We start from the raw sequence: 56871 nt of genomic DNA, 5'->3' as shown, positions 1-56871 counted from the left end.
GGCAAGAGCACCATCGCGCGGGTGCTGGGCGAGCTGCTGTCCCGCCGACCGGCGGCCCCGAGTACGGGCAGCGTCACGACCGACGGTTTTCTCTATCCGAACCGGATCCTGGAGAGGCGCGGACTCCTGGATCGCAAGGGTTTTCCGGAGTCGTACGACCAGGAGGCGATGCTGCGGTTCCTCGCGGCGGCGAGGGCGGGCCGGCAGGTGCGAGTCCCGGTGTACTCGCATGAGCACTACGACGTGGTGCCGGGCCGGTCGGTGACGGTGGGTCGGGAGGACATCCTGATCGTCGAAGGTCTCAACGTCCTGCAGTCATGTCGCCGCCCGGACGGCCGTGGCCCGGCCGTGGACCTCACCGACCTTTTCGACCTCACCCTGTATGTGGACGCCGAGCTCGACGATCTGCGCCGATGGTATGTGGCTCGCCTGCGGACACTCCTGCGGACGGCACGCGGGAATCCTCCCGCGCATCTTCGTCGGTACGCCTGCCTTTCCGCGGCCGAGATCGCCGAGGAGGCGACGAGGCGCTATCGGGAGATCAACGAGGTCAACCTGGTCGAGAACATCCAGCCCACCCGGGAGCGGGCCGACGTCATCGTGCGAAAGGGTTCCGATCACGCGGTGCGGGAGGTACTCGTACGCGGGAGCGGGGACGCCACGACCAGCGCGGCGGCCAGCGCGCTGCCCGCGATCACGACGATGATCAGAGACAGGCCCCGGTGCCAGGGCAGGGCCGCGCCGGCCGCCCCGACGAAGGCCCAGCCCAGCGCGAACATCAGCCCGCTGGCGCCCAGCAGCGTGGAGCGGGGCACCTTCTCCCGGCGAGGCATGGCCACGAACTGCACGACGACCGCCACGACGATGTTGGGCGTGAAGGCGAACGACAGCCCGCCCGCACCGATCGCGCCGGTCACCTCGAGGTAGCCGGGGCTATGCCCGATCTGGTCTGCCCGGCGAGATGACCAGAAGAACCAGCATCGTGAGCAGCAGGCTCAGCAGCCCGCGAGGACCAGCACCGCCGGAACGATCATTCGCTGGGATAACCGGTCGACCGCAATTTCCCACAGCAGCCCGCCGCCCATTGCGGTGACCGCCTGCACGGCGAGGGTCGCCGCGGCCCCGACGGGACGGTGCTGGCTACCAGCAGTCACGGCACCGTACAGCCGTGGAATACAAGCGCCCGCGGGCAGACCGCTCGGCCCTATGCTACCGTCACCGGCGGTTTTACAGTTCGGTTCAGTCTAGACGGAAAGCTGCTGGCTTCCGGTGCCGACGATGATACTGTGCAGGTATGGGATGTCGCGGACCACGCTGAGGCAAGTCCGCCACTGGTAGCCACCTTCGCCGGTACCACCGTTCCTACCTCAGGCCATCACTTGGACAGCTTTCCGAAATTCGGTCCGGGTGGAAATCTGCTGGTTGCCGACAGGTCTATTAATAGAATACGGGTATTGGATACCGCTTCACGCGGCCGGGTTGCCCGACCCCTCGCCACTCTTGCGGGCCACACCAATAACATCACCAGTATGGATTTCAGCCTGGCTGAGAACCTGTTGGCCACCAGTAGCGCGGACCGTCTGGTGAAAAATGCTTGTGCCAAGCCGACCAACCGGCTGAGCGAGGCGGAATGGAAAGCCGTGGTGGCCGAAGTCGACTACCAGCCGCCCTGCTCCCGATGATCAAAGAATGAACACCGGCAAGTGCCAAACCCCGGGGATCGCTGGTGGAGCAGACAGACCTCTCGGCGCGTGCTCGGGTCGGGGAGGGGACGGCCGGTTCGCTGGGAATGCTGTCACGAAGTGCACGGCGTGTGGCGGCGGTGGGCGGGTGAAGAAGTGAGCGAGGACGTCGGTGCGGAGAGGGTCGTTCCGATGATCTCTGTTACTGCCTGCCGGAAGTGCGGCCGCGCCCGCGGCGCGGCGCTCGCTGGTGTCCGGGGTGTCCGGGCGTCGTCCAAGGACGGTTCCGGACGCTACCCTCACGGCCTGGTGGATCGGACGGTCTGGGCGCCAGGCGAAGGGCCCGGTTCCGAGCCACCCGAGGATCCCACGACCCCTGAGCGCCGCCGGGGCCCGGTCTGAACTCCCTGCCTCCACCGCACTCCCTGCCTCCACCGCACTCCCTGCCTCCACCGCACTCCCTGCCTCCACCGCTTCCCGGCACCCCGCAGGAGCGGCGGCGCGGCGCGCTCTGACGGGGTCACGGCACCCGGAGCGAGCACGGTAGTGCGTGAAATCCCAGGTCAGGGCGCATGCTGCCGACCGGGCCGCAGTCCGTGTGCACGCGACCGAAACGGCGGCCCGGGGCGGAGCCGCGTGGGACCCTTTCCGCATCGGGAGCCCGGCTCCTCGGAAGGCCGAACCCATGACTGCTTGTGGGCGATTTGACCGCTAAGGTGAGGTACACGGAGGGTCTGACGAGCGTCAGACGGGGAGAGGGCGGTCGCGGTGGCTACGGCTGAGGACGAGGTGTCGAGCGCGTCACGGAGTGTTCCCGCGGCACAGAGATTCATCTCGGCCGATCTGAAGATGGACATCCCGCATTCGGCGCGGGTCTATGACTACTTCCTCGGCGGGAAGGACAACTTTCCGGCCGACCGGGCCGCCGCCGAGCAGATCATCAGTGTCTTCCCGGACGTCCAGAACACCACCCAGCAGAACCGGGCGTTCATGCTGAGGGCGACCCGCTACCTGGCCCGCGAGGCTGGCGTTCGGCAGTTCCTCGACATCGGGACCGGCATTCCCACCAGCCCGAACCTGCACGAGGTCGCCCAGGAGCTCGCGCCGGACTCCCGGGTGGTCTACGTCGACAACGACCCGATCGTGCTCGTGCATGCCCGGGCGCTGCTGACAAGCAGCCCGGAAGGCCATACCGCGTACGTGGACGCCGACTTCCACGACCCCGCGCGCATCCTGGCCTCCGCCGAGGTACGTGACACCTTCGACCTGGACCAGCCGGTTGTCCTGTCCTTGATCGGAATGCTCCACTTCATTCCGGACGAGGTTGATCCGTACGGCCTGGTCCGTACGCTAACGGATGCCCTGCCGTCGGGTAGCTTCCTGTCGCTCACGCACGGCACCGCGGACTTCGCCCCGGCGGAGGCGGAATCGGCGGCGGAGATCTACCGGCAGCAGGGCATTCCGACGCGCCTGCGGTCCCGCGACGAGGTGCTCCGTTTCTTCGAAGGCTTCGACTTCGTCGACCCCGGTCTGCTCAACGTCCTGCGCTGGCGGCCCGACGGCACGACGGACGGACTGTCCGACGCCCAGGTCGGCACCTACGGCGGAGTCGCCCGCAAGCCGTAGCCGGGCCCGCGAAGCCCGTTTTTACCCCCGGTCTAAAAATTCGGGGGCGACGGCGTGCTTGTCACGGCCGGCTCAGGCGGTGGCGGTCCCCGCCGCCACCGCCGGCTCGCCGGCCCGCCCCACCGGCGCGGGGAGCAGGGGACGCAGCGCCACGACCAGCAGTGCCAGCATCATCATGAGCAGGGTTCGCAGACGGCGGTCCCGCAGGACGGCGCCGTAGCCGGCCTGCACGGCGAGGGTCGCCCGGGCACCCAGGTGTCCGGATGCCGGGCCTCGGTGAGGTAAATCCACAAGAATGGCAGCACCAGGCCGCCGCCCAGAGCGCTCACGGCATTGGTGGCCAGCAAGCACCTTCGCCGCATAGGGCAACTCACGCAGCCGTCTGATCGTCGTCATTCAGGACCTTCCACTATGACCTTCCACCTGCTCGTGGTGATGGCTCGGCGAGCCGGCCCGGCGGCCACGGACACGGCATCCTCTGGAGGGGGTCCGATGCCGGGCGACATTCCGCCGCCCTTTCGCGGAGTGGTAGCTGGATGTCCAGTGACTGGGAGAATTCTCGGCCAGGATCGGACGGTTCTCCTGCCGGTGCCTTCGATCCACCAGACACTGGCATGAAGCTCTCGACCTGGTCGAATGATCTTCGGTGGTCGATTCCGGCTGGCACCCGTCAGCGACTGTCCGAGTAATCCTCCGTACCCGAGGTACGTGGACACCGCTCCAATCCGAGGCCCCGATAGTGTCGGTGCGTATCGGGCGGCTGGCTACGAGGGCGGGGGCGGGTACGTGTCGGACGGTCCGCGGTTGCGTCGTCGGTTCACGTGGGACGAGGTGGAGCCGGGGCTTCTGCGTGAGATGCTGGGTGCCGTCTACACCGACAGCGGTCGGTCGGAGGACGCCGAGAGGCTCGCACGGCTGGGCGGCGCGGAGCTGTCGGACTGGGCGCAGCGCGTTCTGGGGCCCCGGCTGAACCCTCGGCACCTGCAGGTGAACGCGCTCGTGGACGTCTTGCGCGACCGCTGGCTGCTGCACGCCGATCCCGCGGTCGTCCGGAACATGGCCGAGATGGTTCAGCTTTCGTTGTCCGGCGAGGCCCGGACCGCGCGCCTGGACTCGACCGCGGAACGGATCGCGTTTCTGCGCCGGCGGAACCGGACGAACGGCTTGCGGGCGAGCCTTCGGGCCGGGTTTCTCGAGGATCACCGCAGGGCCATGCCGGTGCGCGGCGAGGAGACGCCCGCGGGCGAGCGAGACGGTTCGTCCTGGCTGCTCGTAGGCGAAGGTCGGGACGATCCTCGCACGCCGTTTCCGTTCCAGCGGTCGGCGTGGCGGAAGCTGGACGAACTGGCCCGCGGCGTCGATGGCACCGCCCGCTCGGGCCTGCTTGTCCTGCCGACGGGCGCTGGCAAGACCTACACGGCGGTTCGCTGGCTGCTCGACAGGATGTACGCCGAGCGCCAGCTGAGGGTTCTCTGGATCGCTGACCAGCAGGAGCTTGTGGAGCAAGCGGCGCGGACCATGGTGGAGCTTGCCCGCGGCATGCCGGTGTCCTTCGAGCGGGTGCTGCGCCGCATTCACAACAATGCGAGCCCACCGACGAGTCTCGCCGACCCCGATCTTGATGTTGCCGTTGTCACCCGAGCGAGCCTGGCCGGCGGCCGTGCCAAGGATGCCGCCCGCAAGCGGCTCGCGCGCTTCCTGGAGCGGCCGTGTGTCGTCGTCGTGGACGAGGCGCATCATGCGGTTGCCCCGACGTATGCCGAGCTGCTCGACTTCGTCACGGCGGTGGCGGATCCGGTGCTCGTCGGACTGACCGCCACCCCGTGGCCGTCGGGAGCCGGTGCGGCGAAGCGGCTGCGCGACCGCTTCCCGGTACGGGTCGTCGACCTCGCGGCGCGGGATCTCATGGGCTCAGGCGTGCTGGCGCGGCCGGTCTTTCACACCGTCGACACCGGCGAACGACCGGAACTCACCGACGACGAACGGCGCCTTCTCGGGGATCGTGACCTGCCGCCGGCGGTGCTGCGCCGGCTCGACCAGGAGCACCGCAACCGCCTCGTCGTCGACACCTGGTTGGCGCGGCGGGAGCAGTGGGGCAAGACCTTGGTGTTCGCGGTCGACATCGAACACGCCGAACGTCTCGGTGCGCTGTTCTCGAGCCGTGGCGCCCAGGTTCAGGTGGTGCACAGCCGTTCGATGCTCGCCCGCGAGGTCATCCTGGAGTGGTTCCGCAAGGAGAAAGGGAGCTGTGTGCTGGTCAGCGTCGGCATGCTGACCGAGGGGGTGGACCTGCCCGACGCGCGCACCGCCCTCCTCTCGCGCCCGACCCGTAGCCGGGTGTTGATGCACCAGATGGTCGGCCGGGTCCTGCGCGGCACCGAGAGCGGAGGCGACGATCTCGCGCACGTCGTGGACCTCCGGGACCGCTGGGATGACGGCATCGACGTACTCGCGCCGCTGGAGATCCCGATCTCGGAGGCGCCGGCGGGCGGCATGGAGGGGACCGGATATCGCCTGCCGCGGGTACCCGACGAGGTGACCGGGCAGCCGATACCCCAGGACGTTCTGTACCGGGTGCTTCGTTCCTACGCGGAACGGATCGGGAACCACACCGGCCTGGTCCCGATGACCAGCACCGTGCTGGTCGGCTACTACGAGCTCGGCGAGGTCAACGTCCCCGTCTGCGAACATACCCGCGAACGGTTCACCGATCTGATCGACATCTACCTGAACGGTACGAAGCCAGATTCGCGGTCGCCCGTCGACCTGTTCGACGACCTGCCGGTGCCCCGGCCGGTCCGTGCCGATGTACGTGCCGTCGTGGACTACGTCAAGACCTATGAGGCAGCCCCGCCCTTCGTCGACAGACGCGCCGTGTTCAGTGTCCGGACGGTGGCCGAGGCGCTGCTCGATCTGCCCGCAATGACGGTCAGGCAGCGGCAGGCGTGGTTGCGGAACCGATATGAGAATGGTTTGGCGAGCATAGCCGTCCCGAGTTTCCAGTCCTTCTGTGAGGCCGTCGAGCAGGAGGCGTTTTCCCTTTCGGAGCGTGCTGGTCGCGACTTCAACCCGGAACATGTCGCGCCATCCTCATCTCATTCTCGTGGCGGGCGGGTGCCGCTGGTGCGGCTCGATGACCGCGATCTCCCCACCCTGCTCCGCGGGGTCGTCACCACGGGCCAGAGTCTGTTGGCCGAGGAAGGTGAACTGGTCGAGCTCCTGAGGTTCGTACCGCCGGTGGAATGGACCCGAAAGCCCATCCGACACGCATGGGCATACTGGAGTCCTCGCATCGGCGGCCGGTTCAGAGGCACACCCGTCATCCGCGTGAACCGGCTGCTCTGCGTACCTCCCGAGCAGGTGCCGGACGCCGTGTTGGAGTTCCTGCTCTGGCACGAACTGCTCCACCACCTCCTGCCCGGCCAGGGTCACAATGGCGAGTTCCGCAGGCTGGAAGCGCTCTGGCCGGACTCCGATCTGCACGACCACGCCCTCGGCTCGCTTCTCGAACGCTTCAGGACCCACGACTGACCGCCGCGCAACGATCCGGCCACCGTCCTTCGCGGGTGCTTACTGAGGCTTGCTCCGGCCTGTCGGAGCTGCCCGGCATGATGTGGGTCATGACGGGAAGCTCCTGGGACGAGCATGGTGACCTCGCGATCGGTCCTCGCGGGACCATGGCCACGCGGCAGGGGCACCATCAGCCCGGGCCCGAGGAGACCGCGGCCGACCTCGCCGCGGCGGCCAGGGCTCTCCTCACCGCTTCGACGTCCGGGGCCGGGCCGGCGGCGACGCCGGTGACGATGTCGGCGCAGCGTGCCGCGGCGCGGCGCGCGCAGTTCCGGTCCCGGGCGAAGCTGCTAGCCGAAACCGCCAACCTGCCCACCGAGCCGTACACGTGTCCGGGTTTCCCCCTGTCATCGGCGCTGGTGTTCTTCGCTGATGCCACGACACTGGCTGTCCTCGTCGGAGGTGGCGAGGACGCCGCCACGGTGGACTCCGCGCTCGCCTACGGCATCGCTCACACGCCAGGCCGTGAGCTTGCCGTGGTGCTGCCCGCCGGCGCCGAAGCGGCCACTGCCTGCCGCATCGCCTACCTCGACCAACCCGTCACCGTCTGGACGCACGACGGCGCCACCGTGTCGCGGGTCCCCTCGGCCGACCGATCCGATGTTCTCACCCAGCTACGAGAGACCGCGCTGCGCGGGGGAAAACACGACCTCGGTGCCCGTGGCGCGTGGGTCGGGGATCTAATGTCCTGGGCCGACCAACATCCCGGCCTCGTCCCGGCGCATCGAGGCAGCTACCGTGCCTGGCACTGCGCCGGCCGCCAACTCCTCAGCATCAGGCGGTCCCGATCCGGCGTCGACCTCGTGGCCGGCGTCAACCGCACGAAGCCGAGACCCGAGGACACCCCCCCGCTCACCGTGTCCCTGAACGGCCCGTTGGACCGAGCCGCCGCGGCCCGGATCCGGGCGCTGGTCGAGACGGGTATCGCCGACCGGCTGGGAAACCGGGATTCCGGCCATGCCGAACATCGTCTCCAGGCATCCCTGTCCAACCACTGGGACACGATCGGTCGGGGGGCAGCCCGTCGGCTGGAACGGGAGATGCCGGCGCGCCGCCCCGGCGGACGAACCGGATACATCGACTTCGTCACCGTCGATGAGACGGACCGCCTGCACGTGATCGAGACCAAGATCGGCGACGACGAGTTCCTGGTCCTGCAGGGACTCGACTACTGGCTCTGGGCAACAGCGAACGCCGATCTACTCGCCGACCACTTCGGGCTGAAGACGCTGGCCGGCATCAGGATCGATCTGGTCGTCGGAGAGCCCGACGGCACCGCCCCGGACGCGACCGCCCCCGTGCTCAGCTCCTACGCCCCCGCGCAGCTCGAAGCCCTCGCCGGCGACATCCGCTGGGAGGTGCACCGCCTCGCCGGCTGGGACAGCACCGAACCGACCCTGTACTCCCTCGGCCCCGGCCGCATCCCCGGCCAGCCGCACATCCGTCGCCGCCCCGTACTCCCGGTACCAAGCCAGGGCCTTTCACGGCTCCAGGGGCTGTGAGTCAAGCGATTGGGCGGCGCAACGGGGATGCATCACGGCCGCATTTGGTAGCCGGCCGTGCGGCGAGCGGGCGCTAGCATCTCCTGACGATTCCGTCAGAAACGTCCCGGCACCGGAGGTCCATGCGATGACCGCACCGTCAGGCACCCACGAGCCCGCCCGCCGCTTCGACGGCCGCGTCGCCTTCATCACCGGCGGCGCGGCCGGCTTCGGCCTCGCGTTCGCCCGGGAGCTCGCCGAACGCGGGGCCTCGGTCGTGCTCGCCGACATCGACGCCGCGGCGGCCGAGCGTTCCGCCGCCGCCCTCGGCGAGGCCGGGCACACGGTGTTACCCGTGCGCTGCGACGTCGCCGCCGAGGACACGGTCGACGCGGCGGTGGCCCGGGCCGTCGAGCACTTCGGCGGGATCGACATTCTGATCAACAACGCGGGCCGGCACCTCACCCGGTACAACCTGCCGTTCCAGACGCTGGCCCGCGACGACGTGCGCGAGCTGTTCGACGTGAACGTCATGGGCGTCGTGAACTGCTCGCTCGCCGCCCGGCCGTCGATGGCGGCCAGGGGTGGCGGCTCTATCATCAACATCTCGTCGATGGCGTCGCACATCGGAACGTCGCCGTACGCCGTGTCGAAGCTGGCCGTCCGTGGCCTGACGGTCGCGTTCGCCACCGAGTTCGCGCCCGACAACATCCGGGTGAACGCGATCTCACCCGGGCTCATGGACACCGAGAGCGCGATGGCCGACCTGCCCGCGGAGCTCGTCCGGGACATCATCGACCAGCGCCAGCTCATCCATCGCCAGGGCCGCGTCGCCGACATCGTCGCGGCGTTGATCTACCTGTGCTCGGCCGAGGGCGGTTTCGTCACCGGCGAGACGCTCAAGGTCACCGGCGGCTTCCCGCTCTACTCCTGATTCCCGTCGCCCTACTCCTGATTCCCGCCGCAGCCCGGTCGGTTCGTGCCCCTGCTGTCTCCGTGACGTGAGGCCTGGTCGGCCTTCCCACCAGCGGGAATAGGGGCGCCAGGCGCCCAGTTCCAGCGCTGCGGCGGCGAGTGAAAAGGAGAACCGTGATGAAGGCGTGGCACTTCGTGGCGACGGGTGAGCCCCTGCGGCCGGTGGAGATTCCCGACCCCGTGGCGGGGCCCGGCCAGGTGGTCGTGGACATCCACGCGGCCGGGCTGTGCCACACGGACATCTCCTTCATCAACGGCGAGGTGCCGGGCATGCCGTCGCACGTCCCGATCGTGCTCGGCCACGAGATAGCGGGCGTGGTCGCCGAACTCGGCGCCGGCGTCACCGGCTTCGCGGTCGGCGACCGGGTCGGGATCGCCCCGGTCCTGCACGACGGACCCGGGGTGGGCCGCGACGGCGGCTACGCCGAGCGGGCGCTGGCGCAGGTCGACGAGCTCGTGCCGGTTCCCGCCGCCGTCGACTACGCGGCCGCGGCCGCGGCCACCGACGCCGGCACGACCGCCTACCACGCGGTGAGCGCGGTCGGCGAGGTCACCGCCGGCACGCGCGTCGGCGTGATCGGGCTCGGCGGGCTCGGCCAGATCGGTGCCCGGGTGGCCGTGCTGCTCGGCGGCGAGGTCCACGTCACCGACGTCCGGACCGATCTGGAGAAGACGGCGAACGAGCTGGGCGCCGCGTCGTTCACCACCGACGCGGGCCGGTTCGCCGGCCTCGGCCTCGACGTCGTGTTCGACTTCGCCGGCGTCGACACGACGCGACTCGCCCTGAGCGCGGCCCGCCCCGGCGGCCGGGTCGTGCAGGTCGGCGCGGGCCGGCCGGAGACGACCATCAGCATCGTCGACCTGGTGGTGCGCCGGCTGGAGCTGCGCGGCACCCTCGGCGCCACCAAGGAGGACCTGGTCGCGGTCTACGCCCTGCTGGCCTCGGGCGAGCTCGACCCGATCATCTCCACCATCGGCTTCGACGCCGTCCCCGACGGGCTCGAGCGCCTGCGCCGGGGCGAGGCCGAGGGGCGCACCGTGGCCGTCCGATGACAGTGCCGGCGGACGGTCGCCCGTCCGCCGGTTCCGGTCGGGGTCAGGCGGCGGACCGGTGGTGCGCCCAGGCCTGGTCGAGAGCCTGGGTGAACAGCTCGACGGGCTGCGCGCCGGAGACGCCGAAGGCGTCGTCGAGGACGAAGAACGGCACCCCGGTGATGCCGAGATCGCGGGCGGCGCGTTCGTCGGCGCGCACCGCGTCGGCGTAGTCGTCACCGGCCCATACCCGGGTGACCTCGGCGGCGTCGAGCCCGGCGGCGGTGAACACCTCGACGGCGGTCTCGGAGTCGAACACCGGCCGGCCCGCGCCGAAGTGCGCCGCGTTCAGGGCGCTGACCGCCTCGGCCTGCCGGCCGGCGTCGGTCGCCAGGTGCAGCAGCCGGTGCAGGTCGAAGGTGTTCCCGCTGCGCCGGTCCGCGGTGTACTCCAGCCCCTCTCCTCGGGCGGCGTCGGCGACGCGGTTCTCCATCGCCGTGATCTCCTCGACCGGGCGCCCGAACTTGCGGGCCAGTGCCTCGCGCAGGGGGCCGGACTCGCCGCGGGGCAGGGCCGGGTCCAGCTCGTAGGAGTGGAACACCACGCTCACCTCGTCGCGGTGCGCGAATCCGGCCAGCGCCCGCTCGAACCGCGCCTTGCCGATGTAGCACCAGGGGCAGACGACGTCACTCCAGATGTCCACGCGCATGCGTCCGACCGTCACCCTCCTCGTCACGGGCCTGTCTCGGGGCTGTCAGACCCCCGCGGCCGGCGGGCGCACCAAGCCCGGCCGGCAGCCCTGCCGTCCACCGTCGCCCGAAGTGAACAACACGTCCGACGAAGAGATTCCGTGCCGGACGTGGACGTGGGCGTGGGCGTGGGCGTGCGCGCGGGCGCCGGTGCCGGCGGTGCGCCGGCTGTACGGCTGTTCAGCTTCCTGATCGGCCGGTTGACTGTGCTGGCCGCCGCATGTGACCCTCGGCACGTCCAGTTGGACGCGCAGAGGTGAACGCGGAGGCGACGCATGGCGTTACGGGTGGTTGTCGGCTACACAGGCGGGGTCGGGAGCACGGTGGTGCGGCTCGTGCAGGGCAACCCGGCGTTCGAGCTCGTCGGGGTTCTCGTGCACAGCGAGGACAAGGATGGTAAGGACGCCGGCGACATCGTCGGGATTCCCCCCACGGGGGTCATCGCCACCCGCGACGTCGACGCGCTGATCGCGCTGAAGGCGGACGTCCTCGCGTGGCACGGCATCGACTGGCAGCCCGAACTGATCGCGAGGTTCCTGCGCGCGGGCACCAGCGTCTACTCCAGCCACGGCGGCTGGTTCCTGCCGAGTGAGCCGTCGTACGACCTGATTCAGGCCGCCGGCGAGGAGGGCGGTTCCGCCCTGATCGCCGGCGGCAACATCCCCGGCCTGATCAGCGACGTCCTGCCGCTGTTCGCCACCGGCTACAGCGCCGACGTGACGTTCGTGCGCGCCTGGCAGAAGGACCACGTCCCGAACTACCCGTCGGCCTACCAGCTCGGCGAGTTCCTCGGCTTCGGCCAGGAGATCCCCGACCACGTGGACCTCGACGGCGAGCTCTCCTTCGCGGACGCGTCCTGGCAGTGGTGCATCGGCCAGTCCGCGCAGATCGTCGCGCAGGCCCTCGGCATTCCGTATGACGGCACCAAGCTGACGAAGAAGGAGTTCGGGGCGGCGCCGGAGGACATCACGCTGCAGCCCAGCGGCCTGGTCATCCCGAAGGGACACGTCGCCGGGGCCCGATGGACGCTGACCGCCTACTCGAACGGCAAGCCGTTCTACGAACTCGTCAACGAGCAGAGCGCCGTGCTCGGCCTGGGCGACGACTGGCGCAGCGACATCAACGAGCCCAACTGGCGCGTCGTCGTCGACGGAAGCCCGTCGATCGAGCTGCAGTTCGGCCTGCCCGGCTCGCACGACGGTCCCGACCACGTCGCCGCCCTCAACGCCGCGCGCGCGGTCGCCTGCCTGCCCCGCGTCGCCGCCGCGCAGAAGACCGGCTGGGTCACGGTGCTCGATCTGCCCGCGCCGGTCGGCGTGGCGTCCGCGGCGCTGCAGGCGTGAGCGCGCAGCGGCTGTCCGGCAAGGTCGCCCTCATCACGGGCGGCACCCGAGGCATCGGCCGGGAGTTCGTCGAGCGGTTCGCCCGGGAGGGCGCGTCCGTGGTCTTCACCGGCCGATCGGTGGACGCCGGCAAGGAGATCGAACAGGAGGCGAAGGCCCGCGGGGAGAACGTCACGTTCGCGGCCGGCAGCGCGGCGTCGGAGGACGACGTCCGCGCGGCGGTCGACCTGGCGGTGTCCACCTACGGTTCGCTGACGACCGTCGTCAACAATGCGGCGGCGACGCACCTCACCGGGCCCGGAAGGCCCGACACCAAGGTCGCGGACGTCAGCACCGACGTCTTCGACGAGATCGTCCGCATCGGCCTGTACGGGACGTTCTGGGCGGCGAAGTACGCCATTCCGCACCTCATCGCGGCGGGCGGCGGCGCGATCATCAACATCTCCGCGGCCTCCAGCGTCCTGTCGATCACCGGACGCCCGAGTTACCAGGCCTCCAAGGGTGCGATCAACTCGCTCACCAGGCAGCTCGCAGTGGATTACGGCCAGTTCGGCATCCGCTCGAACGCCATCATCGTCGGCTTCACGAACACCGGCGGCGAAGAGATGACGAAGATGGTCGCGAACGAGAAGCTGATGGCGCCCGTCCGCAAGACGATCATGCTGCCCCGGCTCGGGCTTTCCAGCGACATCGCGAGCGGGGCGGTGTTCCTTGCCTCCGACGAGGGCTCGTTCATCACCGGCGTCCTGCTGCCGATCGACGGCGGACTCACCTGTCACCTGGAGATGCCCGACACGGCGAGCGCCGCCGCCCTCGGCGACTGACCTGCGCCGCCTCGCTCCCGGCCGGGGGCGGAGCGAGGCGGCGACACCGGTGGTGCCGGCCGAGCGTGCGGTGCAGCCGCGGCCGCACGCTCGTGCCGGCGGGTGGGGCGGTGGAACGGGTCAGGCGCTGCCGGTGGGAGCGAGCGCGACGACCGGGATGACCCGGGTCGTGGCCGACTGGAACTCCAGGAGGACCGGGTAGGTCTCGGCGTGGCGCGCGTAGATGGCGTCGCGCTCCGCGCCGTGAATCTCGGTGGCCGTCAGCCGAACGGTGTCGCTGCCGATCTCGGCGGTGACCTCCGGATTCGCGCGCAGGTGCCGCAGCCACCGCGGATCGGTGTCGAGGCCGTCATTGATGGCCAGCACCACGCAACGGTCCTGGTCGGGGAAGTAGCTCAGTGGCACGATGTGCGGCTTGCCGTCGGCATCGTGGCCGCTGTGCAACAGCAGCCGGGTGGGCCCCTCGAACCTGCCGGTCGGCTTGCCGCCGGTGGCCCGGTACTCGGTGATGTAGTCCTCGATGTCCTGGGCGGTGAAGGTCTTCTTGCTCATCGTTTCCGCTTTCTTTTCCCGGCTGGTACCCGAAGATCGGGTCGGTTCATCGCCCAAGCGGGCGTTTTCGCCACCCGACCGGGCATTCTGAATACGGGACGAGCCAGGTCCGACTCCGCGGGACCTTCTTCCTGCCGGCCCACGCACCATGGCCCACGCACCATGGCCCGAGGTCCGCCGCATCCGGCCGGTACCGGTGCGGGCTCCAACCATGCCGGGACCGGCGGGAGGCCGCCGCCGACGGCCCGTCGGGGGCACACGTGGCCGCCGGGGGAATGCGGCCGGGCGGCGGGGGATTGAGCTGGAGGTGAGTGTTGCTGACGACGTCCTTCCGCTGGCGGTTCTCGACTTCGTCGGGATCGAGCACGGCGAGAGTCCGAGCGCCGCGATCGCCGGTGCGGTGAGCATCGCCCAGGCCGTCGAGGCGGCCGGGTACCGGCGGTACTGGGTCTCCGAGCACCACAACATGACCAGCCTGGCGTGCAGCGCCCCGGAGCTGCTGACCGCCCACGTCGGCGCGCACACGTCGCGGATCCGGGTCGGTGCGGCCGGGATCATGCTGCCCAACCATGCGCCGTTCAAGGTCGCCGAGACGTTCCGGACGCTGCTGGCGATGTATCCCGGGCGGATCGACCTCGCGCTCGGTCGGGCGCCGGGGACCGACCCGCTGACGGCCCACGTGCTGCGCCGGGGGGTGGCCAACGACCCGAGCGCGGAGTTCCCCGGGCAGGTCGGCGAGCTGCTGGCGTTCCTCGGCGACGGCTTCCCCGGCGGTCATCCCTACGCGCAGCTCGTGGCCGCGCCGCTGGTCGAGGAGCGGCCCGAGCTGTTCGTGCTGGGCTCGAGCCCCTACGGCCCGCGGTTCGCCGCCGTCAACGGCCTGAGCGCCGTGTTCGCCCACCACATGAGCCCGGACCTCGCGGTCGAGGCGCTACGGGCCTACCGGCGTGAGTTCACTCCGCGCACCGAGGGCGCGACGCCGTACTCGGCGATGTCCGTGCTGGCCTTCGCCAGCGACGACTCCGAGGCGATCGGAGAGTTCGAGGCGGCCTGGACCCTGACGATCCAGAACATCACCCGGGGGATCCGCGAGCCGCTGCGGCCGGAGGACGTGCGTGCGTTCGCCCGGTCCCCGCAGTTCCGTGCAGCCCGCGGCGACGACGGCCGGATGGTGACCGGCGAGCCGAAGGCCGTCGCCGGGCGGCTGCTGGAGCTCAAGCAGGAAGCCCAGGTCGACGAGATCGTCATCGTCACCCCGAGCCTGGACCGCGAGCGCCGCCGGGACAGCTTCACCGCACTCGCCGACGCCTGGCGCCAGGTGGCCTGAGCCGGCGCGGACTACGGCGCGCCGGCGGGATCTGGCTCAATGGCCGCAGCCGGGGCGCCGTCGGGCCACAGCGGGCCGGTGCCGTGGAACCCACTCGGCGCGAGCCAACGGTTGCGATACGTCACTGATTGCGGGGGTTCTCGACGCGCGACCGCCCAGCGCCCGGTCGGGTAACCGAAGGAGACGCAACACGCGTTGATCCAGTTCTCCTCGAAGGGCACCCCCAGCGCGGCAAGCGTCTCCAGGCCGTGGCCGACACCGAGCATCGTGGTCAGCGACGCGCCGACGCCCTCGGCGCGAGCGGCCAGCATCGCGCTCCAGACAGCCGGAAACACCGAACCCACGGACTTGGTCGCTGGAATGAGCGCGAACAGGAACAGCGGCACCTGTTCGAAATTGTCCGCCAGCCAGTTCGCCGAGCGCACCATCCGCCTGGCGAGTACGCCCTCCTCCGAGTCGGGAGTGCTGGTGGCGATTGCCGCCGCGTCGCCGTAGTAGCCCTGCAGGCCACGCGCCACCGCGTCGCGGTAGAGAGGGCCGAGGACGGCCTTGACCTCGGGGGAATCGACGAGAATGAAGCGCCACTTCTGCAGGTTCCCGCCGTTGGGCGCCCGAACGGCGGCGTCCATGATGCGTTCCTGGACCGACAGGGGTATGGGATCGGGCTTCACTCGCCGCATTGTGCGGGTCGTGTACAGCGCTTCGCGCACATCCATGATCGTCTCCTCCGCAGGTCTGTGGACGGGCCCCGAGGCGCCGGACCTCGGTTCCGTGCCGATCGGGTGTCACGATACGGAATGATCTTCCGTTTTACAATGGCATGGTCTGTGCCGGCATGTCCTCGAGCGCGCGGTCAGTCGCCCCGGATCAACCGTGACGCTGCCGGGCCAGCTCGCCGGCCAGCTGCCAGGTGCGGTGCACGTCCTCCGCCGAGCGCAGCTCGGATCGGGTCAGCACCACATCGGTGGCACCGGCGTCGAAATAACGCTGCACACCCTCGGCCACCTCGTCCTCGTCCCCGATCAGAGCCACATCGGCCGGATGCGCCGCTCCCTCCCGGTCGAGCACGGCCCGGTAGGAGGGGACGTTGCCGAACAGCGCCAGCGTCTGCCGGGCGGCCTCCCGGGCCGCGGCCGGATGCGCGGTGACGACGGTCGGCACCTCGGCCACAATCCGCGGTTGCGGCCGGCCGGCGGAACGGGCAGCCTCCCTGATCGTGGGCACCAGATAGTTCGCCAACGTCTTGGGACCGGCGAACAGGGGGACGGTGCCGTCAGCCAGCTCCCCGGCGACCCGCAGCGCCTGGGGACCCATCGCGGCGACCAGGATCGGCACCGCGGGTCGCGCGCCGGGCAGGTGCGCGCTGACCGGGGTCCCGGTGAAGTCGGCGGTCAGTGTCGGGCCGTGCACGTTCACCGTTCCGGTGTCGAAGACCGACCGGAGGACGCCGATGTAGTCCCTCAGATGGCGCAGGGGACGCTCGTAGCGGATGTCGAACATCCGCTCGACCATGGGGCCGGCGGCCAGCCCGATGCCGAGGGTGAACCTTCCTCTGCTGGCAGCCTGTGCCGTCTGGGCCTGGATGGCGACGGCGAGGGGGTGACGTGGATACATGGGGACGACGGCGGTGCCGACCTCGATGCCCGGCACCTCCCTCCCGACGAGGGTGGCGACCGTGATCGCGTCGAAGTCGAACCGCTGGGGGAACCAGACGCTGTCGATTCCGGCCGCCGCTGCCTGGTGCGCCCGCTCCAGCAGCAGATCTATGCCGTTGTGCGCCTCGGCAAACGCGGCCGGTGACCCAGGCAGTGCTACTCCGATGCCCATCTGCCACTCCTCTGTCGTCGTGATGCTGCAGTTCGTGATGCTGCAGTTCGTGATGCTGCGGTTCGTGATGCTGCGGTTGTCGTCGTGATCCCGCGGAGCTGCCCGCCGGTCCGGCGCGGCAGTGCGGGGTGCCGGACCGAGGCGGGGTCCAGGCGGTGGTGGTCGGAGGCCGGCCGCCGTGGACGGCGGTACACCCGCGGATTTCATCAGGCGTGATGACGGAAGCGAGTGGGGCGCCCCGCCGGCCCGGTGGAGGTCGTGACTACGGAGGACCCTCGATTCCTGTGGTACTATACGGAAGATCTTTCCGTTTGGCGGCGACTGGGGAGGCAGCCATGATGGCTCGGCCGCTGGCTGCGTCAGCCGACCGACCTGTCCGGACGGATGTGCTCCGCAATCGTGAGCGTCTGCTCACCGCGGCGCGCGCGGTCTTCGCTGACGTGGGAGCCGATGCCTCGCTGTATGAGGTGGCCAAGCGCGCCGGGCTGGGTACCGGAACGGTCTACCGGCACTTCCCGACCCGCGAGGCGCTCCTCGAGGCCGTCCTGCTGGATCATTTTGAGGCGCTGCGGGTCTCCGCGGTGAACCTGGTCGAGGTCGGGTCGCCCGACGATGCGCTTGCCGACTGGTTGCAGCAGTTCATCTCTCACCTCGCCGAATATCGCGGATTGGCGAGGGAAGTCATGTCGGTTCTGCATGACGGCGTCTCACCGCTTTCTGTGTCCTGTCAGGACATGCGGGCCGCCGGCGCCGTCCTGCTTTCCCGGGCGCAGCGCGACGGCACGATGCGGGCAGATCTTGACATGTCCACCCTTCTGAAGCTGATCAATGCGATCGCGCTGACCGTGGAGGAGACGGAATCGGGTCAGGGGGTCGATTTGCTCGGCTATCTGTTGGAAGGCCTGCGCCGCCGATAGGCGGTGGCCGGCTGGTCACGAGCCTCTCCAGTATCCCGGCCCGCGGCTGAGGCCTTGGGCGCGCATCGGATGGCCGCACCGGTTCACATTCCCGGATAAAGACAGGGTGGTTACAGATGAGTGGTCTGAGGGAATACCTCGCGGTCAAGCGGGAGGCCCTCCACGCACATCGGCAAAAAGTTGTCGCCGACGAGGTCAAGCTATTCCCGGTCGCCGCGACGGTACGCGCGGAGGGGAGGACAGGGGTCCGGCGCATCAGGATCGGAGATTTCCAGATCATCAGCGACAGTGTGCCGGAGCTTGCGGGGCACAGCCTCGGGCCGTCGTCGCCACAGATTCAGCTCGGTGTGCTGGGTAGCTGCCTCACCCACACGTTCCTCATTCAGGCGGCGTTGCGCGAGGTTCCGCTGGACTCCATCGACATTGACGTCTCGGCGACCTTTGACTCCCGTGGCGGCCAACCTGACCATCCGGATGTCCCGGTGTACCCACAGAACCTCGAATATACGGTCCGGCTGTCCTCCCCGGCAACGGATGAACAGATCGCCGATCTGTATCGGGAAGTGGAACGGACCTGCCCGATCCTGAACCTGCTGATCCAGCCGCAGACGATTAAGGGAAGGTTGGAGCGGGTGCTGGCCGCCTGACGGTCAAATCGGCCGGCGCGGTCCGGCCCGTTGTTTCCGTGCGCCACTGCGGGCCGCTCCACGGCACGACGGTCCCGGTCCGTGCCATCGCCGGAATGGTGCCCCTACGGGCTTCGTCAAGGAGCGATGCCGGCTGGGGCGAGTTGGTGGTGGGCGCGGGAGTCGGGCTGGGACAGGCTTGGCAAGACCTGGCAGCCACGGGCCCGGGGTCCAGGCAGACATGAAGTGGCGGGGTGCCTCCCCTGCGAAACGCCTTAGCAGGTCACCGGCAGTGAGACCAGCGCACTGAATCTTCTGGCCACCGGTGAAGCGGGCTCATCCGGGGCGATCGCCAGTCGTAGACCACGCAACCGTTCCAGCAGGAGCCGCAGCCCGATCTGGAGCTCGGCCCGGGCCAGGTGCGCGCCCAGGCAGACCGGTGCCTCCGCGCACCCCGCACGGCCTACCCACACCGGCCGGAAACGGGGGAGGGCCGTTGCCTTACCTGGGACGTGTTCACCAAATGCGTCGCGGGACAGCGGCCCAGGGCCGGGAGCACAGTTCTGACATCTCCCGGCGGCCCTTCGGAGCTGAAGAAAAAGATTGCGAACCCTCTTTACCTAGTAGTACTGTGAAGAAACACCACTATCAAACGATGCGGCTGGCCCGCGGCGCCGAGGGCTCTTTCCGCGGTGTGTGCATCGACGATCAGGGAAGGGACGCAGGGTGCGGACGCGAACTTGTCTCAACAGCAATCCGCAAGGCGTCCGCGCAGTCCACCGATGTCAGTACGCCCGTTGACCTCGGCGAGCGCCGGCCGGGGTACGACCCGATCTTCTTTTCTTTCACGTCAACGGGCCGCCAGATTCTAGCTGGCGGGCCTTGGCCGCGTCTAAAGTGGCGCTGACATCACGGGCCAGGGCCAATCCGGTCGCCCGGACGTGATTTTTTCGGCTGCAGCCGAACCATGGTGCGATAGGCCGTCAGGCATGCGCCGATCTTCTTCCCGGTACCCCGGATACCTCGGTACCCCGGATACCTCGGATACCCTGTCACAGCGATAGAAAGGTCACTGGTGCCCCAGTATCCCCGTATACGGCGCAGGCGACGGTCGCCGCTATGGATCGCGCTGCCTCTGGCGTTCAGCCTGGCGCTCGCGGCCTGCTCGAGCGGAGGCAGCGGCGGCACCGCGAACGACTCCGCCAAGCCCCGGCCCGGCGGCACCCTGAGATTCGCCGTGTCAATCGATCCGAACTGCCTCGACCCGCAGCAGGCCGGCCTGAGCGCCAGCCTGAACATCGGACGCCAGCTGGTGGACTCGCTGACCGATCAGGATGCCAGAACCGGCGCTATCAGGCCCTGGCTGGCCGAATCGTGGACCGTCAGTCCCGACGCCACCAGCTTCACCTTCCGGCTCCGCCGGAACGCCACGTTCAGCGACGGCACCCCGGTGGACGCGGCAGCGGTGAAAACCAACTTCGACGCCATCGTCAAGCTGGGTCTCAAGGCCCAGCTGGCCAGCGCATACCTTACTGGCTACCGCGACACCACGGTCGTTGACCCGTACACCGTGAAAATCGACTTCAACACTCCCAGCGCGCAGTTCCTCCAGGCGTCGTCGACCGTCTCCCTCGGTCTGCTCGCCCCGGCCAGCGTGGCCAAACCCGCAGATCAACGTTGCCTCGGCTCGTTGATCGGCTCCGGGCCCTTCGTGCTGGACAGCTACCGCCCACGCCAGGAAGCCATCGTCAGCAAGCGGACGGGCTACGCCTGGGGCTCCTCGCTCTGGGCCCAGCCCGGCGAGGCATACCTCGACAAGATAGAATACAGAATAATCCCCGACCCGGAGGTCCGCGCCGGGAGCCTCGCCTCGGGCCAGCTCGACGCGACCAGCGACGTGCAGCCCCAGGATGAAGGGCGATTCTCCGGCAACGACTTCGGCCTCTTCGTCCGTGGCAACGCGGGCGTCACGTTCAACCTCTCCGCGAACGTCACCCGCCCCCTCGTCGGCGAGGAGCCGGTGCGTCAGGCGGTACTGAAGGGGATCGACCGCGCCGAGATCGTGCAGACGGTGCTGAGTCCCAACTACAAGGTCGCGACCAGCATCCTGGCCGCGTCCACCCCCGACTACAAGAACCTCGGCTCCGAGCTGGCCTACGACCCCGAGGGGGCCAAGTCCCTCCTGGCCGCGGCCGGGTGGGTCCCGGGTAGTGACGGAATCCGGACGAAGAACGGCCAGCGGCTTTCGATCGACGTCGTCTTCGGTCGGTCCTTCGGCCCGGGCAAGGATGTTCTTCAGCTGGTGCAGCAGCAGCTGAAGAAAATCGGCATCGATCTGCGGCTACGTCTTCTCGGCAGCAGCGAGCTGATCAAGCTACAGAAGACCGGCGATTTCGACCTGTTCTTCTACAACATCACCAGAGCCGACCCCGACGTGCTCCGTGTCATGTACTCCACCAAGCAGACGAACCGGAGCTTCCTGCGGCCCGGACCGCTGGAGGCAGCCCTGGACAAGGAAGCCTCGACCATTGATCCCACCCAGCGCAAGGCGGCTGTGGCCGAATCCCAGCAGCTGATCGTGGAGCATGCCTACGCCATCCCCCTGTTCGAGCTGGCTCAGGTACACGGGGCGACCAAGAAGGTACGCGGGCTGACATTCGACCCGTCGTCCCGGCTGATCTTCCACGACACCTGGCTGGCCGCCTGATTCCAGGACCGACGCCACGTCGGTCGCCTGGACTGTTTCCGGCCCGGAGCCGCCCCGCCGTCGTCCCGGCGGGGCGGCTCCGGCCGACACCTAACCGACTCCCGGCCCCGTTCCTCCGACCGGGCTCCTCCGACCGGATTCCTCCGACAGGGTGATGATTTCGTGGACCTTCAGCCCGGCACCGCCGACACAACGATCGGCGACGGCACCGTAATCCGGCCGCGGGGCGTCCGGTGAGGCGGTACCTGGCGCGGCGGGTGGGCCAGGGAATCTTTGTCATCTGGGCGGCCTTCACCGCGGCTTTCATCATCCTCTATCTCCTGCCGGGCGACCCGGTCGAGATGACCCTCGAGGCGAACGGCAGCCATATGGACGCCGACCCTGCCGCCGTCGCCGCGTTACGCGCCGAGTACGGTTTCGACCGCTCGGTTCCGGCGCAATACGGTCATGCGCTGTGGCGGGCGCTGCACGGCGACTTCGGCCGGTCGGTACCGACCGGCTCGCCGGTCACCCACCTGATCGCCGACGCGCTGCCCCAGACCCTGGCCCTCACCGTCGTCGCGTTCACCGCCGCGCTGGTGTTCGGCGGTGCCCTTGCCGTCGCGGCGACCTATGTACAGCGGCCGGCCTGGCGGCAGATGCTGCTTTCCCTGCCCCCGCTCGGCGTCTCCATTCCGGGTTTCTGGCTCGGGTTGCTGTTGTTGCAGCTCCTGTCGTTTCGCCTGGGCTGGCTGCCCGCCACCGGAAACGAGGGGGTCCGGTCGCTCATCCTGCCGGCCGTCACTCTGGCCGTTCCGACCGGGGCGAAGATCGCCCAGATCCTCGCCAAGAGCCTGCAGGCGACCTGGCAGCAGCCTTTCATCGACGTCGCGCGGGCCAAGGGCATGTCCCGGCGGCACATCCAGTTCCGCCACGCGCTGCGGCACGCGTCGCTGCCGGCGTTGACGCTGACCGGTGTCACCGTCGGCGAGATGCTGGCCGGCGCCGTGATCGTGGAGACCATCTTCTCCCGGACAGGTATCGGCCGGCTGGCCCAGGAGGCGGTCCTGGCCAAGGACATACCGCTACTGGAAGGGCTCGTGGTGCTCTCGGCGGTCACCTTCGTCCTGGTCAATCTCGCGGTCGACGTCATCTATCCCCTGGTGGACCCGAGGATCACGCGGATATCGGCCGGCGCCGGCGGGGTGCCACCGGACCTGCCGGTGTTCTCCCAGGGCTCGGCCGAGCCGGCGGTGCTGGAGGGGAGCAGGGAATGACGGAGCTGGTGAGCGGGCGGCCGGAGCAGCAGGACGCGCCCGCCGGCGATGACCCGCCCGCGACCACCCCACCCGCCGCCCATGGCCGCGGCGCGCGTCGGCGACAGCGGGTGATGTTCTTCGTCCGGCGGCCGGGCCTGGCGCTGTCGATCCTCGTCGTCGCCGTGGTGCTGGGTTGGGCGCTGTTCCCGGATGCCTTCACCAGCCACGACCCGCTGGCCGGAGTTCCCCGGGACAAGCTGCACCCGCCGGGCCGGCAGTACTGGTTCGGCACCGACAACCTCGGGCGTGATGTCTACAGCAGGGTCGTCCACGGTTCGGCGCTGTCGCTGAAGGCGACCGCCATCGCCGTGACGATCGCGTTCTTTCTCGGTTCGGCCATCGGGCTCGTGTCCGGGTTCGTCGGCGGTCGTACCGACGACCTGCTGATGCGGCTGGTCGATGTGCTGATGTCGATACCGGGCCTGCTGCTGTCCCTGGCCGTGGTCACCGCGCTCGGGTTCGGCACGGTCAACGTCGCCATCGCGGTCGGGATCGCCTCGCTCGCCAACTTCGCCCGGGTGATGCGGTCGGACGTCTTCCGGGCGGGAACCGAGACCTTCGTCGAGGCCGCCGTCGCCGCCGGCGTCCGCCGACCGTCGATCCTGCGGCAGCATGTCCTGCCGCACGCGATCGGATCGGTCATCGTGCTTGCCGCGTTGGAGTTCGGGACGGCCATTCTCGCGGTGTCGTCGCTGAGCTTCCTCGGCTACGGGGCTTCCCCCCCGCAACCGGAATGGGGCTCGCTGGTCTCCGACGGAAGTCGTTTCCTGGACTCCGCCTGGTGGCTGACGACCCTGCCCGGCCTGGTCGTCATCGCCACCGTGTTGGCCGCCAACCGGATCAGCCGGGCTCTCGGCGATGAAAGGAGCCGGTAGCGGTGGGTGTTCCAGAACGGGCGACACCGTCCCGGTCCGCGGCCGCCGGAACCGCGGAGTCGAGCCCGGTTCTCGCGGTCCAGGACCTGCACGTCTCCTACCGCTCCTCGGAGGTGGTGGACGCGGTCCGCGGGGTCAGCTTCGACGTCGGCCCGGGGGAGGTCGTCGCGCTGGTCGGCGAGTCCGGTTCCGGTAAGTCCACCATCGCTCACACGGTGATCGGCCTGCTCCCGCCGGGCGGTTCCGTCCGGCGGGGCCGGGTGCTGTTCGCGGGTCAGGACCTCGTCGGGCTGTCGGACCGGAAGCTGCTCGCTGTACGGGGGGTGGGAATCGGGTTCGTTCCGCAGGACCCGGGCGTCTCCCTGAATCCGGTGAAGCGGGTCGGCCGCCAGATCTCCGAGGTTCTCGTGGGGCACGGCCTCGCCGACCGGCGGTCCGCCCCCGCCCTGGCGGTCGACATCCTTGCCCGCGCCGGTCTCAGCGACCCACGGCTGCGGGCCCGGCAGTATCCCCACCAGCTTTCCGGCGGGATGCGGCAGCGGGTGTTGATCGGGATGGCGCTCGCCTGCCGGCCACGGCTGGTCATCGCCGACGAACCCACCAGCGCGCTTGACGTGACGGTTCAGCGGCGGGTCCTGGACCATTTTCAGGAACTGACGCACCAGGACCGGACGTCGGTCCTGTTCATCACCCATGACCTCGCGATCGCGTCCGACCGGGCCGACCGGGTCATCGTCCTGCGCCACGGGCGGGTGGTCGAGGCCGGCGCGGTCGGTACGGTCTTCGACCGTCCGCAGAGCCCGTACACCCGGTCGTTGCTGGCGTTGGCGCCCAGCCTCACCAGCGAACGGCTGGTCCCGACCCGGTCGGGCGCCCGCGTCCCGGGCCCGCCGGGGGATGCGGCGCAGGCCGCGAGGACGCAGCCGAACACGCCACCGCCCGTGCCACCGCCGGGCACTGCGCCACTCGTGGAAGCCCACGACCTGGTGAAGAACTTCGACCAGCCGGCGAGGTCCCGGGGCACCAACCGGATCACGGCGGTCGACGGCGTCTCCTTCGCAGTGCCACGCGGACAGACCTACAGTTTCGTCGGCGAGTCCGGGTCCGGAAAGTCCACCACCGCGCGGCTGGTACTCAGGCTGGAGACACCCACCAGCGGCCGGATCGTCTTCGACGGCAAGGACATCACGGACTGGAAGGGCGACCAGCTACGCCGGCTACGGCGCCGCGTCCAAGTCGTGTACCAGAACCCGTACTCCTCGCTCGACCCCAGGTTCAGCGTCGAACGGATCATCGCCCAGCCGCTGCGCGCGTTCAAGGCGGGTGACCAGGCGGGGCAGCGCGCGCGAGTGGCCGAGCTACTCGACCAGGTCGCTCTCCCGGCGGGGACGATTCACCGCAAGGCCGCGGAGCTCTCCGGCGGCCAGCGACAACGGGTGGCGATCGCCCGAGCACTCGCACTCAAGCCTGATCTGATCATCCTCGACGAACCGGTCTCCGCGCTCGACGTGTCGGTCCAGGCCCAGATCCTGCAGCTGCTGGTTGATCTCCAGGATGAGCTCACCCTGAGCTACCTGTTCATCTCCCATGACTTCGCGGTCGTCAGACAGATCTCGGACCTCGTCGGTGTCATGCGGTCCGGCCGTCTCGTCGAGCAGGGGCCCACGGACGATATCTTCCGAAACCCGCGGGACGCGTATACCAAGGAACTACTGGCTGCTATTCCAGGTGGGGCGCGCCGGTCCGGCGCGGGTTCACCCGGATAGATCCAAGGATCCGCCGACGTGCCGGTGACCGGGCGGCTCGTCCCCGGGCACCCGGTCCGCGTCCGCACGGCGGCCCGGTGCACCGCGGCGCAGGCACACGGTGGTTCGAGGGGTGCCGGGGAACGGCAGGAATCAGCGGTGCGCTGAGGTGTCCCGGTCGGCCGCGTGGCCAGATCGGGACACCTCAGCGCTGCTGCTACTGGTGGCCCATGTGTTGCTCGCCGCTGGGCCGGGGCGACGGCCCGGCGGTGGTGCCGGCCGTGGCTCAGGTGCCGGCAGCCGCGGGCTTACGGTTCTTGAAGACGAAGACGGCGACCACGAACGCGACCGCGATGAAGGCGACCAGCACGAAGAAGGAGGTCGCGATCCCGTGGGCCAGATCATGGTGGACCTGGGCCTGTGGATTGAGGCCGGCGTCTGGATGATCGGCGGAATTGCGCAGCGATGTGCCGTACACCGTGGTGAGAACGGCGATCCCCACGGCGAGCCCGATCTGTTGCAGGCACTGCAGCAGCCCGGAGGCGGACCCGGTGTCCCGCAGCGGCAACCCGGCGAGGATGACCATGTTCAGGGGCATGAAAGCCAGCCCGATCCCGAGGCCGAGCAGGATCAGCGGTCCGACCACGCCGCCCGGGTAGCTGCTTGCGCCGTCCAGCTGGGTCAGCCAGACAGCGGACACCAACGCGGACGCGGTGCCGACCGCGGTGATGGTCTTCGGGCCGAATCGCGCGACCAGTTTCGGCGCCGTGCGCGCGCCGCCGAACTGGACCAGGGCCATGGGCAGGAACGCCAGGCCGGCGCGCAGCGGGCTGAGGTCGAGCACCTTCTGCAGGAAGATCGACAAGAAGAAGAAGAAACTTCCCATCGCCGCCGACATGAGCAGCATGTTGGTGTAGGCCCCTGCCCGCAGCCGTTCCGCGAACAACCGCAGCGGCATAATCGGCTGCTCGGCCTTGGCCTCGATGAGCAGGAACCCCAGAAGGAGCACGACGCCGACGGCGAGGGTGACGACGGTCAGGCTGTCCGACCAACCGTCCGAGGCGGCCCGGATGAACCCGTACACCAGCGACGTCATCCCCGCCGTTGACACGATCGCGCCGGCCACGTCGAACCGGGCCGGATGCCGCGGGGTCTCGTTCAGGAATGGCCGGGCCAGCGCGATGACCGCGATGCCGACCGGAACGTTGATGACGAACACCCACCGCCAGGAGGCCGTCGTCAGCAGCCCGCCGAGGATGAGCCCGAGCGTCAGCCCGAGGCCGGCGATCATGGAGAAGACACCCAGGGCGCGTTGCCGCTCGGGGCCTTCGGTGAAGTTGGTGGCGAGCAGGGCGAGCGACGCCGGTGCAGCGAACGCGGCCCCTACTCCCTGCGCGGCACGGGCGGCGACCAGCGCGCCCGCAGTGGGCGCGAGACCGGCGGCCAGCGAGGCAAGGGTGAACAGTGCCAACCCGCCGATGAACAGCCGCAGCCGGCCGAAGACGTCGCCCGCTCGTCCGCCCAACAGGAGCAGCCCACCGAAGGCCAGCGAGTAGGCACTCTGCACCCAGGCCAGGCTCGAGGCGGAGAAGTGCAGGCTGGACTGGATCCTCGCCAACGCGATGTTCACGATCGTCGCGTCGATGATCACCATCATCTGGCAGGTAACGATGACACCAAGTGCGATCTTCAGGCGGCGCTTGCGGTGCTCCTCCGACGGAGCCTCGGCGACACGGGCCGCGACCCGTGTCGTGGTTGCGTTCAGTTCCTGAGCACTCATCCTCATCCTTCGAGCAGGACGCGCCCCGGCGGGGAGGACCCGGCGGGCCATCTCGAGATCCAGCCGCCCGGCACGACCGCCAGGCCCATGGAATGGGAATCCGTTTCCGTTTCGGACTGCTCCACGATACGGAAGATCTTTCCGCTTGGCAAGCGTTCGGTTGCTCACAGAGTGGAAACCCTGCTAGGCCGTCCGTGAACGGCCGGGCCCAGCATCCGCCGGAACAGTGACTTGCCGGGGCAGGCAGCCTGCCGGACCGGTCGCCGCCAGGCCCGCCGCGGGACCGGAAAGGACGGGTCTTCACCTCGTTCCTGACCGCGATCGGCGAGCAGGCCCTGACCGTGCTCGGTAGGAAGTCGCGTCACCGGCGCCCGCATCGCCGGGTCGCCGACGGACATCGTCGACTCGTTCTGCTGCCAGCTACCGGTGCGGGTGATCTGCAAACTGCCCGGTGTGCCGGAGGAGGACGCCGATCGGTTCCGTGGTTGGTCGAACGCCTTCGCCCTCGCGATACCGACGACCCCGCAGGAAATCGAAGATCCGGTAAACATTCGGCGAATACCTGACGATCGGGCCGGGAAGGAGCCCCTGCTTCCGCTGTCGCCCCTTATGGTGACTGAACTGTCACGCCGGTTCGGCCGCATATGCGGGGGCTTGAGGTGAAGCGTGGACTGGTTGAATGCCGGGAACGTCATTGCCGTACTTACCGCGCTGCTCGGCTTGGTGGCGTCCTTCGCCGCGGTCTGGTATGAGCGCCGGGTACCACGCCGTAGACGCATCGGCTACCGGGTGCAGATGGACATCCCCATCGGCAATGACAACCGAGGGGGACCGGGTCAGGAGAACATCCGGTCTGGTCTTTTCAACGACCTCCCCGATATGGCCGACGCCACCCTCGCCCTCCTCCGCATCGAGAACTACGGCGCGGAGAGCATCGCCGAATCCGATTACACCGGCCGCAACGTCCACGGCCTCACCGCCGTCTTCACGGACCGGACCGTCAGGGGGATGGCCGTCACGACCTCGCACGATGACGAGCACCTGATGGACCACTTCACTCCCGCCGGGGGGATGCGGCACGAGGACAACACGATCTATCTCCCCCGCGTCCCGCTGAACCACGGCCAGCACTACAAGCTGCTCGTGCTGCTCACCGGCGGCCGCGTCGGGCGCGATATTCGGGTCGTCGGCGGAATCCGGGAAGGCATAGTGCGGCCCAACCGGGGCATTCCGGTCGACGACAAGCCGCCCCTGTTCAGCAGGCCCGCCCGCTGGATCACCATCCTGCTCACCCTCTGCGTCATCGGGTTGGCAGGCATCATCCTCATTTCCGAGGACGCACCGCCGCCCATCGGATGCGCCACGGGAAAGCTAACGGTCAATGGCTCCACGGGCTTCTCCGAGGTCATGAAGGCGGTCGCCAAAAGGTACCAGTCGGACTGCCCGAATTCAACGATTACAGTGGACGCGCAGGGTAGTAATGAGGGCTTTCAGCAGTTGAAGGACGCCGGCGGCAACAGTGCCTTGATCACCATTGTTGATGGTTCCAGGACGGAGAACCTCGCGCAAGAAATGAGGGAAGAACGTGTCGCGGTCTCCGCTTTCGCGCTGGTGGTGAACGACGATGTGCCGGTCAGGAGCCTTACAGTAGATCAGATACGGAAGATCTTCCGGGGTGACATCCTCAACTGGAACCAGGTCGGCGGTCTCGTCGACCGCCCTATCCTGGTCGTGAGTCGGTTCGACTCGTCCGGTACCCGTCGCCTGTTTGACCAGCGTGTCCTTGGCGTCAAGAATGAAAGGGAAGTCACCGTCGCGGGCTGCGAGCCAGACGTCGCTCAGGCCGGTCTCCGACGCTGTGAACGCCGCGACACAAAGCAGGTGCTGAGCACCGTGGCCAAGCAGCCAGGGGCCATCGGCTACAGCGAGTTGCAGACCGCCACCGCCGTCCAGGGTCTGCACATCCTGGAGATCGATGGCCGGGCGCCGTCGCTCGAGGCCCACGGCAGCAACGCCTACCCCTTCACGGGGATCGAGTACGCCTATACCTACGGCAAGCCGTCGTCCGACTCCCTCACCTCCAGCTTCCTGTACTACCTGACACGAGGACGTGGTCAGGACGTGATGGAGGACTCGGGGCACCCGCCGTGCTACAAACCGGAGAACCTCGAACGCTGCCAGCAGTAACCGACCACCGCCGACGAGGTCGAGCGGGTGATCGGTCGACAACCCGGCCACGACAAGCTGCGCCTCTTCCCCGCCCCACCCCCCGGCAGCCCGGTCGGCGATCAGCCGCGCCGGCGGATGTTTCACCCCGACGCCGCGGTGGTCCGGCCGACCTGGACGGCGACCCGATCGCGCCCACCACGCTTGGCCGTGTACAGGGCGTTGTCGGCGCGGGCCAGCAGGTCACGCAGGCTCGTGTCGCCGGACGACCGCGGGGTGAGGCCGACGCTCAGCCGTATGTCGAGCGGCCCGACCGAGGTGTCTATCGGGTCCTGAGCGAGCGCGTTCCGTAGCCTCTGCCCGAGTGCCTCGGCGGTTGTCACCGGCCCGGACATCAGCACGGCGAACTCCTCACCGCCGACCCGACCGATGATGTCCTCCTCGCGGAACGCCAGCCGAATGCGCCGGGCGACCTCCGTCAGGACCTCGTCCCCGACGAAATGTCCATGGGTGTCGTTGACCCGCTTGAAATGGTCGATGTCGATCATCGCCGCGCTCACCGGCCGGCCCGCGGCGGCATGGGCGGCGAAGGCATGTTCGGCCTGCTCGAGAAAATGTCGCCGGCTGGCCAGACCAGTGAGCTGGTCGGTGGCCGCATGGCGCTGTACCTTCTCGAACAGCCGCGCGTTCTGATAGCCGATCACCGCCTGGTCGATCATGGTCTGCGCGATCTGGATCCGCGTCTCCCGGTAGCAGTCGGGCGTCCGGGAGGCGAGCACGACCACCATCTCGACGCTTTCACGTAGCGGGACGGGCGCGGCCAGCCAGCTGCGGGCCGCCTGGCCTCCGCCCGGCAGCTCGATCGTGTCGTCGGTGGCGACGACCTCGTGGCGGTCGAAGGCACGCGCGATGGGCCCGCCGGCCGCAAGGCGCAGTTCGGTACCGACGACGCTGTCCGCCACCTCGCCGTGGGCCGAGGTGATCCGGACGGTTCCGGACACCCGGGTCAGCACCCAGGCGACGTCGAACGGCAGGACGTGCCTGGCCGCCGCCAGCACCCGCCCGAGGATCTCCCGGGTGTTCAGCGTCGAGGTCGCCTGCAGCGTGACGTTGCGCATCGTTTCGGCCAGGTCCCGCTGACGGCGTTCCGCCGCGACGACCGCCTGCAACCGGGCCGCCTCGGCCATGCTCAGCGAGAGCCCCACCTGTTTGGCCAACGTGATCAGGATCCGGGCGTCCTCCTCGTTGAACAGTCCCTTGGCGACCCGGCTGTCCACGTAGATGACGCCGCTTCGTCCCTCGTCGAACGGAACCGGCGCGGCGAGGATGCTGCGCAGCCCGAACTGGACGGCGCTCTGGGAACCGAGTGCGGCACCCTCGTCCGTGCCCGTGACCACCAGCGGCTGCTGCTCGGCCTGGACGCGTTCCACGACGGTCGTGGCGATGCCGCGCACCCCCTCGTCCGGCCCGAGGTCATCGTCCTGTTCGGCGTGCCGCTCCGCGTAGAGCCGGAGCCGTCCAGCGTCGCGTTCGCGGTCGGCCGGGTCGGGGAGCAGCAACAGCGCCCGGTCCGCGCCGAGAATGGAGATGATCTCGTCGAGGGCCACGGTGGCGACGGACTCCGGAGTCGTCTCCCGCCCGGCCGCCGCGCTCACCTGAAGCACCGCGTCGAGACGGCGCCGGTCCCTGGAGGCGGTGGCTGGTGACGCCGCGCCGGTTGCCTCCGCGAACGACAGTCCCCGCTCGGTCAGCTCGAACTCGCGGTACACCTTGTGTTCCCGTCCGATCCAGCCGTACCGCGCGGCCACCTTCGCCGCCAGCTCTGCTTCGATGGAGGCGCGATCGCTCTCGTCGAGCGCTCGCAGACAGCGGGCGCGTTCCAGCAGGGCGTCGAAGCGGACCCGAGGCAGGTCGAGCGTGCGGGCTGTGCGTTCCGCCGCGTCCAGCAGGTCGAGCGCGCCGGCGTGGTCGCCGGCGAGCTGGCGGTCGATGGCTCGCAGTATCCGCAGGTCGGCGGCGAACGGCGGGTAGGCCCCCGCCGAACGGGCCTCGCGCAGCGCTCGCTGTGCGGCTCGGCGGCGCTGGGCTCGAACCGGTCCGGGCGGGGCGGCCCGCGCCTGCTCCAGTCGGCCTCGCGCCTTGGTGATCCAGAACTTCCGGAAGAACCCGGGCACTCGCCAGGGATGAAGGAAGACCGCGTCGCCGGCCTCGACCGCGGCGTCGAAGGCCGGACCGAACTCGTCGTCCTCGATCTCGAGCTCGGCGACGTCGCTACAGATCAGGTAGCGGCGTAGCCGCTCCGCCTCGGGCTCGGCGTCGAGCGCGCCGAGCCCGGGATGTGGAACCGGAGGGTACCGCAGAGTGCGTGCAAGCCTCGCCCGCAGGGTGGCGAGGTCCGCCTGCACACGATCACCATGCGGCCTGATCTCGCAGCTGTTCCACGCCTCCCGGTCATGTCCGCGCAGCGCGAGGCTTCGCACGAGGATCGAGTAGCTGCTGGTGAAGAAGAAGGTCTCGATCCACCGGGAGGCGCGCCGGAACGTGTCCTCGGAGTCCCGCTCACCCGCGACGTTACGGCCGAGGAACAGCAGCGCCGCGGACGTGTACAGGAAGGCCTCCGCCCGCAGCACCGGATCATCGCTGTCCGCCACGAGATCCCGCAGTCGGGTCACCCCGCGCTCCACCACCCGAGCGCGCCGGAAGTCCGCCGCGACGAGGATGAAGCACCCGTGAGTGCGCAGGTACTCCTCGCCCGAGCCCAGCCGCTGGCTGGGGCCGACGGCCGACATCATGAAGGCCAGCATCGGACCGACCCGTCCGGAAACCCATTCGCTCAGGATGCCGATCTCATACAGCCGACAGCGGATCTCGTGCAGCTCCCGGCGGTCGCCCCGGGCCCGGCCGAAGCCCGTCCACGGCCGTCGACAGGCCATTCCCACCGCCCAGCGGCCCACGCTGACGGCCGCCGTCGCCGCGGGGTTGGCCGGTATTCCGCGGCCGATCTCGGCCAGGCCCCGGTGGACGTACTCCAGCGCCGCGGCCGTCCGGAACTCGGCGAACTCGACCCCGGCCAGTTCCAGGAACGCACGCGCCCGCCGCCGCGGGTCGGACTGCGAACGAAGCGCGCGGGTGAAATGTGTCCGGGCGTCCGCGGGCGCGAGCGTACGCGCGGAGGCCAGGGCGAAACCCTCCTCGAAATCGGCGTCGGGTTCGAGGCCGGCTTCGTCCGCCGCCGTCTGCGCGGCCCGGTAGAACGCCACCGCCTCGTAGGGCGCCGGGGTGGCGAGCGCCGCTGCCGCGGCGGCCGCCGTCAACCGGAAGCGGCGGTCCGGGGCGATCTGCCCGGCGATCGCGTGCCGGGCCAGTTCGTACGGGCGGCCGTCCGCCCGCGCGCTGTCGGCGTCGAGGACCTCGACGACGCGGCGGTGCGCGGCCGTCCGCTCCTGCGGGCTCATGGTCGACAGCAGCGCCTCGTGGACGCAGTCATGGACGAAGGACCAGGTCCCGTTCCGGCTGCAGGCCGCGAGTTGATGCGCCTCGGCCTCGGCCGTCGCCATCGAGATCGCGGCGCTGGTCCGGCCGCTCGCGGCGGTCAGCAACGCCAGCTCGAAGCCGCGGCCGATCACGGCGGCGACCCCGAGGACGGACGCGGCGGTCGGGCTGAGCGCGTTCACCCGATGACGGATCAGGTCGAGGACCTCCTCGGGCAGCGGCAGCGAGTCGAGGCCGGTCCGATCGAGCGTGAAGCGACCCCAGTCGGGACGGACGAGCCCAGCGTCGATCACCGCACGCACGTATTCGGCCACGGCCAGCGGGTTCCCGGACGACCGCACGGAGACATCCCGCGCGAAGGCCCGGTCGGTGATCTCGCCGAGATAGTCGCGGATCACTTCCGCGACCTCGTGCTCGTTCAACGGCCCAAGCGTGATGTCCCAGGCGGTGGCGGATCCGGCCGCCACGCGCAGCGACGGGTCCCGGGTCGAGTTGATGATCAGTAGCGGCGCGGGGTCGGTCGAGGCCGTGAGGTCCTCGAGGACCCGCCGGTCCGTCGGACCCAGCCAATGGGCATCGTCCACCCAGATGACCATTCCGCGGGAGCGGATCGCGAGCCGGCTGAGAAAGCCGACCGCGGCCGAGCGGAAGCGCGGTTCGCCCGCCTCCGGTTCGCCGGCCGCGCGGTCCACGCCCAGCGCGCGGGCGAGCAGCGGGTGCACGCGAGCGAGCAGCGCCGCATCGGTACCCGCGGCCGACACCGCTCGTGCGACCAGGTCCCGCCGTCGTGACTCGGGCACGGCCGCCAGGCCGCGGAAGTAGCCGTCGATCAGATCGTGCAGCAGCGCCAGGGGGGCGGAGACGCTCGCGGCGCACCGCCCGCGCAGGATCACCGGTCCGTCCGCCGTGCCCTGCGAGGCGAGCAGGTCCTGGATGAGGAAGGTCTTGCCGGCGCCGGCCTCCCCGACGACCGTCACGACTCCGCGTTCCCCGGCGAGACATCGCGTCCACGCCTGCCGCAGCACTGCCCGTTCGTTGCGGCGTCCGATGTGCCGACACCGGACCCGCGTGTCTGTTTCGGATGCTCCTGCTGCCGCCGCCCTGCCGCCCGTCGGCTGCGAGGGGCCGGCCACGCCGGGCGTGAGCGGCGCCAGCGCGGCGACGACGTCCAGTGCCGACTGGTACCGGTCGTCCGGGTCCTTGGCCAGCAGCCGAGCCACGACCGCGGCGAGCTGCGCCGGAACGTCCGCGCGCACCTGGGTCAGTGGACGGGGCGTCGCGACTGCGTGCAGGCGGAGTAGTTCGGCGGTGTCGCCGGCCTCGAACGGCGGCGAGCCGGCCAGGCAGGTGTAGATGACCGCACCGAGGGCGTACAGGTCGGAGCGTGGCTCGACCGGCCGTCGCAGCATGCCGGTCTGCTCCGGGGCGCCGAAGAGGACCGTGCCGACGGCCCGGTCCTGCGGTTGCCCGCCGGCCCGGGTCATCAGACCGAAGTCGAGCAGTGTGGCCTTCCCATCCGGTCCGATCATGATGTTGGCGGGTTTGACGTCCTGATGCACCAGGCCGCGCCGGTGCGCCTCGGACAGCGCCGACGCCACGTCCCGCGCTACCCGGGTGGTCTCGGCGACCCCGAGCGGCCCGGCGGCGATCCGCGACTTCAGCGAATCTCCCTCGACCAGGTCCATGATGAGAAACGGGTGATCCGCCGTATGTCCGGCGGCCCGGACCCGAGCTATGTTCGGCTGGTTTATGCAGGCCAGGATCGTTGCCTCGCGGGCAAATGCGCGTACCACACTCTCGTCTCGCGCCACCGCTCGAAGCGGGACCTTCACCGCATAATTCCGACCTTCCCGTTCCGCCCGGTACACTACAGAGTAGGCACCGCGCCCCAGCTCCTCCCGGATCAGGACGCCGGGTATCTCAACCTGAGCCACACAGCGTCACCTCGTCCGCGCATACACTCGACCTGTCGCGTTCCGTACCCACTCGCCCCGGACCAGGTGACTGTCTCGCGATATGCGGGTGATCGCATGTCGAGCCCGCCTCGCGACGACCACCAAGATCCGCGCGGGGGCCCGGTTCAGGTCGGCTGCGCTACCTGGCTCCGTGGCTCCAGATCCGCGCTGGCGGGATGGTCGGCGGTGCCCCCGCGCCACTCGACCAGGAAGAGGGTCGCGTCGTCGGTCGTGATTCCGCGCCGTTCCCGCATCAGCGCATGGGACAGTCCCCGTACCATCTCCCGCACATCTCTACCTCGGGTACGCTCGACCATGTTGATCAGGCGTTCCTCGCCGAACTGTTCTCCACCGGTTTCATGCTCTTCGATGAGGCCGTCGGTGAAGAACAGCACGCGGTCCCCGCGCCGGAGTGTCTGCTCACTGATCTGCGGTATGTCACCACCGAAGCCGACCGGCAGGGTTTCCGGACTCTCCAGTGCCTGGATGATCTGATGGCCGCGGATCAGCAGTGCTGGTGGGTGACCCGCGTTGACCCATTGCAGGTGACCTGTTCCGCTATCCAGACGCATCATCTGCGCCGTGACGAAATGGTCGGGTCCGAACTGCCTGTTGATGGCCGCGTCCATGGACATGTACAGCTCGGCAAGTCCGATATCGGCACGCCTGGCATGCCGGTAGGCGCCGATCGCGACCGTCGCCAGTACGGCGGCGTCCAGGCTGTGACCCATCGCGTCGATGATGGACACGTGCAGTACGTCGTCGTTCAGGGCGTAGTCGAAGCTGTCACCCGCGATGTCGTAGGCGGGTTCGAGGATGCCGGCTACCGCGACCTGCGGGGTGAGCATGCTCAGCGGGGGCAGTAGCGACCATTGGATCTCCGCGGCCACGCTCATCGATTCGCGGCGGCGGGCCTGGAAGAACTGGTCGGTGTAGTTGCTCCTGGTGACCAGCATGTCGGCGACGAGGCCGGAGAGGCGCCGCAGCAACCGGCGGTCGTCATCGACGGTGTCGAGGGTGAGGGCCAGCACCCCCACCTGGTCGCTGCCGTCCAGCAGGGGCAGGTACATCCGTACACCGTCGGCGAGCGGATGTGCGACGGTCGTCGCGCGAAGGAATGCCGTGCCGGCGGGGGAGTCGTCGATCGGCTCTGGCTCCCCGATCGCGAGGTTCCCACCCGGCAGCGGCGTCAGCATCAGCTGCTCATGGTCCTGCAGCAGGAGCGAGACGTCCCGACCGCCGATCCTGTTCACCTCTTCCGCCACCAGTGGGGCGATCAGCTGCGGCGGCATTTCGTGAGCGCGGTCCAGCAGCAGAGCCAGCAGTCGCTCACCGAACCCCTCCGACCGATCCACCGTGACCCTGCGGGAGTCCCGTTCGCCTGCCACCGCGGCCACCCTCTGTCCTCGCCGGCCCTTCACAGCTGTGCGAGCCTGACCGGACGGCGTCAACCGGTCACGTCGACACCCCGCCTCACCGTTGCTCGATGGGCAGGAGAACCATGGGGCTATCTCGGGCGGGCGCGGGGGGCGACGCGGCGGGTGGGGGGAGCGGTGGTGGGGTCGTCCGGCCAGGGGTGGCGCGGGTAGCGTCCGCGCAGCTCCGCGCGGACCTGCGGGTAGCCGGTCCGCCAGAACGACGCCAGGTCGCTGGTCACCGCCACCGGACGCCCCGCCGGGGAGAGCAGGTGCAGCACGACGGGCGCGCGGCCGTCCGCGACGGCCGGGACCCGTTCCCAGCCGAACACCTCGGCGACCTTCACCGCGAGGACGGGGCCGTCGGGGCCGCTGTAGTCGAGGCGCACCCGTGAGCCGCTCGGCACCTCCAGCCGCTGCGGCGCCAGCGCGTCCAACCGGGCGGCCTGCGGCCAGGGCAGCAGGCGGCGCAGCGCCTGGTCGGCGTCGACGCGCCCCAGGTCCGCCCGGCTACGCACGGCGGCGAGCTCCGGTCCGAGCCAGTCGGGCGCCGACGCCAGCAGCGCGGCGTCGGCGACGTCCGGCCAGGGATCGCCGAGGAACCGGTGGCAGAACGCGAGCCGTTCCCGCAGCCCCACCGCGTCGCGGGTCCACCGCAGCGCCGCCAGCCCCTCGCGGCGCAGCCCGTCGAGCACCGCCGCTTCGAGCAGGGCCGGATCGGGCCTGGCCAGCGGGCGTTCGGTGAGGACGATCGCGCCGAGGCGCTCCACCCGGCGGGCGACGACGTCACCGCCGGACCAGGCGACCTCGTCGACGGTGCGCAGGAAGGCCGCTCCCGCCTCGCGCGCGGTCGCCGCGTCGAGCGCGACGGCCAGGCGCACGCGCGCCGACGTGCGACCGGCTCCACGGTCCGCGACCGCGACCGCCAGCCAGTCCGCGCCGGTGAGCGCCGAGCCGGCGGTCAGCTCCGCGCCCGTTCCACCGGCCATCAGGTACGTCGTGCCGCCGGGGACGCGGACCCGCGCGAGCCGTTCGGGGAAGGCGAGCCCCACCACGAGCCCCGCCGCGAGGTCGTCGGTGACACCGCTACCGGGCGGTCTGCCGGCGGCGGGGACCGCGGGTTCGGCGGCCGAGCGCAACCGCCGCGCCTCGTCGCGCCACCGGGCGGACGCGGCCCGGTCGGCGTCCGCCCGCAGGCGTCGCCAGGCGGCGAGGAGGTCGTCGGACCCCGAGCCCGGCCCGCCGCCGCCCATCGGTCCGTCACCCGACAGGATCGCCACGATCTCGGCCGCGCGCCGCGCCCCGACGGCGGCAGTGCCCTCGAGCAGGGCGCTGGCGAGCCGGGGGTGGACCCCGACAGCGGCGATCGATCGTCCGCGCGGCGTCACCCGCCCGGCGTCGTCGAGCGCGCCAAGCGCCCGCAGGGACGCCCCGGCGGCGTCCATCGCGCCCGCCGGTGGGGCGCTGAGCAGCTCGAGGCCGCCACCGCCGGGATGACCCCAGAGCGCGAGGTCCAGGGCGAAGCCGGTCAGGTCGGCGACGGCGATCTCCGGTTCGGCCTGCGCGGGCAGCCGGTCGTGCTCGGCCGCGGACCAGCAGCGGTAGACCCGGCCCGGCGCCTCCCGCCCGGCGCGCCCGGCGCGCTGCCCGGCGGACGACCGAGACACCCGCACGGTCGCCAGCGAGCCCAGCCCACGGGCATGATCCATGCGCGGGGAACGCGCCAGTCCGGCGTCGACGACCACCCGGACGCCGGGCACCGTGAGGCTGCTTTCCGCCACCGCGGTCGCCAGGACGATCCGGCGGCGCGGTCCGGCTCGCAGCGCCGCGTCCTGCGCCCCGCCGGACTGCCGGCCGTGCAGGGTGAGCACGTCGACGCTGTCCCGGTGGCCGGCGATGCGGTCGGCGACCGCGGCGATCTCGTCGGCGCCGGGCAGGAAGACGAGCACGTCCCCGGCCGTCTCGCGCAGGGCGCGCCCGATGGTCGCGGCGACGTGGTCGAGCAGCCGCGGGTCGACCCGCAGGCCGTGCGGGGGCGTGATCGGTCCCGGTGGGGGAGCCCAGAGCACCTCGACGTCGAACCGCGCGGCGTCGGCGCCGACGACGGGCGCGGGCGGTCCGGGCGCGCCGAGCACGTCGGCCAGCCGCGGGGTGTCGGCGGTCGCCGAGGTCGCGAGCAGCAGCAGGTCGGGCCGCAGTGTCGCGCGGACGTCGAGCATGAACGCGAGCGCCAGGTCGGCGTCGAGGTGGCGCTCATGGCACTCGTCGAGGATCACCGCGTCGGTCCCGGCGAGCTCCGGGTCGCGTTGCAGCCGCCGGACGAGCACCCCCGTGGTGACCACCTCGACCCGGGTGGACGGCCCGACACGACGATCACCGCGGATCGTGTAGCCGACGGCGTCACCGACCTCACCGCCGACGAGCCAGGCCATCCGCCGCGCCGCCGCCCGCACCGCGATGCGACGCGGCTGCGCGACCAGGACCCGGCCGGTGACCCCGCCCGCGAGCGCGAGCGGGACCAGCGTCGTCTTGCCCGTGCCGGGCGGTGCCACCAGCACCGCGACCCCGCCTGCACCGGCGTCTGGACCGACCCCGTCCGCACCGGCCCTCTGCATACCGGCCCTCTGCATACCGGCCCTCTGCATACCGGCCCTCTGCATACCGGCCCTCTGCGCGCCGGCTCCCTGCGCGCCGGCGCCATGAGCGGGACGGCCGTTGTCGGTCAGCGCGGCGATGAGCGCGGGCAGGACGTCCCGGACGGGCAGGTCCGCCCCGGCGGCCGCGCGATGGGGCAGCATGCGCCCAGTCTCCTCGGGCCCGTCGGGCGGCCGAGCGGGCCGTCGGCCATGCCGCGGGGTCCGACGTTTCCGTCGATCATGCGACGGCGGCGGGCCGCCTCCTGGCTGGCATCCTGCTGTCACCTCAGATGCTCTCTCCCGGCATCCCCGCCCGGCGGGAGAGGAGTGAGCGGCAGCATCCATGGATGCCACCTTCTGGCAGTTGTATGTCAGAAAATCATGGACGCCGCGGCGCGTGGTCACTAGTGTCCGGATCGTCGGACACCGGATACGTCCTGGGGACGGCCGGTTCTCGCCGAGGAGGGGAGCCCGGACGTGGCCCGCGCGCTGTTCCTGGTCCTGAGCAATCCCGTCGACGGGCGGGACGACGAGTACAACAAGTGGTACGACGAGGTGCACATCCGGGACGTCTGCGGGGTTCCCGGCGTCGTCTCCGCCCAGCGCTATCAGGTCAGGCCGGACATCCCGCCTGCCGACGTCGCGCCCGGTGAGGGCGCCCTGCCGCAACGCCACCTGGCGGTCTACGAGCTCGACGACGAGCCGGCGAAGGTGTTCGGGGAGTTCCTGGCCCGGGTGGGCGACGGGCGGCTGCCGCTGAGCGACACCCTGGACATGTCGAGTGTCGTCATGTCGGTGTGGGAGCCCGGCGCCCGCTGGCCGGCGTGAGCCGCCACCCGCGCGTTCAGGGCCTGGCGGGGGCAGTCGTGGCTGGGGCGAGGCGGAGCAGGGTGGCTGCGTGCGGCGCGAGGGTCAGGGGCAGCGAGCCGTCGGCGGTGGTGGTGATCGTGCCCGTCCACAGGTCGGTGGCGCGGTAGCCGGCGGCGGTGGCCGGCAGGGCCAGCTCGGCCGCGGTGAGGGTTGCCGCGCGGGGGGAGTCGCTCCGGTTGACGGCCAGCACGCCCGTGTGACCGTCGGCCAGCGGCCGGGTCCACAGCAGGAGACCGTCGCGGCGGGGCACCGGAACCGGCGCGGCGCCCAGCGGGTCCTGGTCGACGGCGAGCACGGCCGCGTTCGTGAGGATCGCGGCCCTCGTCGCGGTCATCCTGGTGAGATCGTTGCCCGCGAGCAGCGGGGAGGCCAGCATCGACCAGACGCTCATCTCGCTGCGGGCCTCGGTGCCGTCGAGGGCGGCCGCCGGGGTCCCGGCCACGGCATCGCGCGGCACCACGACCCCGAATCCCTCCTGGACGGTCTCGCCCGCCGCGAGCAGCAGCGCGACGTTGACCGAGACGCCCGCGAGCACGATCGTGCGCACTCCCCGGCAGCGCAGGACCGGCAGCAGTTCGGTCCGCCAGGTCGGGGACAGCCCGTGACGGCGGGGGATGACGAGGTCCGCCGGGGACAGCAGCTCGGGCAGGACCTCGGTGTCGGGGTGACCGGCCGACCACCCGGCCGTCGGCCCGGCGATCGTCCGCCACAGTGGATGACGTCCGGCTCGTGCCTGTACTCATCGCATCGCACCCCCATGGACGTCTGGCCCCCCGGCGTGCGACCGATTCGCCCGATCCTTGATATAAATCATTTAACAATTCAGTCTTATCGCCCGCTCGGAGCCCGCGTATGCACTTGCCCGCCGTGTGGGCGCGCTGCGGATGCCGGCGGTAGGGTGCGCCGACGGCGGTCAGCAGACGGCGGTCGGGCAGACGGGCCGGGTCAGGCCGGAGGCTGCACGTCTGCTCGCCGGACCAGCATGATCACCGGGATCTGGCGGGTTGTCCTGGTCTGGTAGGTGGCCCACTGGGGGTGCTGGGCGGCGTGACGAGCGTAGAGACGGTCGCGTTCGTCCCCGGTGGCCACGACCGCCGTGGCGGGAAAGACCTCGGTGCCCACCTCGACGGTGACGTCCGGGTTGGCGAGCAGGTTGTGATACCAGGCGGGATTGGTCGGCTCCCCGGCGACGGAGGCGAAAACCACGTGGCGGTCGCCGTCGACGAGATAGCCAAGAGGGTTGGTGCGTGACGCTCCGGTCCTCGCGCCGGTGGTGGTCAACAACAGGAGCGGCTTGTCGGCGAAATAGCCACCGACCTTCCCTGCGTTGGCCCGGAACTCCCCGATGACCAGCCGGTTCTGCTCGTTCCAGTCGCGGCCGCTCATGCCGACACCGCCGTGGCGTCGACAAGGGCCGGCGATAGCGGACCGAAGACGGTGGCCAGCCCCTGCCCCACCTGCTTGCGAATCGCGCGGCTGTGCGGCAGTCCGGCCGCCTCGGTGATGTCTCTGACTTCGTAGCCGTTGAAGCCGCGTAGATGAAACTGGTTCATCGCGGCGGCCACGATCTGTGGTCGTACGCTCGGCCTGGACATGGGCGCGATCTCCTGACTATCTGTCGAAGGTCGATAGGACATGGTGACGGGGTCTCCTCGCGTCGGGCGTGGCGACCGCGTCGCCGTTCGTTCGGGGCAGCGCCGTGAGCGGGGGCCGGATCACGCGGGCAGGGCGGCCGGGTCGGCACCGCCTACTTCCTCCTTGGTCGTGTTGATCAGCACCAGGCTGGTGACCGCTCCCCGGGCGAAGATGCCGGCCGCGACGAGGAAGCCACCGAATAGCCGTGTACCAGGCCCTTGGCCAGGCCGAGCTGCTCGAGCGCCCGAGTGGCCCCGTGGCGCGAAGACAGGTACGAGGCGGTGGCCGTCGCCGCGATGGCGTTGAGCAACGCCGTGCCGATGGGCACGTTGACCTGCTGCGCCGCACTGACCGGGCCGCTGGCGACACCCGAGTCCTCGCCGACCCCGAGAAGCGCCAGGCTGGTGGTCGGCACGAGCACGCCGGCCATCCCGACGGCGACGATGATCTCAAGGCTGAGGACGTGCGAGGCGTAGGACGTGTGCACGCCGATGCGGAACGCCCCGCTGCGGTTGCGGTCCACCGCCACGCGCATGGGCAGCAGCGGATGCGAGACGCGCAGTTCGAAGAGGGTGAACGAGATCAGCAGCACCAGGCCCCCGATCGGCAGCCCGATCGTCCGGGCGGCGGACCAGCCGTTCGTGGCGGCCTCGGTGAGACCGTAGACGAGCAGGACGAAGCCGGCGGTGACCAGTGCGGCACCCGGCAGGTCGTACTTGGCGTTGCCCTGTGCCCGGCTCTCCCGAATCAGTGGGAGCGCGCCGAAGAACGCGATAGCCGCGATCGGCACGTTGACGTAGAGGCACCAGCGCCAGTCGAGGTAGTGCGTCAGCGCGCCGCCGGCGAGCAGGGCGGCGAAGGCTTCCTGAACCGCGCGCGGTGTAGAGCATGCCCTGGTTGACCGGGGCGCCGCCGATGATCGACCCGAGCGCGAAGCCGATCAGACCGATGAGGAATCCCCGCTTGCGACCACCGAAGTCGGCGGTCCGCCCACCGAGCAGCAGCGGGCCGCCGAACGGCAGCGTGTAGGCGGTGACGCCCCACTTCCGGTTGGCGTCGGTGATATCCAGGGAGTTCTGCAGACTCGGCAGGGCGACATTGACGATGGTGGTATCCAGGACAACCATCAACGTGGCCAGCGAGATGACGGCAAGCGCCCACCCATGCTTCGCGCCGGCTTCAGGGCAGGTGGCTACCCGGCCGTCCGCCTCGGTGACGGTGTTACTCATGGCAGCTGTCCATATCTCTTGAGGGAATGGCGGTGACGGCCCCGAAGCGCACCCCGTTGTCGCGGCGGTCGGCCCAGCCGAGCCGATCCCTTTGGCCCGACAGATCCTTGCCGCGGCAACGGTGAGAAAGAGCGGCGTCCCGCCCTCCGGGGTGATCGGTGGACGGAAATCTCTCCATTGACGCCTCGTGCGCGGTCTTCCTCCCGCCATCGTTGTGGGCATGCACCGGTCCGCCCATCCCCACGCTTGGGGGTTTTGCGGGCACCCCCACAGACGGGGGGTGTCGAATGGCCTCATGGTGGCGGTAACGTGTTGATGTGCCGAAGCTCCCCCTCGGTGGTAACGCCGACGCGGTCCGTGCGAGGATCGCGGCGCTATGCCGCAACCGGCTAGATCCGGCCGACCTGGTCCGGGAAGTCGCCGAACAGGTCCGGTGCATCGTGCCCTACGACATGGGCACGTGGGCGATAACCGACCCGGAGACCCTGCTGCCCACGGATCTGCTCACGGTCGACACGTCCGGCCTCGGCGTCCAGGCCACCAAGGCGAGCAACGAGTTTGCCGGGGGTGATTTCAACCGGTTCGCCGAACTCGACCGGGTGGGACGGGCCGCCGCGACGCTCGCCACCGCGACCGGCGGCGACCTGGATCTCAGCTCGCGCCACCGCAGTGTGCACGCGCCCAACGGGCTGAACGACGAGATGCGCCTGCTGGCCCGCGATGGCGGCGCCACCTGGGCCGTCGGCTGCCTGACCCGGGCGACGGACATGCCCGACTTCAGCCCCGAGGAGGTGCGCTACGTCGCGGCCGTGGCGAGCGAGCTCGGCCGCGGTCTGCGGGTCGTCCTCGCGCGCAATCCGCCCGCCGCGGCCTGCGCCGGCCGGCCCGGCATGCTCGTGCTCGACGAGGCCGGCCGGATCGAGGCGACCACACGGGAGGCGGACCGGTGGATCCACCGGATGTCCCCCCCGCCGGAGGGCGAGACGCCGATCGCGATCGCGATCGTCGCACTCCAGGCGCAGGCCCAGGCGCAGGCCCACGGGACGGCCGACGAGGCGCCGCGGGCCGCGAGGCTGCGCCTGCGACTGCCTGCGGGGGGATGGCTGTTAGTGCACGCCGACGTCCTCGTCGACGGCGCCGGCCTGTCGCCCCGCACAGCGGTGATGCTCGAACCCGCCGGGCCGGCGCAGATGCTCCCCCTGCTGTTCGCGCTCTACGGCCTGACCGGTCGGGAACGCCAGGTGACCGAATACCTGATCGCCGGCCACAAGACCGCTGAGATCGCCGAGCGGATGTGGATTTCCCGGCACACCCTGCGCGATCACATGAAGTCGATTTTCGCCAAGATGAATGTCGGTTCTCGGCCGGAGTTGACGGCGATCCTCGGCGCCGAGGCGCGTTCCGCGTGACGCTCGGGTCCTCCCCTCGGCGGTGGCAGCCCGCGCGCGGTGGGAGCGTCGCCGCGCCGCGCGGGTTGGCATGGACGGACATTTGTCATGGACGGATATGCGGCCGATCGACATACTTGGCGGGTGGACGATCTTAAGGCTGCCTGGTACGACTTGCAGCTCACCGGGAAAGTACATGTCAGCCTGCCGCATCTCGCGGCGGAGGCATTGGCGGCCGGGTTCGACGGACCCATGCTGAGGGAACTCGCCGGCCTCGGCATCCGTGATGATCTCGAAGCGCTCCGCCTGCTGCCGATGGTGCTGGCCGAGTCGGGCTGCGACCTCGGTTCAGGCGAGGAGTCATGGGGCGAGATCATGTCCTGGGCAAGTTCGCGCGATCGGTTTGAACCCGATCTCGTTGCTCGTACCGAGCAGGCTCTGGCAGTTGTGCAGCGAGATCTGGACCGGACCGGGGCCAAGGTAGGTCGTCTCACGCTCCACTGGACGGGCCGATTCGATGACGACGGCGAACCGCAGCTCCTCCTCGGATTCGACGGCGAACCGTTCCGCGGCGGCGGAGATCCGCCGCCCTGTGTGGGCGGTCCGGACCTGCCCCGCACCGTCCTGTCGGTCGCGGCAGGCGTGCAGGAATGCATCATGGAACTGTTCGTGTTCTTCTGGCCCGAGTGTCCTCTTCATCGCCGCGGCCTGCACCTGCCCGAATCGGATTCGGAGTGGGCGGGAGCAGGCTGGCCGGCATGGCGCTGCAGGGGGGCGGGCGGACACGACATCGCGCTGCTCGGGAGACTATGCAAGGGCGTGTCACCCATCCGCTAGCGTCCCTCCACCGTCACGTGGTCGAGCTCTATGCCCCTGCATCGAGTCAGGCGAGGCATTTGGGCAAGACCGGCGGTGGGAGCAGCGTCCACGCCGTGTGTTTGTGGATGGTGCGCCCTACTCGGGCGCACCATCCGTCTGCCCGGCTGGTCAGGCCAGGAGGTTCACGGTGAGGGTCTGCCCGGCCACCGGTCGATGCAGGGGGAAGGTCGTGCTCCGGTAGGTCCTGGTGCCGGCGACATCGCATCGCACCTCGACATTCGCGACGCTGGGAAGCTGCGGGTTGCCGAAGACCACCGAGAACCGTCCGCCCGTACCCACGGACGTGCCGTGCGACTCCCCGCCACCGGTGATCTTCAGTGATTCGGCGGAGCCGGGGAACTTGCACCTGACGGTACCGGCCACCGTCAGCGGATTGCTGGTCGTGCCGGCACCTGCTGGTGTCATCGGAATGATGGCCAGTCGGGATGGTCGACGCGCGCTTTCATGCACGCAGGTACGTCGACCTGCGGCCGACGCTGACACCCGAGCTCGTTGCGGAGCATGAGCACCAGCCGTTTGGCCAGCACAGCGACGCGCTCCGCCGGGTCCTCACCTACCTTGGATCGTTCGCCATTCCGGGCAAGCTGATCGTCGAGTACGGCGGCGACGAGCGGTGGTACGTATCCCGATTCACCACCGCCCCGGCGGGTCTGCGTACCGAACGGGTCGCCGGCCCCTATCCGACCAAGAAGCTGGACTCCGAGGTCAACGGCGTGTACCCGCTCCTGGACCAGCCGGCACAGGTCGGGTCGTACGGCCGGCTTCCCGGCGCCCGCGACATCCTGCGCTCACCGGACGGTTCGCTGACCCTGTTCGCCTTCGTTCAGCCCACCACCGACGGGGCCCGGCGCCCGGTGCTGTCCGCCTGGGACGCCGCCACCTCGACGGGCGTCGCGCTGGTACTGACCGAGGGGCTGCGGCCCGCTGTCGTCCTCGGCACGGGCCGGGATTCCCGCTGCCTCACCGCGCCCGCCGGCCTGCGGGCCGCCACCTGGTACGCCCTGGCGGCGAGCTGGGACGGCGCGACCGGCCTTGCCGCCGTGACCGCGGTGCCGGTGGTGAATTCGTAGTACTACCGGCGGATGCCGGACAGTGCCGAGGCAGAGGTGTCCTGGGTCTTCTCCGGGGTGGGCGAGCAGGAGCTGATCGGCGACTTCGGGCTGGAGCGCGGCGGCGCGGCCGGCCAGGAACTGGACCGTGCCGATGTCCGCCTGGGCACCCCGCCGGGCACGTACCTGCTCGCATCCTCGGAGTACCACGACGACTCCTACCTGTTGGTGGTGGAGGAGATCGGTTTCATGTACCCGGGGCTCGGCGGCAGTGAGCACCGGGATGTCCGGGCGGATATGACCCTGTTCGAGACCGAGTCCGGCGGTGCTGTCTTTTCGACCTCTTCGATCGCCTGGGCGGGAAGCCTCTCGCACAACGACTATGACAACAACGTCTCGCGAATCATCGCCAACGTTCTCGATCTTTTCCTGAAGCAGGGGTCCGGCCACCCGGTCGACCGACATCGGCCAGGTGGTCGCCCGTTGGCCTGACCGGGAGTCCGGATCGGTGCCGCCGTGCTGCTCAGCGGGTGACCATGAGCTGGCGGACGCCGTAGTTGGTGCCGGTGAAGTCCATCGGGACCTGCTCCAGCGGGGTGGCGAGGCGCAGGTCGGGGAAGCGCCGGAAGAGCGCGGGCAGGACGGTCCTCAGCTCGGCGCGGGCGACGTTCTGGCCGAGGCAGGCGTGGACGCCGTAGCCGAAGCCCAGGTGGCGGACCATGGTGCGGTCGAGGTCGAGGGCGTCGGGGTCCCCGAACACGCGGGGGTCGCGGTTGGCGGCGTTCATGGCGACCACGACCAGCTCGCCCTTGCTGATGTGCGCGCCGCCGAGGTCCAGGTCCTCCGTGGCGACCCGGCCGAGGCCGAACTGGACGATGGTCAGGTAGCGCAGGAGCTCCTCGACCGTGGTCCCGATCTTCTCCGGGTGGTCGGTCAGGTCCCGGCGCTGCTCGGGGTGGGTGAGCAGGGTGAGGGTGGACAGGCCCATCATGGCGGCCGTGGTGTCGTGGCCGGCGAACAGCAGCAGCACGCCGAGGCCGACGAGCTGGCGTTCGGTGAGGATCGATCCCTCGGCCCCGGCCTTGTCGATCAGTTCGGCGAGGATGCCCTCGGTGTCGCCGGTGCGGCGCTTGTCCGCGACCAGCGCGGTGATGTAGTCGACCAGCCAGTGGGCCCCGCAGTCGCGTTCGGCGCGGCTGGTGCCCATGTCCATCATCGCCTCGGTGGCGTGGTGGAAGCCGTCGCGGTCGGCGTAGGGGACGCCGAGCAGTTCGCAGATCACCAGGCACGGGATGGGCAGCGCCATGGCCTGGACGAAGTCGAAGGTCTCCGGTCCGGCGGCGATGGCGTCGAGATGCTCGGCGACGATCCTGTCCAGGTAGGGCTGGAGCCTGGTCTGCACGGCCTTGGGGGTGAAGCGGGCCGTGAGCAGCCGCCGGTAGGCGCCGTGCTCGGGCTCGTCCATCATCACGAAGCCCGCGTCGAACGGCGCGTCGTCGCCGGTCTCGGCCTGCTCGCCCTCGGGGGTGTCGTGGCGGCGGCGCTTCGCGCTCAGGCGGGGATCGCTGAAGACCTGGCTGCCCTCCTCGAAGCGGGTGACCAGCCAGCCGGTCGAACCGTTGGGGAAGCGTGCCCTGACGACGGGCTGGTTCTCGCGCAGCTCGGTGTACTGCACGGGCGGGTCGAGGGGGTGGGCGGGGTCGCGGGTGATGGGCTGGTCGATGAGGTGCTGCGTCGTCATCTCGGCTCCTTCGCGGTGTGGGCCTCGACGGCGGCCGTGACGCCGGCGTGGGTGGCGGTGGCCTTGCACCAGCCGGTGTAGACGGCCAGGTGCAGGACGGCCTCACGGAGCTGATCGGGCGTGAGCTCGTCGTTGACCAGCCCGCCGGTGGCGATGACCTGGATGAGTTCGGGGCGCCCGACGGTGGCGGCGACGCCGAGGGTGAGCAGCCGGCGGTCGCGCACGGACAGGCCGGGCCGGGCCCAGACCTGGGCGAACAGGTAGTCCACGGTCTCGTCCGTGAAGGGGTCGCGCTCGCCCGGCATCGCGGTGCTGAAGCCGGGGCCGTAGACCCGGTCCATCATCTGCAGTCCGTGGCGGTGCAGGTCGCCGTCGGCGGGGACGGTCGCGTCCTGGCCGTCCAGTTCGAGGGTCTGCTCGGCGCGGGTCCGGGCCACCTCGACCAGGGGGACGTCGACGGCCAGGGCGGCCGCGAGGTCGCGGGCGGCGTCGAGGTCCTTGGTCATCAGCGGCTGGATCTTCCGCCCGGCCGCTTCGGGCAGCGTGCCGTCGGAGCCACGCAGACGCAGCAGGGTGAGCAGGGTGTGGCCCTCGGGGTCGGCGGTGTCGATGACCTCGGCGAGCCGGGCGGGGTCCACGCCCGCGGCGCGGGCCAGGGCGGCTGCCTCGGACACGGCGCGCCAGCTGCCGTAGGTGACGACGTTTCGGGCGATCTTCGTGGCCATGCCGGCGCCGAGCGGGCCGCAGTGCACCACCCGTCTGGCCCAGTCGTCGAGCACGGGCAGCGCGGCGTCCACGGTGGCCTGGTCCCCGCCGACGATGGCGACCATGCCATGGTCGGCCGCCCGGTCGCCGGGGGTCACCCCGCAGTCCAGGAAGCCCACGTCGTGCCCGGCGCACAGGGCCGCCAGCTCGTGGACGACCGGCAGGGCGACGGTGGACAGCAGGACGATTGTGAGCCCCGGGTGGGCGCCCGCCAGCAGCCCGTTCTCGCCGCCGATGACGTCGCGCGCCTGGTCGGCGGTGACGACGGCGACCATCACGACGTCGCTGCTCCTGGCCACCGCGGCGGGTGAGTCCAGCGGGTCGCCGACGCCGGGCAGGCCCGCCGACGCGCCCGGCCGGACGTCGTGGACCGCGGGAACCCGGCCGCGCCGGGCCATGCTGACGGCCACCCCGCCGCCGATCATTCCCAGGCCCACCACGCCGGCCCGCAGCGTCCTCGTCTCCGACATCATGCGTTCCTTCCGCTGAGGGCCACCCCGCTGAGGGCCACCCCGCTGGGGGCCGGACCATCGCTGGGGGCCGGACCATCACTGAGGGCCGGACCATCACTGAGGGCCGGATCGGGGTCGGCCGCGATCGGCCATGCGGCCTGCTCGGCGACCAGTGGGCGGTACCTGCGCGTGGCCCGGGCCATGTTGATGCCGACGGTGCCGCGGACGCGGCCGTCCCGGCCGTAGAGGGCCGTCAACCTGCGCTCGGCGAGACTGCCCTCGACGATCCGTACCTGATCGCAGCCTCGGAGCTGGCCGTAGATCTGGATCTTCAGGTCGTACTGGTCGGACCAGACGTACGGGACCGGGTCGAAGGGGGTCGCGTGCTCCGGCCCGGCGAGGATGTTGCGGGCGACGGCCAGGCCCTGCTCGGCGGCGTTCGCGCGGTGCTCGATGCGGAGGCGCCGACCGGTGCGCGGGTGCAGCCACGAGGCGACGTCGCCGGCCGCCCATACGCCTGAACCGGCGTAGAGGGTGGCGTCGCACTCCACCCCGTTCCCGACCGGGACGCCGCTCGCGGCGAGCCAGCCCGTGTTGGGGTGGGCGCCGATGCCGACCAGCACGGCGTCGGCCTCGACGGTCCGGCCGTCCGCCAGCCGCACCCCGGTGGCCCGGCCACCCGCGGCGAGGATGGCGTCGACCAGGACGCCGGGCATGATCCGCACCCCGTGCTCGGCGTGGACCTGGGAGAGCATGGCGCCCAGGTCGGGGCCGAGCGCGTCGGCCAGCGGCACCGCCGCATCCGTGACCATGGTGACCTCGGCCCCCAGCTCCCGGGCGACGGCGGCCGCCTCGGCGCCGACGAAGCCGGCGCCGACGATCACCAGGCGGAGCCCGGGGCGCAGCTGCTCGCGCAAGCCGACCGCGTCCTCCAGCGTGCGCAGGACGTGCACGCCGGCGATGCCCTCGGTGCCCGGCAGCCGGCGGGCGGCCACCCCGGTGGCCACGACGAGCGCGTCGTAGCCGACCCGACTGCCGTCGGCCAGGGCCACTTCGCGCGCCCCGGTGTCCAGGGCGACGGCCGCGGCGCCCAGCCGCAGCTCGAGGTCGAGCGCCTCGAGGGCCTCGGCGCTGCGCAGCCGCAGGCGGTCGGTGTCCCACGCGCCGGACAGCAGCTGCTTGGACAGCGGCGGCCGGTCGTAGGGAAGGTGCGGTTCGTCGCCGATGAGGGTCACCCGCCCGGTGTAGCCGTCGCGCCGCAGTCCCTCCGCGACGCTCAGGCCGGCGGCCGAGGCACCGACGACGGCGATCCGGGACGGGGCCGCGGCGGTCACTCGTGCACCTCGATGGCGGCCGCCGGGCAGACCGCGGCGGCCTGGCGCACGTTGTCGTACTGGTCGGCCGGCGGGTCGGCGTCGAGCAGGACGACGATGCCGTCGTCGTCGCGCTGGTCGAAGACGTCGGGGGCGGCGAGCACGCACTGGCCCGCGCCGCAGCACTTGTCGAAATCGACAGAAATCTTCATGGGAAACCTCCTGGCATGTCCTTGCTCAGGGCGATGCCGGCCGGGGGACTGGCAGATTTCGTGGTCTCGGTCACCTGTCGACCCCGGTCACCTAACTAAGTTAAGTCGGACTGTACCCACGACCTGTGAAGTAGGCAAACCGCCCCGAACCAAGCACGACATTTATGCTTCGGTCGGGCATCGACCGTTCTGCGCCGCTACGTCCCCGTCGGGGTCGGTTCATAATTGTCCGGCGGGACTGCTGGCTCAGTTATTCGCGATATGCCTGCCGGCTTATCGCTTTCCGTTGCCCTGAAGGTCCGCGTTGCCCGCCAGGATGGCCCGGATGTGGCGCGAGGCGGCGGTTTCCGCGGGAGCGGACCGGAAGGGCGGCGATGCGCCCGGCGTACTCGCGACGAGGGAGTCGAGCAGGCCGTCGGCCAGTTGCAGCGTCAGGCTCTCCGTCGACTCGTCGCGGAAGAGGCTGTGGTGGAGCGTCACCATGCCGTGCAGCCCAGCCCACAGCGTCTGCGCCGCCTGCTCCACCGGCAGGGACAGCGCGTACCCCGCCTCCTGGCACCGCCGGAATCCGGCGCGGAAACTGGCCGAGACGCCGTGCGCCGGATGTTCGCTGATCCTCGCGACCTCGACCGTCGGTTGCGGCACCTCGAACATGAGCCGGTAGTGCCCGGGGTTGCTCAGCGCGAACCGGCAGTAGGCATGCGTCTGCGCCCGTAGCGGCTCCCGGGGGTCGGTGCCGTCGCTGGCCTCGTCCGCCCGCGCCATGCTCGCGACCAGGTCGTCGTATTTGTCGGACAACGCCGCCCAGACCAGCCCCGCCTTGTCGGGGAAATGCAGGTAGATGCTCGGCGCCGCGACCCCGACCTCCTTGGCGACCGCGCGCATTGTCAGTTTCTCGGCACTGCCCCACTCCACCAGCAGGTGGTTCACCGCGGCCAGGATCTCCCGGCGAAGCTGCTCACCCTGCCCCCGCAGGCTGCGCGCCCTACCCGAGCCGCCCGAGCCGCCTTTCGGGGACTGCGCGGTCGCCACCGGCCACCACCTCCGCCGCGGAGCCTACGTCGAACGGCATATGCCGACCCCGGTGCTCGCTGACCATCCCACCGAGTCCGCTAGTTCCGGTGCTCCCGGAACGCCGCCATTATGCTGACGGCGACGAGAAGAATGGCGATCACGAACAGGACGACCGAGGCCGGACCCGTGCCCAACGCGACTACGAAGTCGCCCAGAACAGCCGCAGTGAACCGTCACAACGCCACCGCGCTCAGCCGCCGTGGGCCTCGCCGAGCAGCCGCCCGTCACGGTCGTAGGCACGCAGGACGATGCGCTGGCCTTGCCACCAGTGGTCATAGTCACGGGAGCGTTGGTCGCTGCCTTCCCGCTGCGCCCCTTCGTCGAAGGAGCCGGACAGGTCACCGCTGCGTCCGAATCCCCGCGAGGGCGGGGGTGGGGCGCCGGTCTCGTCCCGCATGGTCCGAAACACGAAGTACCCGTCGTGCACCGGCACGTCGAGGACCCGCCCGCCGACGGCGGTCGCGGTCAGCCGGGTGACGTCGGCGCCGACCCGCCCGGCCGTCTCGACGAGGGTCCGCCGGTCCGCCGTCACCTGCCGCGCGGCGACGTGGTCGACGTTGATGACGCCCACGTCGACCGGGCGGCGGGCCGGCTCGGGCATGAGCCCCATCCCGCCGCCGCGGACCGCGGCCAGGTCCAGGCCGCCGGAGCCGGTCAGCGGGACGGTGCACATCCCCAGGTAGGTGCCGAGACCCAGGGTGGGGACGGGAACGGTGGTCGTCGCGGCGAGCAACACGCTCACCCCGGTCCCATCCCCGACGGCGGCCACCAGCCGCACCCTGGATTCCAGCGGATCCGACCGGCGACGCTCCGGCGTCAGGTAGTGGCAGTGCATGATCACCTCCTCGGCCTGCGTCGGAGTGAGGGTCACCGCGTGCGGAACCGATGATGCGGGTGGGCCGGAGGGACTCGCCCCCGGCGGGGATGGAAGCTGCGCGGGGATCACCGACATTCCACCGCCGCCTCCGAGCACACTCACCCCGGTCACGACGCCCGCCGCCGCGACGACCAGCGCGGCGGCGGGAACGATCCGCCGGGCCCGGCGCCGGCGACGTTCCCGTGGCACCCGGGCCTCCACCCCGGCCCACAGATCGTCCGCGGGTCGCACGACAACGCCGCGCGCGGCCTCGCGCAGACCGTGCGCGATCGGTTCCTCGTCATGGTGTCTCATGCCGGACCCTCCCGTCGTCGGGTGCGCTGATCGCTGGGGGACGCCTGGGGGTCCGCGCGGGCGCGGGCGGGGACGCGGACGCGGAGGGGGACGCGGAGGGGGACACCGCCGTCACGAAGGCCCGCAAGGTGGGGTCGGCCCGCAACCGGGCCAGCCCCCGCGACGCGTGGGTCTTCACCGTCCCCACCGAACAACCGAGGATCGCCGCGACCTGCACCTCGGGCAGGTCCTCGCAGTAGCGCAGCACCACCACGGCACGCTGCCGCGTCGGCAGCACGGCCAGTGCCGCGGCCAGTCCGACCCGGTCCTCGACATCGGCCAGCCCACCGGGATGGGTGCTGCCGTCGGGCACCTCCGACATCAACGTCTCGCCGACCCGCCGGCGGCGGAACCGCCGACTGTGGGCGTTGACGAGGATGCGCCGGACGTAGGCGTCCGGGGTGTCACTGGTCCGCACGCGGCCCCAGGCGACGAAGGCACGGGCGAGCGCGGTCTGGGCCAGGTCCTCCGCGTCGGCGGCGTCCCCGGCGAGCAGGTACGCCAGGCGCAGCAGCGCCGGAAGCCGGCTGGCGAAGTACGCCCGGAACTCGGCGTCTCGCTCCTCATCCATCGGGCCTCCTCCCTCTCTTACTTCTCCAGAGTCCTGCCGAACCCGATCGCGTTGACCGGACCGCCAAGGTTGACCGGACCGGCGGGGAGGCCCGACCCGGCGAAGTCCGAGTTGCTGGGTTGGTCGACCGGTGAAGACGAGTAGGCCACCCCGACGTCACCGAGAGACGGCGGCTCATCCTCGCCGGCGCCCGCGCCGGGCTGACCACCCTCGGCCTGCTCGCCGCCGTCGCCGGGGTGGTGGTCGCCGCGGTGAGAGGGCTGTAGGAGGAGGCCCTTTCTGATCTTCGGCGACTCCGCGCCGACGAGATCAGGCATCCTTTTACCATCTCCCCGCACACCGCCGGCGCGGCTGGACGCCGGCGCGACCGGCGATTGTGAGCGGTCGTTCCGCGGACAATCGGGCCACCAGTGCGCCGCGCGGGCCGGTGTCGTCCCGCGTCTACGAGATCCCTGCCTTGCGTTGTAGCAACTTCCTGACCGGAAAAATCGGACAGTCGCACTTTCCTTTCTACCGCTACCGAGAAATGACACCTGCTATCCTTACGGCTTACCAATGAGAATTGATCAAGATTCGTTGCCTGCCGAGCGGATGCTTCATCATGTCCGCGAACTCGGTAAGTCCCCCGAACCCGGGGTGGTTGTCCTCGGCTCCTGGCTGGATCGCACGGGCCCGCTGGCACCTTCGGTCTGCGTCGTGTACAAGAACGCGAAGCATCCCCACCTCGCCGACAAGTTGATCGGCATACGCTGGCCGGTCAGCGAGTCGACAGGTTGCGGGGAAGGGGAGGTACAGGAACCGCGGGAATGGGCGTTCGCGCTTTTCTCGTACCACATCGAGGAGCCCCTCGGCTCCACCGTCGGCCGTCTCCGCTACGACGCACACGGAATTGGATGGTTCGGATACGCGGTAGATCCACTGCCGCCCATACCCGAAGATCTGCTACGTCTCCTGGCTTCCGATAAGCGCGGGTGACGCGGTGCGCGGGCCGGGCCTGGTCCGTTACGGCTTCTTTTCGGCGACCTTCACCGCGGCGGGGTCGAAGTCGGTGGTGGCGTGGGACAGCAGCAGGTAGCTGCCCGAGGGAAGGGCGTCCAGGAGCCGGTGGACGATCGTCGAGGAACTGCCGGATGCCCGCCTCGGTCCTTGCCGCCGAGGTAGTAGTCGTACATCCGGGCCGAGTGCGGCCGATCGGTCTTCAGATCCACCGGGTCCGGGGCCGGGCGCCTGCCAGAATGATCCGGGTGGAGATTTCGGATTCCTCGTCGATTCCGTTGGTCGAGTTCGATCCCTCGCCCGTGGGCATGGTCCGGCCGTTCGCGGGTCGGGGCTAGTGGAACTCGGCCGCATCGCTACGGTTTCCTGAAACGTGCGCAGACGGAAGTAGAGGAGTCGACGGTGGAACAGCAGTGCAGCGAGTGCGACTTCGACGCGTCCGCCGCCGGCGTCACGCAGGTCGCCGCCGATCTCGGCCTGGTCGCCGGCAGGATCGCCGAGCACCTGCAAGCCCTGCCCGCGGACGTCGTGCGGCACCGCCCGGGGCCGAGTACCTGGTCGCCGATCGAGTACCTCGGGCACCTGCGCGAATCCATGGCCTTCCACCGTTGGCTGGTCGAACGGGCCACCGCCGAGGAGACTCCGGTGATCCCGGCCGTCGACCCCGACGCGTCCGTGGCCGCGGCGGACTACCGCAACGGCGACCTGGCCGATCTGCTCGGCCAGTTCGAACGCCGAGTCGCCCGCCTACGCGAGACGATCACGCAGCTGGACGAGGGCCGGTCGCGCCGGACGATCGACCTCGACGGGCGGGTCGTCAGTGTCGCTCTGGTAGCCCGCAGCGCGTTGCACGAATGCCACCACCATGACGGTGACATCGTCAGGGCCGGTCAGGGCTGACGCGTCAGCCCTGACCGGCACGTGTCAGCGGGGAGAGCCGAGGCGTATGCCGGTCACGCTGCCCCAGGAGTACCAGGCGAGCGAGAAGGAAGTGCTACGGTCCGGCGGGACGGGGAAGTCCCCCCAGCTCACGTGGGTGCAGGGATACGATGTGCACTGCATTTCGCCGAGGTGCTGAGAGCAGTAGTCGGCGATGAGCGGCACCCGCGTACCGTCGGCCAGGAAAAGACTCGCGGAGTTTCTCGAAGACGTGCTCGGGCACACGAGTGAAGACCCGTCCGTCAGCTTCTGGTAACGGACCAATGCTCGCATCGTGCCGTCGTTTCCGACGCTTATGGAGGTCAGGGTCACCCGCCAGGAAATGTCGCCGACGAAATCTCGATTGATGACATAGGTTCCCGGAGCGGGCGGTTTCGGTCCCGAGTCCAGGGTCGGTGTGGGAGTGTTGACCGGCACTGTCCCGCGGCTCGGTGGACCGGAGGGGACGGAGGTCGAGCCGGCACCGGCGTTGGGGTCGTCTTTTCCCGTGAGGTGAAGCCGCGGGAGCAGCAGCGCCAGGAAAACGGCGACACCGACGGGAACGGCCAGCCAGGGCAACACGCGACGGCCCACGGCGCGACCAGGTTCCCGCTGCGTCGGCGGGCGCGCGATGGCGCCCGGCGGGCCAGCCGGTGGCAGCCGCGGCGCCACCGGCGCAGGCGGCGTGGGGCGCCGCGTCGGCGCGGTGATGGTCATGGGGCGGCCGGCCTGGCGGAGCAGCCTCGCCGCGGTTCGCGCGTCGGGTCTTTCGGCGGGGGCCTTCGCCAGCATTGCCCACAGGACGTCGCCGAGTGGGCCAACCCGCAGGCCGGGGCGCGGCGGCTCGAAAAGTATTCCGGCAAGCATCGCGGCGGTGTTCTCGCCGCCGAAGGGAAGAACGCCCTCGACCGCCTGGTAGAGGGTGACCCCGAGCGAGAACACGTCGCTGCGGAGGTCGGACGGCCCGCCACCGAAGCGCTCCGGGGCGGTATAAGCCAGGGTACCGACGACTCCGGTCGCGGTGAGCGTGCTGTCGTCGTGGTGCGAGGCGATGCCGAAGTCGGTGAGCAGGACCCGTCCGTCCTGGGTGAGCAGGATGTTGGACGGCTTGATGTCGCGGTGTGCAACCCCGTGATCGTGGGCGAAGGCGAGCGCGTCGGCCGCGTCGGCGCCGATCCGGGCGACCTCGTCGACGGACAGCCGCCGAGCGCGCAACCGGTCGAGGAGCGACTCGGACTGGGCGATCAGCTCCATGACGATCCAGGGCAGGCCCCCGTCATCGAGGACATCGTGGACGGTCACGATTCCGGGATGGCTTCGCAACCGAGCCGCGTGCTCCGCCTCGCGGCGCGCCCGCGCGACCCGCTCCGCGCGCTCCCGGGCAGAGCTCTCGGCCGGGAGGCGAACCTCCTTCAACGCGACGTCCACTTTCAGTGTCTCGTCGCGTGCGCGCCACACGGTGCCCATCCCGCCGGCGCCGAGACGGTCGAGTATCCGATAGCGGCTTCCGACAATCCTGCCGACGGCACCATCTGTTCCGGTCATGTCGGCGCCCCCCGCACGATCGCCTGGCCGGTCGGGCGAGGCGAGCTTTGTGACGGCAAGCATAGTAGGCCCGCCGACAGGCGAAGCGCCGGGCTCGCGATCCCCGGGTGAGGGGAGAACGGCCCCCTCCTCGGGGCACCCCGGCACGCATCACCATGACGGTGACATCGTCAGGGCTGGCGTGGGCTGACGGGTTCGCTGGATTCTCCGGGCGGGTCGGCCAGGGCCGCGAAATCGAAGCTGCTGGTGTGACGCGCCCGGACGGTCCACCGGTGCCGGCCGTCCGCCGTCGCGGCCGCGGTCACCTCGCCGCGCACGATCGCGCCCCTGATCTCGTCGTACCTGGCCCCCTGCTCGGCGACGCAGCACACGGCGTCGCCGACGCCGACCCCGGCGGCGGTCCCCGTCGGATCGTCGAACTCGA

General features: G+C 70.3%; 48 protein-coding genes and 3 pseudogenes (2 of these 51 only partly in view). 24 read left to right on the top strand and 27 right to left on the bottom strand.

The window, feature by feature from the left end; translation table 11 throughout:
* Nucleotides 1-927, top strand: partial view of a type I pantothenate kinase gene (gene coaA, locus FRAQA3DRAFT_RS09575; RefSeq protein ID WP_009738856.1) — the 3' portion only. Its footprint begins 39 nt before the window's first position; the window shows 927 of its 966 coding nt (coding positions 40-966); its start codon lies beyond the left edge, outside the window; the stop codon is at nt 925-927.
* 68 nt (nt 928-995) lie between these two features.
* On the opposite strand, the gene FRAQA3DRAFT_RS34815 is transcribed toward coaA, so the two are convergent.
* Nucleotides 996-1154 (bottom strand): hypothetical protein, encoded by a 159-nt coding sequence (locus FRAQA3DRAFT_RS34815; protein ID WP_157467256.1) that lies wholly within the window; start codon nt 1152-1154, stop codon nt 996-998.
* Between FRAQA3DRAFT_RS34815 and FRAQA3DRAFT_RS38585 the strand changes: the two are divergent.
* The 3 genes and pseudogenes from FRAQA3DRAFT_RS38585 to FRAQA3DRAFT_RS09570 form a co-directional block, all read left to right on the top strand.
* Nucleotides 1134-1268, top strand: a pseudogene (locus FRAQA3DRAFT_RS38585) (hypothetical protein); the annotation flags it as partial. The gene FRAQA3DRAFT_RS34815 and the pseudogene FRAQA3DRAFT_RS38585 overlap by 21 nt on opposite strands.
* Nucleotides 1269-1286: 18 nt before the next feature.
* Nucleotides 1287-1682: a hypothetical protein gene (locus FRAQA3DRAFT_RS32810; RefSeq protein ID WP_157467254.1), complete on the top strand. Its 396-nt coding sequence runs from the start codon at nt 1287-1289 to the stop codon at nt 1680-1682.
* Nucleotides 1683-2450: 768 nt separating this feature from the next.
* On the top strand, nt 2451-3308 hold the full coding sequence (locus FRAQA3DRAFT_RS09570) for an SAM-dependent methyltransferase (RefSeq protein ID WP_009738855.1): 858 nt from the start codon (nt 2451-2453) through the stop codon (nt 3306-3308).
* A 72-nt stretch (nt 3309-3380) separates the two neighbouring features.
* On the opposite strand, the gene FRAQA3DRAFT_RS34810 is transcribed toward FRAQA3DRAFT_RS09570, so the two are convergent.
* Complete coding sequence (locus FRAQA3DRAFT_RS34810; protein WP_157467252.1) at nt 3381-3539, bottom strand: hypothetical protein; 159 nt, start codon at nt 3537-3539, stop codon at nt 3381-3383.
* 477 nt (nt 3540-4016) lie between these two features.
* Here FRAQA3DRAFT_RS34810 and FRAQA3DRAFT_RS09565 point away from each other — a divergent pair, with 477 nt between their 5' ends.
* The 4 genes from FRAQA3DRAFT_RS09565 (at nt 4017) to FRAQA3DRAFT_RS09550 (ending at nt 10387) form a co-directional block, all read left to right on the top strand.
* Entirely contained in the window at nt 4017-6839 is a 2823-nt protein-coding gene (locus FRAQA3DRAFT_RS09565) for a DEAD/DEAH box helicase (RefSeq protein ID WP_157467250.1), read from the top strand.
* Nucleotides 6840-6928: 89 nt separating this feature from the next.
* On the top strand, nt 6929-8380 hold the full coding sequence (locus FRAQA3DRAFT_RS09560; RefSeq protein WP_035920756.1) for a hypothetical protein: 1452 nt from the start codon (nt 6929-6931) through the stop codon (nt 8378-8380).
* A gap of 127 nt (nt 8381-8507) precedes the next feature.
* Nucleotides 8508-9293 (top strand): SDR family NAD(P)-dependent oxidoreductase, encoded by a 786-nt coding sequence (locus tag FRAQA3DRAFT_RS09555; protein WP_009738851.1) that lies wholly within the window; start codon nt 8508-8510, stop codon nt 9291-9293.
* Nucleotides 9294-9451: 158 nt separating this feature from the next.
* Nucleotides 9452-10387 (top strand): alcohol dehydrogenase catalytic domain-containing protein, encoded by a 936-nt coding sequence (locus tag FRAQA3DRAFT_RS09550; protein WP_009738850.1) that lies wholly within the window; start codon nt 9452-9454, stop codon nt 10385-10387.
* A 43-nt stretch (nt 10388-10430) separates the two neighbouring features.
* Here FRAQA3DRAFT_RS09550 and FRAQA3DRAFT_RS09545 read toward each other — a convergent pair whose 3' ends face one another.
* The gene (locus tag FRAQA3DRAFT_RS09545; RefSeq protein WP_035920753.1) at nt 10431-11075 is read right to left on the bottom strand and encodes a DsbA family oxidoreductase; all 645 of its coding nucleotides are present in this window, start codon (nt 11073-11075) and stop codon (nt 10431-10433) included.
* A gap of 315 nt (nt 11076-11390) precedes the next feature.
* Between FRAQA3DRAFT_RS09545 and FRAQA3DRAFT_RS09540 the strand changes: the two genes are divergently transcribed.
* Together FRAQA3DRAFT_RS09540 and FRAQA3DRAFT_RS09535 are read left to right on the top strand one after the other, a co-directional pair.
* A complete protein-coding gene (locus FRAQA3DRAFT_RS09540) occupies nt 11391-12458 on the top strand; it encodes a dihydrodipicolinate reductase (RefSeq protein ID WP_009738847.1) in 1068 nt (355 codons plus the stop codon).
* Nucleotides 12455-13282 carry an SDR family NAD(P)-dependent oxidoreductase gene (locus FRAQA3DRAFT_RS09535; RefSeq protein ID WP_009738846.1) on the top strand — a complete coding sequence of 276 codons (828 nt, stop codon included), beginning with the start codon at nt 12455-12457 and terminating at the stop codon, nt 13280-13282. The genes FRAQA3DRAFT_RS09540 and FRAQA3DRAFT_RS09535 overlap by 4 nt, the downstream gene beginning before the upstream one ends.
* Nucleotides 13283-13402: 120 nt before the next feature.
* On the opposite strand, the gene FRAQA3DRAFT_RS09530 is transcribed toward FRAQA3DRAFT_RS09535, so the two are convergent.
* Nucleotides 13403-13834, bottom strand: coding sequence for a nitroreductase/quinone reductase family protein (locus FRAQA3DRAFT_RS09530; RefSeq protein WP_009738845.1), 432 nt, complete (start codon nt 13832-13834; stop codon nt 13403-13405).
* 307 nt (nt 13835-14141) lie between these two features.
* Between FRAQA3DRAFT_RS09530 and FRAQA3DRAFT_RS09525 the strand changes: the two genes are divergently transcribed.
* Complete coding sequence (locus FRAQA3DRAFT_RS09525) at nt 14142-15161, top strand: LLM class flavin-dependent oxidoreductase (protein WP_009738844.1); 1020 nt, start codon at nt 14142-14144, stop codon at nt 15159-15161.
* 11 nt (nt 15162-15172) lie between these two features.
* Here the strand turns inward: FRAQA3DRAFT_RS09525 and FRAQA3DRAFT_RS09520 are convergent, their stop codons facing one another.
* Complete coding sequence (locus FRAQA3DRAFT_RS09520; protein ID WP_009738843.1) at nt 15173-15877, bottom strand: nitroreductase family protein; 705 nt, start codon at nt 15875-15877, stop codon at nt 15173-15175.
* A 151-nt stretch (nt 15878-16028) separates the two neighbouring features.
* Nucleotides 16029-16988 carry a TIGR03564 family F420-dependent LLM class oxidoreductase gene (locus FRAQA3DRAFT_RS09515; RefSeq protein ID WP_009738842.1) on the bottom strand — a complete coding sequence of 320 codons (960 nt, stop codon included), beginning with the start codon at nt 16986-16988 and terminating at the stop codon, nt 16029-16031.
* 335 nt (nt 16989-17323) lie between these two features.
* On the opposite strand from FRAQA3DRAFT_RS09515, the gene FRAQA3DRAFT_RS09510 reads away from it, so the two are divergent.
* The 6 genes from FRAQA3DRAFT_RS09510 to FRAQA3DRAFT_RS09485 all read left to right on the top strand — a co-directional run bounded on the left by FRAQA3DRAFT_RS09510 (nt 17324) and on the right by FRAQA3DRAFT_RS09485 (nt 25177).
* Nucleotides 17324-17905 (top strand): TetR/AcrR family transcriptional regulator, encoded by a 582-nt coding sequence (locus FRAQA3DRAFT_RS09510; RefSeq protein ID WP_009738841.1) that lies wholly within the window; start codon nt 17324-17326, stop codon nt 17903-17905.
* A 116-nt stretch (nt 17906-18021) separates the two neighbouring features.
* Complete coding sequence (locus FRAQA3DRAFT_RS09505) at nt 18022-18552, top strand: OsmC family protein (protein WP_009738840.1); 531 nt, start codon at nt 18022-18024, stop codon at nt 18550-18552.
* 1054 nt (nt 18553-19606) lie between these two features.
* Nucleotides 19607-21238 (top strand): ABC transporter substrate-binding protein, encoded by a 1632-nt coding sequence (locus tag FRAQA3DRAFT_RS09500; protein WP_009738839.1) that lies wholly within the window; start codon nt 19607-19609, stop codon nt 21236-21238.
* A 233-nt stretch (nt 21239-21471) separates the two neighbouring features.
* A complete protein-coding gene (locus tag FRAQA3DRAFT_RS09495) occupies nt 21472-22494 on the top strand; it encodes an ABC transporter permease (RefSeq protein WP_009738838.1) in 1023 nt (340 codons plus the stop codon).
* Complete coding sequence (locus tag FRAQA3DRAFT_RS09490) at nt 22491-23411, top strand: ABC transporter permease (RefSeq protein ID WP_009738837.1); 921 nt, start codon at nt 22491-22493, stop codon at nt 23409-23411. The genes FRAQA3DRAFT_RS09495 and FRAQA3DRAFT_RS09490 overlap by 4 nt, the downstream gene beginning before the upstream one ends.
* Before the next feature lie 2 nt (nt 23412-23413).
* Nucleotides 23414-25177 carry an ABC transporter ATP-binding protein gene (locus FRAQA3DRAFT_RS09485; protein ID WP_009738836.1) on the top strand — a complete coding sequence of 588 codons (1764 nt, stop codon included), beginning with the start codon at nt 23414-23416 and terminating at the stop codon, nt 25175-25177.
* A gap of 265 nt (nt 25178-25442) precedes the next feature.
* On the opposite strand, the gene FRAQA3DRAFT_RS09480 is transcribed toward FRAQA3DRAFT_RS09485, so the two are convergent.
* A complete protein-coding gene (locus FRAQA3DRAFT_RS09480) occupies nt 25443-26936 on the bottom strand; it encodes an MFS transporter (protein ID WP_009738835.1) in 1494 nt (497 codons plus the stop codon).
* Between the two features lie 666 nt (nt 26937-27602).
* Here FRAQA3DRAFT_RS09480 and FRAQA3DRAFT_RS09475 point away from each other — a divergent pair.
* On the top strand, nt 27603-29123 hold the full coding sequence (locus FRAQA3DRAFT_RS09475) for a PstS family phosphate ABC transporter substrate-binding protein (protein WP_009738834.1): 1521 nt from the start codon (nt 27603-27605) through the stop codon (nt 29121-29123).
* Between the two features lie 122 nt (nt 29124-29245).
* On the opposite strand, the gene FRAQA3DRAFT_RS09470 is transcribed toward FRAQA3DRAFT_RS09475, so the two are convergent.
* The 3 genes from FRAQA3DRAFT_RS09470 to hrpB all read right to left on the bottom strand — a co-directional run bounded on the left by FRAQA3DRAFT_RS09470 (nt 29246) and on the right by hrpB (nt 38762).
* Complete coding sequence (locus tag FRAQA3DRAFT_RS09470) at nt 29246-34528, bottom strand: diguanylate cyclase (RefSeq protein WP_009738833.1); 5283 nt, start codon at nt 34526-34528, stop codon at nt 29246-29248.
* Nucleotides 34529-34674: 146 nt separating this feature from the next.
* A complete protein-coding gene (locus FRAQA3DRAFT_RS09465; protein ID WP_009738832.1) occupies nt 34675-35946 on the bottom strand; it encodes a PP2C family protein-serine/threonine phosphatase in 1272 nt (423 codons plus the stop codon).
* Between the two features lie 110 nt (nt 35947-36056).
* Entirely contained in the window at nt 36057-38762 is a 2706-nt protein-coding gene (gene hrpB / locus FRAQA3DRAFT_RS09460; RefSeq protein ID WP_009738831.1) for an ATP-dependent helicase HrpB, read from the bottom strand.
* Between the two features lie 315 nt (nt 38763-39077).
* Here hrpB and FRAQA3DRAFT_RS09455 point away from each other — a divergent pair, with 315 nt between their 5' ends.
* A complete protein-coding gene (locus tag FRAQA3DRAFT_RS09455) occupies nt 39078-39428 on the top strand; it encodes a hypothetical protein (protein ID WP_009738830.1) in 351 nt (116 codons plus the stop codon).
* A gap of 16 nt (nt 39429-39444) precedes the next feature.
* On the opposite strand, the gene FRAQA3DRAFT_RS35895 is transcribed toward FRAQA3DRAFT_RS09455, so the two are convergent.
* From FRAQA3DRAFT_RS35895 to FRAQA3DRAFT_RS38580, 5 genes and pseudogenes are all read right to left on the bottom strand, one after another.
* A complete protein-coding gene (locus tag FRAQA3DRAFT_RS35895) occupies nt 39445-40107 on the bottom strand; it encodes an isochorismatase family protein (protein ID WP_369809454.1) in 663 nt (220 codons plus the stop codon).
* A gap of 308 nt (nt 40108-40415) precedes the next feature.
* Nucleotides 40416-40856 carry a nitroreductase family deazaflavin-dependent oxidoreductase gene (locus FRAQA3DRAFT_RS09445; protein ID WP_009738829.1) on the bottom strand — a complete coding sequence of 147 codons (441 nt, stop codon included), beginning with the start codon at nt 40854-40856 and terminating at the stop codon, nt 40416-40418.
* Nucleotides 40853-41035 carry a hypothetical protein gene (locus tag FRAQA3DRAFT_RS09440; protein ID WP_035920750.1) on the bottom strand — a complete coding sequence of 61 codons (183 nt, stop codon included), beginning with the start codon at nt 41033-41035 and terminating at the stop codon, nt 40853-40855. Before FRAQA3DRAFT_RS09440 ends, FRAQA3DRAFT_RS09445 begins: the two co-directional genes overlap by 4 nt.
* A gap of 206 nt (nt 41036-41241) precedes the next feature.
* The gene (locus FRAQA3DRAFT_RS35890; protein ID WP_035920749.1) at nt 41242-41895 is read right to left on the bottom strand and encodes a hypothetical protein; all 654 of its coding nucleotides are present in this window, start codon (nt 41893-41895) and stop codon (nt 41242-41244) included.
* A gap of 142 nt (nt 41896-42037) precedes the next feature.
* Nucleotides 42038-42232 (bottom strand): annotated as a pseudogene (locus FRAQA3DRAFT_RS38580) (MFS transporter); the annotation flags it as partial.
* 419 nt (nt 42233-42651) lie between these two features.
* Between FRAQA3DRAFT_RS38580 and FRAQA3DRAFT_RS09430 the strand changes: the two are divergent.
* Entirely contained in the window at nt 42652-43743 is a 1092-nt protein-coding gene (locus FRAQA3DRAFT_RS09430) for a LuxR C-terminal-related transcriptional regulator (protein WP_009738827.1), read from the top strand.
* A gap of 87 nt (nt 43744-43830) precedes the next feature.
* Nucleotides 43831-44559, top strand: a complete 729-nt coding sequence (locus tag FRAQA3DRAFT_RS09425; RefSeq protein WP_009738826.1) for a hypothetical protein — start codon at nt 43831-43833, stop codon at nt 44557-44559.
* Between the two features lie 150 nt (nt 44560-44709).
* Here FRAQA3DRAFT_RS09425 and FRAQA3DRAFT_RS09420 read toward each other — a convergent pair whose 3' ends face one another.
* The gene (locus FRAQA3DRAFT_RS09420) at nt 44710-45006 is read right to left on the bottom strand and encodes a hypothetical protein (protein ID WP_232291989.1); all 297 of its coding nucleotides are present in this window, start codon (nt 45004-45006) and stop codon (nt 44710-44712) included.
* A gap of 20 nt (nt 45007-45026) precedes the next feature.
* Between FRAQA3DRAFT_RS09420 and FRAQA3DRAFT_RS34800 the strand changes: the two genes are divergently transcribed.
* Nucleotides 45027-45671 (top strand): hypothetical protein, encoded by a 645-nt coding sequence (locus tag FRAQA3DRAFT_RS34800; protein WP_157467241.1) that lies wholly within the window; start codon nt 45027-45029, stop codon nt 45669-45671.
* A gap of 57 nt (nt 45672-45728) precedes the next feature.
* Entirely contained in the window at nt 45729-46142 is a 414-nt protein-coding gene (locus tag FRAQA3DRAFT_RS09410) for a N,N-dimethylformamidase beta subunit family domain-containing protein (protein ID WP_157467239.1), read from the top strand.
* A gap of 31 nt (nt 46143-46173) precedes the next feature.
* Here the strand turns inward: FRAQA3DRAFT_RS09410 and FRAQA3DRAFT_RS09405 are convergent, their stop codons facing one another.
* The 9 genes and pseudogenes from FRAQA3DRAFT_RS09405 to FRAQA3DRAFT_RS37000 form a co-directional block, all read right to left on the bottom strand.
* Nucleotides 46174-47391, bottom strand: a complete 1218-nt coding sequence (locus FRAQA3DRAFT_RS09405; RefSeq protein WP_009738824.1) for a cytochrome P450 — start codon at nt 47389-47391, stop codon at nt 46174-46176.
* Nucleotides 47388-48629, bottom strand: a complete 1242-nt coding sequence (locus tag FRAQA3DRAFT_RS09400; RefSeq protein ID WP_035920744.1) for an NAD(P)-binding domain-containing protein — start codon at nt 48627-48629, stop codon at nt 47388-47390. Before FRAQA3DRAFT_RS09400 ends, FRAQA3DRAFT_RS09405 begins: the two co-directional genes overlap by 4 nt.
* A complete protein-coding gene (locus FRAQA3DRAFT_RS09395; RefSeq protein WP_009738822.1) occupies nt 48626-49942 on the bottom strand; it encodes an NAD(P)/FAD-dependent oxidoreductase in 1317 nt (438 codons plus the stop codon). The genes FRAQA3DRAFT_RS09400 and FRAQA3DRAFT_RS09395 overlap by 4 nt, the downstream gene beginning before the upstream one ends.
* The gene (locus tag FRAQA3DRAFT_RS09390) at nt 49939-50133 is read right to left on the bottom strand and encodes a ferredoxin (protein WP_009738821.1); all 195 of its coding nucleotides are present in this window, start codon (nt 50131-50133) and stop codon (nt 49939-49941) included. The genes FRAQA3DRAFT_RS09395 and FRAQA3DRAFT_RS09390 overlap by 4 nt, the downstream gene beginning before the upstream one ends.
* Before the next feature lie 273 nt (nt 50134-50406).
* On the bottom strand, nt 50407-51165 hold the full coding sequence (locus FRAQA3DRAFT_RS09385; protein ID WP_009738820.1) for a TetR/AcrR family transcriptional regulator: 759 nt from the start codon (nt 51163-51165) through the stop codon (nt 50407-50409).
* 232 nt (nt 51166-51397) lie between these two features.
* Nucleotides 51398-52378 carry a hypothetical protein gene (locus FRAQA3DRAFT_RS09380; RefSeq protein WP_009738819.1) on the bottom strand — a complete coding sequence of 327 codons (981 nt, stop codon included), beginning with the start codon at nt 52376-52378 and terminating at the stop codon, nt 51398-51400.
* Nucleotides 52365-52988: a SigE family RNA polymerase sigma factor gene (locus tag FRAQA3DRAFT_RS09375; RefSeq protein WP_009738818.1), complete on the bottom strand. Its 624-nt coding sequence runs from the start codon at nt 52986-52988 to the stop codon at nt 52365-52367. The genes FRAQA3DRAFT_RS09380 and FRAQA3DRAFT_RS09375 overlap by 14 nt, the downstream gene beginning before the upstream one ends.
* Before the next feature lie 17 nt (nt 52989-53005).
* A complete protein-coding gene (locus tag FRAQA3DRAFT_RS09370; protein WP_009738817.1) occupies nt 53006-53305 on the bottom strand; it encodes a hypothetical protein in 300 nt (99 codons plus the stop codon).
* Between the two features lie 825 nt (nt 53306-54130).
* Nucleotides 54131-54247 (bottom strand): annotated as a pseudogene (locus FRAQA3DRAFT_RS37000) (SAM-dependent methyltransferase); the annotation flags it as partial.
* Nucleotides 54248-54386: 139 nt separating this feature from the next.
* Here FRAQA3DRAFT_RS37000 and FRAQA3DRAFT_RS09360 point away from each other — a divergent pair.
* Nucleotides 54387-54884 (top strand): DinB family protein, encoded by a 498-nt coding sequence (locus tag FRAQA3DRAFT_RS09360; RefSeq protein ID WP_232291988.1) that lies wholly within the window; start codon nt 54387-54389, stop codon nt 54882-54884.
* Between the two features lie 24 nt (nt 54885-54908).
* Here FRAQA3DRAFT_RS09360 and FRAQA3DRAFT_RS31410 read toward each other — a convergent pair whose 3' ends face one another.
* Both FRAQA3DRAFT_RS31410 and FRAQA3DRAFT_RS09350 read right to left on the bottom strand, forming a co-directional pair.
* Nucleotides 54909-56447, bottom strand: a complete 1539-nt coding sequence (locus FRAQA3DRAFT_RS31410) for a serine/threonine-protein kinase (protein WP_157467237.1) — start codon at nt 56445-56447, stop codon at nt 54909-54911.
* 170 nt (nt 56448-56617) lie between these two features.
* Nucleotides 56618-56871, bottom strand: partial view of a hypothetical protein gene (locus tag FRAQA3DRAFT_RS09350; protein ID WP_157467234.1) — the 3' portion only. It continues 160 nt past the right edge of the window; only the last 254 of its 414 coding nucleotides appear in the window; its start codon lies off the right edge, out of view — the gene reads right to left on this strand; the stop codon is at nt 56618-56620.

It is taken from the genome of Frankia sp. QA3 (assembly GCF_000262465.1).
Classification (GTDB): domain Bacteria; phylum Actinomycetota; class Actinomycetes; order Frankiales; family Frankiaceae; genus Frankia.
This window is presented reverse-complemented; position numbering and strand designations above follow the sequence as displayed.

What these genes read in the sequence shown, in the direction of transcription:
- FRAQA3DRAFT_RS09560 (WP_035920756.1), top strand. Translation starts at nt 6,929, where the DNA reads ATGACGGGAAGCTCCTGGGACGAGCATGGTGACCTCGCGATCGGTCCT.
- FRAQA3DRAFT_RS09555 (WP_009738851.1), top strand. Translation starts at nt 8,508, where the DNA reads ATGACCGCACCGTCAGGCACCCACGAGCCCGCCCGCCGCTTCGACGGC.
- FRAQA3DRAFT_RS09550 (WP_009738850.1), top strand. Translation starts at nt 9,452, where the DNA reads ATGAAGGCGTGGCACTTCGTGGCGACGGGTGAGCCCCTGCGGCCGGTG.
- FRAQA3DRAFT_RS09545 (WP_035920753.1), bottom strand. Translation starts at nt 11,075, where the DNA reads ATGCGCGTGGACATCTGGAGTGACGTCGTCTGCCCCTGGTGCTACATC.
- FRAQA3DRAFT_RS09540 (WP_009738847.1), top strand. Translation starts at nt 11,391, where the DNA reads ATGGCGTTACGGGTGGTTGTCGGCTACACAGGCGGGGTCGGGAGCACG.
- FRAQA3DRAFT_RS09530 (WP_009738845.1), bottom strand. Translation starts at nt 13,834, where the DNA reads ATGAGCAAGAAGACCTTCACCGCCCAGGACATCGAGGACTACATCACC.
- FRAQA3DRAFT_RS09520 (WP_009738843.1), bottom strand. Translation starts at nt 15,877, where the DNA reads ATGGATGTGCGCGAAGCGCTGTACACGACCCGCACAATGCGGCGAGTG.
- FRAQA3DRAFT_RS09515 (WP_009738842.1), bottom strand. Translation starts at nt 16,988, where the DNA reads ATGGGCATCGGAGTAGCACTGCCTGGGTCACCGGCCGCGTTTGCCGAG.
- FRAQA3DRAFT_RS09510 (WP_009738841.1), top strand. Translation starts at nt 17,324, where the DNA reads ATGATGGCTCGGCCGCTGGCTGCGTCAGCCGACCGACCTGTCCGGACG.
- FRAQA3DRAFT_RS09505 (WP_009738840.1), top strand. Translation starts at nt 18,022, where the DNA reads ATGAGTGGTCTGAGGGAATACCTCGCGGTCAAGCGGGAGGCCCTCCAC.
- FRAQA3DRAFT_RS09490 (WP_009738837.1), top strand. Translation starts at nt 22,491, where the DNA reads ATGACGGAGCTGGTGAGCGGGCGGCCGGAGCAGCAGGACGCGCCCGCC.
- FRAQA3DRAFT_RS09480 (WP_009738835.1), bottom strand. Translation starts at nt 26,936, where the DNA reads ATGAGTGCTCAGGAACTGAACGCAACCACGACACGGGTCGCGGCCCGT.
- hrpB (WP_009738831.1), bottom strand. Translation starts at nt 38,762, where the DNA reads ATGCTGCCCCATCGCGCGGCCGCCGGGGCGGACCTGCCCGTCCGGGAC.
- FRAQA3DRAFT_RS09445 (WP_009738829.1), bottom strand. Translation starts at nt 40,856, where the DNA reads ATGAGCGGCCGCGACTGGAACGAGCAGAACCGGCTGGTCATCGGGGAG.
- FRAQA3DRAFT_RS09425 (WP_009738826.1), top strand. Translation starts at nt 43,831, where the DNA reads ATGGACGGATATGCGGCCGATCGACATACTTGGCGGGTGGACGATCTT.
- FRAQA3DRAFT_RS09420 (WP_232291989.1), bottom strand. Translation starts at nt 45,006, where the DNA reads ATGACACCAGCAGGTGCCGGCACGACCAGCAATCCGCTGACGGTGGCC.
- FRAQA3DRAFT_RS34800 (WP_157467241.1), top strand. Translation starts at nt 45,027, where the DNA reads ATGGTCGACGCGCGCTTTCATGCACGCAGGTACGTCGACCTGCGGCCG.
- FRAQA3DRAFT_RS09405 (WP_009738824.1), bottom strand. Translation starts at nt 47,391, where the DNA reads ATGACGACGCAGCACCTCATCGACCAGCCCATCACCCGCGACCCCGCC.
- FRAQA3DRAFT_RS09400 (WP_035920744.1), bottom strand. Translation starts at nt 48,629, where the DNA reads ATGATGTCGGAGACGAGGACGCTGCGGGCCGGCGTGGTGGGCCTGGGA.
- FRAQA3DRAFT_RS09390 (WP_009738821.1), bottom strand. Translation starts at nt 50,133, where the DNA reads ATGAAGATTTCTGTCGATTTCGACAAGTGCTGCGGCGCGGGCCAGTGC.
- FRAQA3DRAFT_RS09380 (WP_009738819.1), bottom strand. Translation starts at nt 52,378, where the DNA reads ATGAGACACCATGACGAGGAACCGATCGCGCACGGTCTGCGCGAGGCC.
- FRAQA3DRAFT_RS09375 (WP_009738818.1), bottom strand. Translation starts at nt 52,988, where the DNA reads ATGGATGAGGAGCGAGACGCCGAGTTCCGGGCGTACTTCGCCAGCCGG.
- FRAQA3DRAFT_RS09370 (WP_009738817.1), bottom strand. Translation starts at nt 53,305, where the DNA reads ATGCCTGATCTCGTCGGCGCGGAGTCGCCGAAGATCAGAAAGGGCCTC.
- FRAQA3DRAFT_RS31410 (WP_157467237.1), bottom strand. Translation starts at nt 56,447, where the DNA reads ATGACCGGAACAGATGGTGCCGTCGGCAGGATTGTCGGAAGCCGCTAT.